Here is a 53,964-nt window from a genome sequence, read left to right on the forward strand (position 1 = left end):
ATCTGCGCGAAGTCGTGGCTCTGGATGATGTTGAGCTGGCGAAACGCCGCCTGGTAGATCTGCTGGTCGCCCGCCAGCGCTGAGGTGTGCGAGCGCACGGCCTCGGAGCCCTTCTCGGTCTCGCCGGCCTTGTAGAGGATGAGCAGCTTGTCGCGCCGCACGAACTCGGCCGCGGCCTCCATGAAGCGCGGGCCGTCGCGCAGCTCTTCGATGTAGCCGATGCCCACTTCGGTGGCGTCGTCCTGCGCCAGGTATTCGAGGTACTGCGCGAAGTCCACGCAGGCTTCGTTGCCGGTGTTGATGAAGTGGCTGAAGTCCACGCCCAGCCGGCGCGCAATGGCGTACACGGCCGCGCAGACGTTGCCGCTTTGCGTGAGCAGGCTCACGCGGCCCGGGCCCTGCTGCATCGGCGCGGTGTTGAACACCGAGGCGAAGTTGGTGTGGGCCTGCGTGTTGAGGTTGGCGAAGCCCATGGCGTTCGGGCCCGCGACCACCATGTCGGTGGTGGCCACGAAGGCCTCCAGCTCGGCCTGCAGCGCGGCGCCCGCGTCACCGGCTTCGGCAAAGCCCGCGGCATACACGATGACCGCGCGCACGCCGCGCGCCTGGCAGCGCTTGAGCATCGGCGTGACCTCGGCCGCGGCCAGTGCCAGCACCACCAGGTCGGGCGCGGCGGGCAGCGCTTCGAGGTCGGGCCAGCAGCGCAGGCCGAAGACTTCTTCGTACTTCGGGTTGATCGGGTAGATCGCGCCCCGGTAGCCGAATGTCGTGAGGTGCGCGAGCGGCATGCCGCCGATGCGCGCGGCATTGCCGCTGGCGCCGACCACGGCGATGGAGGCCGGGTTCAGCAGGGGTTCGAGACGGTGCAAGGTCATCTTGATTCAGGCGGAGGCGGGGTTCTTCTGGATGGCCGAGGCCAGGCCGCGGTCGCGGGCCGTGAGAAAGCCCTCGCTCAGGTGCGAGAGCTGGTGCGTGTCGAAGTGCGCGGCCAGCGCGGTGCGCAGGCCCTGCGCGTCGAGCGTGCGGTTGATCGAGCGCTTGATCAGGCGCAGCCCGAACGGCGGCGCCTTGGCGATCTGCTGCGCCAGCGCCAGTGCGGCGTCGGCCAGTTCCGCATCGGGCACGACGCGGTTGACCATGCCGATGGCGTGCGCCTCCTGCGCCGACAGCTTGCCGCCGGTGTAGAGCATTTCCTTGGCCTTGCGCGCGCCCATCACCCACGGGTGGATCAGCACCTCGGTGGCCGCCGCGCCCAGCGTGTGGCCCACGGGGTCGCTGAAGAAGGCCGACTCGCCCGCGACCACCAGGTCGCACATGTTGGCGATCATGAAACCGCCCGCCACGCAGGCGCCCTGCACCTGCGCGATGGTGGGCTTGGGAAAGTCCCAGATGCGCATCGAGTAATCGAAGTAGCGCAGCTCTTCGTAGGCCCAGCGCTCTTCCACGGTGAAGTTCGCGCGCTCGGCCTGCGCCTGCTTGAGGTCGTGGCCGGCCGAGAAGTGCGCGCCCTTGCCGCCGAGCACCACGGCGTTCACCGTATCGTCGCGCGCGGCGTCGTCGAAGGCGGCCATGAGCTCGTCCAGCATCTGCTGGCTCTGCGCGTTGCGCTGGGCGTCGCGGGCCAGCAGGATGCGGCGCACGGCGCCGTGGTGTTCGATTTCGAGGGTGTCGTACGCCATCGTGTGTCTCCGGGTCTGTGTCTGGGGCGGGCGCAGTTTAGACTTCGAAATTCCTGCATCCCAAACACTAATTCCAATTTTTCCCACTATATGGACGAACCCAGAGAGACCGCCGGCGCCCAGAGCCTGCGGCGCGCCCTGCAGCTGCTGCGCCTGCTGGCCGAGCACCACGAGGAAGGCATCAAGCTCACCGAAGTGATCGCCGCCTCGGGGCTGGAGCGCTCCACCGTGCACCGCCTGCTGTCGTGCCTGGCCGAGGAGCAGTTCGCCGAGCGCGACCCCGACGGCAAGGCCTACCGCCTGGGCATCGACGCCATGCAGCTGGGCTTTGCCTCGATGCGGCGCGTGCCGCTCGTGGACTCGTGCCGCGCGCTCATGCAAAAGCTCGCGCGCATGTCGGGCGACACCGTGTTCCTCGTGATCCGCCAGGGCGACTACTGCGTGTGCCTGCACCGCGAGGAAGGGCACTTTCCGGTGAAGGTGTTCACCACCGACGTCGGCGGGCGCCGCCTGCTGGGCCTGGGCGCGGGCGGGCTGGCGCTGATGGCCGCGCTCACCGATGCCGAGATCGACCGCATCCTCGAGCGCCACACCGCCGAGTACGCGCAGGCCGGCTTCACCCGCGAGCGCATGAAGCAGGCCGTGAAGCGCACGCGCGCGGCGGGCCATGCGGACATCGTGGACACGCTCACCGAAGGGGTCTCGGGCGTGGGGCGCACCTTCGCGGCGTCGGCCACGACGTTGGCCGCGATCAGTTTCGGTGCCATCACGCCGCGGCTGCCGCCGGCGCGCAAGAAGGAGATGGCGCTGTTGTTGAAGGCGCAGTTGCCGCGCAGCGAAGCGGCGAAGTAAACGGCGCGGGGGCCGCGCGGCCTCTTACAGCTCGCCGTTTTCCTCGTGCCCCAGCTCGATCGCCGCCAGCCGCTTGCGCCCGGCCGAGCCGGCGGCCTCGATCACCATCGTGGCGATCAGGTCGCACACGCCCATCACGGCCGCGTGGTTGTCGAGCAGCCCCGGGCCGCGGCAGTCGCATTGCAGCGACCAGGTGGCGCCCGCGAAATCGGGCGAGGCGCGGTCGCTGATGTAGACGATCTTCGCGCCGACGCGCTGCGCGCCCGCGAGCAGGGTGTCGAGCTGGCGGGTCTGGCGGCGCGTGCCGAACACGATCACGCAGTCGCGCTCGCCCAGCCCCGCCAGGTGCTCGGCCAGCGTCTCGCCGGGGCCCGGAATGGCGGTGACGCGCGGCACCACCTGGATGATCTGCCAGCGCAGGTACAGCGCGAACGCGTGGCTGCTGCGCGTGCCGAAGATCAGCACCTGCCCCGCGCCGATGATCGCCTTCACGATCTCGGCCATCTGCTTGTCGCTCAGGCGCTCGAAGGTGCTCGCGAGGTTGGCCTGCGACTGCTGGAAGTGCGTGGCCACGAGGTGGCCCCGCTTGGAGGCTTCGGTCGCGTTCTGGAACAGCGGCGAGCCCGTCTGCTTTTCTTCGCGCACCTGGCGCCGCGCCTCTTCGTAGTTCTCGTAGCCGATGCGGCGGATGAAGCGGCTCACCGTGGAGGGCGACACGCCCGCCAGCTCCGCCAGTTCGTTGCCCGCATAGCTGGCCAGCTCGCCGGGAAACTCCAGGACGAAATCGGCAAGCTGCCGCTCGGTCGCGGACAACTGGTCGAGCTGGCTGCGAACGCGGCGGACGAAGGAATCGGCGGACATGGGTGGGTGGTGGGAAGCGGCGCACGATGATGCCATGCCGCCTGCGCGGCCTCGGGCAAGCGCAGGCATTGGACTAAAGTCCCATGACGCCCCCCACGCCACGCGTTACCTTGGGATCGCCACCTTCGGCGATCCCACCTCCCCCACCCGCCACACACCGATGAGCGCCACCCCACCCACGACGCCCGCCGACCCCGTCTTTGCCGCGCGCATGGCCGCCTTGCGACGCAACTTTCCGTTCTCGCTGCTCGGCGTGATGCTCACGGCGGGGCTGGTGGTGGTGGCACTGTGGGGCGCGGTTGCGCACGAGCAGTTGCTGGCCTGGGTCGGCGCCAACGCGGTGCTGACGGCGGCGCGCGCGTGGCAGGTGACGCGCTACCGGCATGCCGAGCACGACCCGGGCGCGCTGCAGCGCTGGCGGCGCGGCGCGATGGTCGGCGCGGTGCTCGGCGGGTTGTTGTGGGGGCTGCCGCTGGCGGGGTGGATGCTGCAGGTGTCGCTGCCGCAGCAGATGTTCATCGTGGTGGCGATGCTCACCATGGGCACGGGCGCGATCTACGCCTACTGCATCGACCTGGGCCTGCTCTACGGCTTTCAGGTGACGTACTTCGCGCCCGCGATCCTCGCGATGGCCACGCTCGACGACGTGCTGCTGCGCGTGATGTCGGCGGCCGGCGTGCTCTATCTGTTCGTCACGCTGGCCTTCGCGCAGCGCATGTACCGCACGCAGGTCGATTCGCTCGAGCTGCGTTTCGAAAACCTCTACCTGCTGCGCCAGCTGCGCCTGGAGAAGGACGCGGCCGAGCGCAGCGACCTCGCCAAGTCGCGCTTCCTTGCCGCGGCCAGCCACGACCTGCGCCAGCCGGTGCATGCGCTGAGCCTGTTCGTGGGCGTGCTGCGCGGGCAGGCGCTGCCGGCGGCGAGCCGGCACGTGGTCGACAGCATCGGCCGCGCCGCCGCGGCGATGGGGCTGCTGTTCGAAGGCCTGCTCAACATCTCGCGGCTCGACGCGGGCGTGGTGCGCGTGAAGGCGCGGCCGTTTGCGCTGGCGCGCCTGCTCGACCAGATCCAGCTGGAGTTCGCGCCGCAGGCGGCGGGCAAGACGCTGTCGCTGCGCTTGCGCGCGGGCGATGCCGTGGTGCACTCCGACCCCGCGCTGCTCGACCGCGTGCTGCGCAACCTGGTGGAGAACGCGATCCGCTACACGGCGCGCGGCGGCGTGCTCATCGGCTGCCGCCGCGCGGGCGCCGACGCGCTGCGCATCGAGGTGTGGGACACCGGCCCCGGCATTCCGCCCACCGAGCAGGAACAGGTGTTCTGGGAGTTCCACCAGCTCGGCAACCCCGAGCGCGACCGCACCAAGGGGCTGGGCCTGGGCCTGGCCATCGTGCGGCGCACGGCCGCGCTGCTGGGCCATCCGCTGGCGTTGCGCTCGCGCGTCGGCCGGGGCACGGTGTTCTCGGTGACGGTGCCGTTGGCGCGCCAGGCACTGCCCGCGCCCGAGGCGCCGCCCGCGCCGCTGCCGGCCGACACCGGCCGCCTCGTGCTCGTGGCCGAGGACGACGGCGAAAGCCGCCTCGGCCTGCAGCTGCTGCTCGAAAGCTGGGGCCTGCGGGTGATTGCGGCCGAAGGCGGCGACGAGCTGCTGGCGCTGGCCGCGCGCCAGCCCGGCAAGCCGGCGCTGATCGTCAGCGACTACCGCCTGCGCGCGGGCGAGACCGGCATCGACGTGGTCGATCGCCTGCACGAGGAATACAACGACGACGCGATTCCCGCGCTGATCGTGAGCGGCGACACCGACCCACGGCGCCTGAGCGACGTGGCGGCGCGCGGCTGGCAGATGCTGCACAAGCCCGTGGACCCGGCGCAGCTGCAGGCGACGGTGTCGCAGCTGATCGCGCCCTAGAAGCCGCGCGCGGCCAGGCGATTCCCCTGCATCGGCTGCTGCTGCGTGGAGCAGTGCACGGCGCCGCCGCCCAGCGAGATCGCGTCGATGGGCAGCAGTTCGACGCGGCGGCCTGGGAACGCACGTGCAAACACCTCGCGCGCCTGCGCATCGCGCGGCACACCGAAGGCGGTCGAGATCACCGCGCCGTTGACGAGGATGTAGTTCGAATAGAGGTCGCAAAAACGCGCGCTGCCGTAGCTGTGCACGTCGCGCGGCACGGGCAGGTCCAGGATCTCGAAGCGACGGCCGCACGCATCGGTCGCCAGTTCGAGCGCGCGGCGGTTCTCCTGCATCGCGCGAAAGTAGTCGCCCTGGTCGGGGTCGGCCGCATTGAAAAGAATGCGGGCCGGCGCAATGAACGACGCAATGCCGTCGATGTGGCCGTCGGTCTCCACCTCGGCCGCATGGCCCGGCAGCCAGACGATCTTCTGCACGCCCAGCATGCGCCGCAGCTCGGCCTCGATCTGCGGCTTGCGCAGGCCCGGGTTGCGGTTCGGGTGCAGCAGGCAGCTCTCGGTGGTGAGCAGCGTGCCCTGCCCGTCGACGTAGAAGGCGCCGCCTTCGAGCACCATGTCCGAACGCACCAGCGGCACGCCGGCCAGCGCGGCGATGTCCGCGGCGGCGCGCTGGCAGCCGTCATGCGGGTGGTACTTCTCGCCCCATGCGTTGAAGCGGAAGCCCACCGCGGTCTGGCTCGCCTGGTGCTGGTCGACGAGGAAGATCGGGCCGCAGTCGCGCAGCCAGTTGTCTTCGGCCGCGATGGGCACCACGCGCACCTGCGGGCCGCAGACCGCGCGGGCCGCGTCGGCCAGCGGTGCGTGCGCGGCCACGATGCAGCGCTGGTAGCGCGCGATGGTGCGCGCCAGCAGGCCGAACGCGCGGCAGACCGCGTCGTAGTGCGCGCCCCACAGGGCTTCGCGGTGCTCGAGCACCGGCCAGCCCAGCCAGGTGGCGGCCATCGGCTCCCATTCGGCGGGCATGCGCAGGCCAGCGCGGCGAGCGTCGAAATCGTTGGAAATCAAAGGGTCCTTCAGAAGAAATTGCAGAGGCGCCCACTCTGACTTGAATTCCTTCGATGAAAAAGCGACATTTCTTGGCTGAATTCATCGACCCCATTCATATGTCCAACACCCGGCTGCCCTCTTTCAAGTTCCTCATCGGCTTCGAGGCGGCGGCGCGCCTGGGCAACTACTCGCGCGCGGCGGAAGAGCTGTTCGTCTCGCAGTCCGCCGTCAGCCACCAGATCTCTCAGCTGGAGCAGCAGGTCGGCCAGCCGCTGTTCCGGCGCAAGGGGCGCGGCGTGGAGCTGACGGTGGCGGGCAGCCTGCTGCTGGACAGCGTGGGCAAGTCGCTCGAGCACATCCGCAACGGGCTGGCCCGCATCGAGACCTACATGGACGACCGGCTCGTCACGCTGGTGTGTCCCGCGCCCGTGGCCAGCGGCTGGCTGCAGCCGCGGGTCGACCGGCTGCTGCAGGCGCACCCCGACCTGTGCCCGATCATCTCGGTCGACGAGAGCGCGCGCTTCATCGATGAACTCGACGTGGACATCGCCATCACCCGCGCGCCGCTGCGGCAAGAGGGCGTCTTCGAAGTGCCGCTGCTCACCGACGAACTCGTGGCCGTCGGCCCGCCCGCTCAGAAAGACGACGCCAACCTCGGCCTGCTGTGCCTCGAAGAAGACCTGACGAGCGACCGCATCGGCCCCTTCATCCGCGCGCATTTCGGCGGCCTGCGCAAGGCCGCGATCTACGACGACCCGCGCCTGGTGCTCGACGCGGCCTTGCGCGGCCGGGGCATCGCACTGGTGTCGCGCCTGCTGGCCGACGACGCCTTGCGCACGGGGCAATTGCGGCAGTTGCCGGACACCCCGAGCCTGCCGCTGGGCACCCTCTGGATCGCGTGCGCCGAAGGCCCCTCACGCCTGCCGCTGGTGCGGGAGGTGTTCGACAGCCTGCGGCTGTTTGCGCAGCAGGACGCTGACGATATGAGCCAGATCGATCAATCCCTTTAAAAGACATCAATTGTGTAGATAGATAGGCGTCGACAGAATCCGGGGCTTCCTCGAACTTAGTAATAACCCTGATTCCAATGACAACGCGACGCACTCTCCTGGGCCTGGGCGGCCTCGGCCTTTTCGGTGGACTCGTGACCGCTTGCGGCGGTGGCGGTGGTGGGAGCGGCAGCGGCATGCTGCCGCCCTTCCCCGTGCCCATGCCGACCCCTTCGCCTGCACCGGCCCCGGCCCCCGCGTCCGGCTGGCGCATGCCCGACGAAGGCGACGCCCACCGCGCCGTGTGGATGGCCTTCGCCGCGCGCGAATCCATCTGGACGGCCGAGATGCGCCAGCCGGTGTTTCAGGCGCTGGCGCGCATCGCCAATGCCATCAGCGTCTACGAACCGGTCAAGATGCTGGTGAACCCCGCGGATGTTTCCACGGCCCGCCAACTGTGCGGCTCCAACGTGCACCTGATCGAACACGCCATCGACGACCTCTGGATGCGCGACACCGGCTGCGTCTTCGTGCGCAACGCGCGTGGCGAGCGCGCCGCCGTGAGCTTCAACTTCAACGGCTGGGGCAACCAGCAGGCCCATGCACGCGACGCCACGGTGGCCGCGCGCATGGCCGAACTCACGGGCGTGCCGCTGCTGCGCAGCAGCCTCGTGATGGAAGGCGGCGGCATCGAGGTCGATGGCCAGGGCACGGCGATCATCACGGAGAGCTGCGTGCTCAACAAGAACCGCAATCCGGGCGTCAGCAAGGCCGACGCGGAGGCCGAACTCAAGCGCATGCTGGGGCTGGACAAGATCATCTGGCTGCCGGGCATCGCGGGCCGCGACATCACCGACGGCCACACCGACTTCTATGCGCGCTTTCTCAAGCCCGGCGTGGTCGTGGCGGCGCTGGACACCGACCCGAAATCGTACGACCACGCCGTGACACACCGCCACCTGGAGCTGCTGACCGGCGCCACCGACGCGCGCGGGCGCCCCTTGCAGATCGTCACGCTGAAAACGCCGAGCCAGGTGCGCCCCACCTTTGCGCGCAAGGAGTTCGCGGCCGGCTACGTCAACTTCTTCCTCACCGACAAGGCGGTGTTCATGCCCGAGTTCGGCGACGCCGTGGCCGACAGCGCGGCCCGCGCCGCACTGGCCGCGCACCTGCCCAGCCACCAGATCGTGCAGCTGGACATCGACGCCATCGCCGCGGGCGGCGGCGGCATCCACTGCACGACGCAACAGGAACCGGCGTGATGCCGCGCCCCCGCCCCTGATTCCGGAGACCGACATGCACCTTCCCCTGACCCGCCGCCGCCTGCTGCACGGCATGGGCCTGGCGCCCCTGGCCTCGTTGGGCCTCGTCGCCACGGCCACCGCCGCGGCGCCCGACACCTGGCACATGCCCGACGAGGGCGACGCGCACCGCGCCACCTGGATGTCCTTCGGCCCCAGCGAACGCGTCTGGGGGCGGCGCCTGCTGAAGCCGGCGCGCGAGCACCTGGCGCAGATCGCCCGCACCATCGCCGCCTTCGAGCCCGTGCACCTGCTGGTGCGCGAGCAGGAGCACGACCTGGCCGCGCGCCTGTGCGGCAACCGCGTGACGCTCGAGGTGCAGCCGGTGGACGACCTCTGGATGCGCGACACCGGCCCCGTGTTCGTGCGCAACGGCGCGGGCGAATGGGCCGGCATCGATTTCAACTTCAACGGCTGGGGCAACAAGCAGTCGCATGCGCGCGATGCCGAAGTGGCCGAGTACGTGACCGACGCCGCCGAGGTGCAGCGCCTGCGCACGCGGCTCGTGCTCGAAGGCGGCGGCATCGAGGTCGACGGCGCGGGCACGGCGATCATCACCGAGAGCTGCGTGCTCAATGCCAACCGCAACCCCGGCCTGCGCAAGGAGGCCTGCGAAGCCGAGCTCAAGCGCCTGCTGGGCCTGCGCAAGATCATCTGGCTGCCCGGCATCGCGGGCCGCGACATCACCGACGGCCACACCGATTTCTATGCGCGCTTTGCCGCACCGGGGGTGGTGGTCGCGGGCCTGGACGACGACCCCGACTCCTACGACCACGCCGTGACCCGGCGCCACCTGGAGATCCTGCGCCAGGCCACCGATGCACGCGGCCAGCGCCTGCGCGTGGAGGTGCTGCGCGGCCCGGAGACGGTGCGCAGCACCTACGAGTCGGACGAGTTCGCGGCGGGCTACATCAACTTCTATGTCTGCAACGGCGCCGTCATTGCGCCGCAGTTCGGCGATGCGCGCGCCGACGGCAACGCCCGCGCGCTGCTGCGCGAGCTGTTCCCCAAGCGTGAGGTGGTGCAGCTCGACATCGATGGCATTGCCGCCGGTGGCGGCGGCATCCACTGCACGACGCAGCAGCAGCCGCGCTGATGCGTTGCGGCGCTAGCGCGGGCGCCCGAGCATCCCCGCGCGCCGCGCCGCGATCACGGCCTGCGTGCGGCTGGTCACGCCGAGCGCGCCGAAGATCGCCGAGATGTGCGCCTTGATCGTCTTCTCGCTGGTGGCCAGGCGCAGCGCGATCTCGGCGTTGCGCAGCCCTTCGCACAACAGCTGCAGCACCTCGGCCTGCCGCGCCGTGAGCGTGCTCAGCACATCGGTGGGGGTCGACAGCACGGGCAGCGCGGCGCCGCCCGCCGGCGAGGCCTGCACCACGTTCTGCTCGCCCGCCATGACGCGGCGCAGCGCGTCCATGAGCTGCTGGCTGTCGGCCGACTTGTGCACGAAGCCCTGCGCGCCGGCATCAAGTGCGGTGTCGATGTCCTGCGGGTCTTCGGAGGCCGACAGCACCAGGATGCGCAAGCCGCCGCGCCGCCGGTGCAGCTCGGCCAGCAACGCCGCGCCGCCGAGGTCGGGCAGGTAGTAGTCGGTCATCACCGCGTCGAGCCGGGGCAAGGTGGCGAGCGCCTCGAGCGCTTCGGCGCCGTTGCGGGCCGTGGCGACGGTCATCGTCGGCTCGGCTTCGCGCAGCGCGAGGAACAGGCCTTCGCGAAACATCGCGTGGTCGTCGATCAACAGGATGGTGGCGGGCATCCTTCGATTCTGGCGGCAACCGGCGTCGAACCCCACGGTTCCCCGTGGGTGCCGGAGGAAACCCGCCGGGTATCGCCCTCAGCGGTCCGCGGGCGGACGGCGCGCCACTGCCATGCGCGAGGCCGGCCGGGGCGACGCGCGCGATGCCACGCGACGGTGGCGCAGCACGCGCGCCCCTCGGCGCCCTTGCAGTGCCGACGGCGGTGCCTGCCGGTGGGCCTCGAAGCGCGCTTCCTTCTGCTTCAGGTAGTGCATGAGCACGTGCGACACCATGTTCAGCCCGATGGTGCCGAACGCCGCCGGAAAGATGTACAGCGCGATCGACAGCTCCGACGAAAAGACGAGGTCGTCCGCCAGCGAAGGCGTGGCCTGCGCCAGCCGCGCCAGCGCGCGCAGCAGGAAGATGTCCGCGCCCGCCAGCGCGATCAGCAGCAGGCCGAAGGCCAGCACGGTGGTCTTGGAGAACTCGCGCCGCACGAACAGCGTGACGAAGATCGCGGCAGGCAGCACCAGCGAGCACAGCACCAGCCCCCAGAAGCGGACCTCGGTGAATATCGTCGCGTCTGAAAGCAGGTGCATGGGCAGAGCGTTGAAGGGCGGGCGCAGGGTCGGGCGCTCCGAAGGCGCATTGGGCCACGGGCTGCGCGTTGCAATTTGTCCGCTGGGTGAAGCATCGGTAAAGCCCCCGAGGTGCGTCCACGGCAGGGGAAACCCGTGGGGTCCGACCCCGGGGTCGCTGGCCACAATGCCGGTGCGCGCATCGGCGCACGGGCATCCTCACATCCAACGACAAGAAGGACCAGAAGCCATGGCGGAATTCGACTACGTGATCGTGGGCGGCGGCTCGGGCGGCGCCACGCTGGCCTCGCGCCTGAGCGAGGACCCGTCGGTGACGGTCTGCCTCATCGAGGCCGGCGGCGACGGACGCGGCATCCTCGTGCGGGCGCCGGCCGCCGTGGTCGCGATGCTGCCGGGCCGTCCGCGCATCAACAACTACGCCTACCAGACCGTGCCGCAGCCCGGCCTGAACGGGCGGCGCGGCTACCAGCCGCGCGGGCGCTGCCTGGGCGGCTCCAGCGCGATCAACGCCATGCTCTACGTGCGCGGCCACCGCGAGGACTACGACGACTGGGCGCGCGCAGGCTGCGCCGGCTGGAGTTTCGACGAGGTGCTGCCGCACTTCCTGCGCGCCGAGGGCAACCAGCGCGGCGCCAGCGCGCTGCACGGCGCCGACGGCCCGCTGCAGGTGTCGGAGCAGCAAAGCCCGCGCGCCATCAGCGAGGCCTTCGTGCGCGCGGCCGCCGAGTGCGGCATTGCGCGCAACGACGACTTCAACGGCCCCGAGCAGGAAGGCGCGGGGCTCTACCAGGTCACGCAGTTCCACGGCGGCGCGAAGAACGGCGAGCGCTGCTCGGCCGCCGCGGCCTACCTGCACCCGGTGATGGACCAGCGCCCCAACCTCTCGGTGCTGACCGGCACGCAGGCCCTGCGCGTGGTGCTCGAAGACCGGCGCGCGGTGGGCGTCGAGGTGCGGCGCGGCAGCAACGTCGAAACCATTCGCGCGCGCCGCGAGGTGGCGCTGTGCGGCGGCGCCTTCAACTCGCCGCAGCTGCTGATGCTCTCGGGCATCGGCGACCCCGACGAGCTCGCGCGCCACGGCATCGAAGTGCGGCATGCGCTGCGCGGCGTGGGGCAGAACCTGCAGGACCACTGCGACTTCATCGTCGCCTACAAGTCCAAGCAGACCGACATGTTCGGCATCGGCCCGGTCGGCGGGCTGCACCTGCTCAAGGCCATCGCCCAGTGGCGCCGTGACGGCACGGGCCTGGTCGCCACGCCCTTCGCGGAAGGCGGCGCCTTCATCAAGTCGTCGCCCGAGCTGCGCCGGCCCGACCTGCAGCTGCACTTCGTGATCGCGATCACCGACGACCATGCGCGCAAGCTGCATGCGGGCTTCGGCTTCTCGTGCCATGTGTGCGTGCTGCGCCCCAAGGGCCGGGGCGACGTGCGGCTGAACGACGCCAGCCCCGACTCGGCGCCGCGCATCGACCCACGCTTCCTGGCCGACCCGGAAGACATGGCGCTGCTGCTGCAGGGCGTGAAGAAGACGCGCGAGATCATGCGCGCGCCCGCGCTCGAGAAATACCGCCACCGCGAGGTCTACACCGCCGACGCCCACACCGACGCGCAGCTCGAGCAGCACATCCGCGCGCGCGCCGACACCATCTACCACCCGGTGGGCACCTGCAAGATGGGCATCGATGCGATGGCGGTGGTCGACCCGCAGCTGCGCGTGCATGGCATCGCGGGCCTGCGCGTGGTCGATGCCTCGGTGATGCCGACGCTGATCGGCGGCAACACCAACGCGCCGACGATCATGATCGCGGAGCGCGCGGCCGGCTGGATGCGCGGGCCTGCCTCCTTCGCGGCATCCGCTACGGCAGTGCCGTCGATGAGCCTCGCACCATGAGCTCGCCCGGCAGCAGCAGCTGACGCGGCGCCGCGTCGAGCCCGCGCAGGCGCTCGATGAGGCAGGTGGCCGCCGCCCGGCCGATCTCGTCGGTGGGCTGCGCCACGGTGCTCAGGCCCGGCCCGATGAGCGAGGCCCATTCGGGATCGTCGAAGCCCACGAAGCCCAGGTCGGCGCCGAAGCGCCAGTCGAGCCGCGCCATGGCCTGGGCCACGCGAAGCGTGACCACGGCATTGCCCGCGACCACCGCGGCGCGGCGGCCACGCTTGGCGCGCTGGCGCAGCGCGCGCAAGGCCTCGTCGAGCGCGTCGTTCTCGCCCTCGACCGATTCGAAGACCTCGCCCGCCACGCGTGGCTCGTGCGCGGCCACGCAGGCGCCGAAAGCGGCCGTGCGCTCGCGCCGCGAACTCACGCCCTTCTGCGGCTCGGTGACGTACAGCAATTCGCGGTAGCCGCCCTCGACCAGGTGGCCGCAGGTGTCGCGCATGGCGGCATGGTTGTCGAGGGAGACGAAGTCGGTGTGCATGCCCGTGTGCCGGCGATCGACCAGCACCGCCGGCTTGCCGTGCAGCGTGACCGCATCGACCACGTTGCTGCCGCGCCCCAGCGTGTTGAGGATGAAGCCGTCGACCTGGTAGCCCGCGAGCGCATTGATGGCCTCGCGCTCGCGTTCGCTTTCGTTGCCGAGGTTGAACAGCATCACGAGGTAGCCCGCGTCCTGGCAGGCCTTCTCGGCGCCGCGCAGCACGGCCACCGAGTACGGGTTGGTGATGTCGGCCACGATCAGGCCAATGAGCCGCGAACGGCCGTGGCTCAGCGCCTGCGCCATCGGGCTCGGCGAGTACGCGAGCTTGGCGATGGCGGCCTCGACGCGCGCGGCGATGTCCGGGCTCAGCAGGCGCTCGCGGTGGTTCAGGAAACGCGAGACGGTGGCCTTGGAGACGCCCGCGGCTTCGGCGACGTCGGCGATGGTGGCGCGGCCTGTGGGCTTCATGTCAGGCGGCAGCCGTGTCGTAGGGTGCCGTGGGCTTCTGGCCGGCCAGCACCTGCAGCAGGTTGGTCGTGGCCAGCTCGGCCATCGCGTGGCGCGTCTCGTGCGTGGCCGAGCCGATGTGCGGCAGCGGCGTCACGCGCGGGTGCGTGCGCAGCGGCGAGTCGGCCGGCAGCGGCTCCTTCGCGAACACGTCGAGGCCGGCGGCGCGCAAGGTGCCGTGGTCGAGCGCGTCGAGCAGCGCGGCTTCGTTCACGGTGGCGCCACGGCCGCCGTTGATGAACGACGCGCCCGGCTTCATGCGCGCGAAGAAGGCGGCGTCGATCATGCCGCGCGTGGCGTCGGTCAGCGGCAGCATCGCGAGCACGATGTCGGCGCGCGCGAGCAAATCATCGAGCGGCGTGTGCGTGGCGCGGCCTTGCAGCTCGGGCGCCTGCGCGGCCAGGTCGACTGGGCGGCGCGCGTGGTAGAGCACCGGCATGCCGAAGCCCAGCGCGGCGCGCCTTGCCACGGCCTGCCCGATGCGCCCGAACCCGAGGATGCCCAGCGTCTTGCCATGCACGTCGGTGCCGAAGAATTCCTCGCCGATGTTCTTCGTCCAGCGGCCTTCGCGCACCATCGTCGACAGCTCGACCACGCGCCGCTGCGTGGCCATGAGGATCGCGAACACCGTGTCGGCCACCGTCTCGGTGAGCACGTCGGGCGTGTGGCACAGCACGATGTGGCGCTTGTGCAGCTCGGCCAGCGGGTAGTTGTCGACGCCGACCGACACGCTCGAAATCACTTCGAGCTGCGGCGCCGCATCGAGCAGCGCGGCGTCGACGTTGTAGCTCGAACCGATCAGCCCGTGCGCGGTGGCAAGCGCAGCGGCAAAGGCCTCGGGCGCCTTGCGCGGATCGGCCACGGTGACGTGGTGCACCGCCTGCAGCCGCGCCAGCTGGTCGTCGGGCAGGGCCCGGAACACCAGCACATTCTTCTTGGTCATCACAGTCCCGCTTCTTCGAGTTGCGCCCGCGTCGGCAGGCCTTCGGTGTCGCCGAGCACCTGCACGGCGCGCGCGCCGATCCAGGCGCCGCGGCGCACCGCGTCGGGCACGCTGCGGCCTTCGAGCAGTGCGCTCACCACGCCGGCCGCAAAGCCGTCGCCCGCACCCACGGTGTCGATCACTTCCTTCACCGGGAAGCCGTCGACATGGCCGGTGCCGGCCACGTCGCTGTCGTAGTAGGCGCCGGCCGCGCCGAGCTTGACGACGACCAGCTTCGCGCCGCGCTCGCGGTAGAACTTCGCGACGTCTTCGGGCTTGTCGTGGCCTGTGAGCAGCAGGCCCTCTTCGATGCCGGGCAGCACCCAGTCGGCGCGCGAGGCGAGCTCGTTCACCCAGTGGCGCATCGTTTCGGTGGACGACCACAGCGTGGGCCGCAGGTTGGTGTCGAACGAGATGGTGCGGCCGGCCGCGCGCATCACGTCCATCGACTTGAGCGCGGCCTGCAGGCTGGTCTCGGAAATGGCCGCGAACACGCCGGTGGCGTGCAGGTGGCGCGCCGAGCGCAGCCAGGCTTCGTCGACGTCGGCCGGGCCCATGTGGCTGGCGGCCGAACCCTTGCGGTGGTATTCGATCGGCGGGTCGCTGCCGTCGGTGACGCGGCCCTTGAACTGGAAGCCGGTGCGCTGCGTCGCGTCGGTGATCACGTGCGAGCAGTCGATGCCTTCGGCGCGCATCGCGGCCAGCAGCGCGCGGCCCATGGAGTCGGTGCCCAGGCGGCTGGCCCAGCCGACCTTCAGGCCCAGGCGCGACAGGCCGATGGCCACGTTGGTTTCGGCACCGGCGGTGCGCTTGTGGAACGCCTGGGCGTCTTCCAGCGGGCCGGGCCGGTCGGCCACGAGCAGCAGCATGGCTTCGCCGAACAGCGCGACGTCGAAGGCGGTGGGTTGCGTCATGTGTGTGTTCCTACGCCCGTGCGGCGCGGATGAAGTCGATCTGCGTGCGGGTGACGGCCAGCAGGTCGTCGCCCACCAGAGGGTATTCGATGGCGTGGGGCACGTCGGCCGGCAGTGCGCGCAGCACCGCACGCCACGGCGCGACCGAGTCGCCCAGCGGCACCGCCACCCACTTGTGCGGCAGGCGCTGCGCGCCCTTGCAATGCACGTAGCGCACGCGATGGCCGAGCGCCTGCGCGGCCTGCAGCGGGCACTCGCCCAGCCAGTGCCAGTTGCCCATGTCGAAGGTCATTCCGAGCGGCACGCCGGCGCGGTCGGCCACGTCGAAGAAGGTCTGCAGCGCGGCCAGCGTGCCGGCGCGCACCGTCTGGTCGTTCTCGATGAGCAGCTCGACGCGGGTCTCGGCCAGCGCGACCTTCAGGCCCCACAGCGAGCCGTGCGACGACGGCTGGAAATCGCCGATGGACATCTTAAGCCGCCTGGCGCCCACGCGCGTGGCGGCGGCGATGGCGCGTTGCAGCGCAGCGCTGTCGAGCCAGCCGCCTTCGGCCCACAGGCCCTCGGGGCTGGAGTAGACCGATGCGAGGCCATGCAACGCAGGCAGCTCGGTGTCGGCGTCGCGCAGCATCTCGCCGCGCACTTCCACCGAATCGGCACCGGCCGCGCGCGAGAGTTGCGAGCACCAGAGCTGGCCGTGCCGCCCCACCTCGGCCGCACCGAAGGACGACAGAGAAATCAGGACTTCGAAGGCCATCAGTGGGCTTGGTGCGAGCTGAGAATTTGCCCGAGGAACTGGCGCGTGCGCTCGTCCTTGGGGTTGCCGAAGAACTCCTGCGGCGGCGCCTGCTCGACGATCTTGCCGTCGGCCATGAAGATCACGCGGTCGGCCACGCTGCGGGCAAAGCCCATTTCGTGCGTGACGCACAGCATGGTCATGCCGTCTTCGGCCAGGCCGATCATGGTGTCGAGCACTTCCTTGACCATCTCGGGGTCGAGCGCCGAGGTGGGCTCGTCGAACAGCATGATCTTGGGCGACATGCACAGCGCGCGCGCAATGGCCACGCGCTGCTGCTGGCCGCCCGAGAGCTGGCTCGGGTACTTCTTCGCCTGCTCGGGAATGCGCACGCGCGTGAGGTACTTCATGGCCACCTCTTCCGCCTGCGCCTTGGTCATGCCACGCGAGCGCATCGGCGCCAGCGTGCAGTTCTCGAGGATGGTGAGGTGCGGGAACAGGTTGAACTGCTGGAACACCATGCCGACTTCGGCACGCACCGCGTCCACGTTCTTGCCGCCGGCCGTGAGGTCGATGCCGTCGACCACGATGCGGCCTTTTTGCACCGTCTCGAGCCGGTTGATGCAGCGGATGAGCGTGGACTTGCCCGAGCCCGAGGGCCCGCAGATCACGATGCGCTCGCCCTGGCGCACCGACAGGTCGATGCCGGTCAACACCTGGAATTCACCGTACCACTTGTTGACCGCTTCCATGCGGATGATCGATTCCGTCGTCATGCCAGGATTCCCTTCAAGCGCTTTCGCTTATTGCATCTTCGGCAGGTCGGCCTGCAGCCACTTCTGGTACAGCTTGTTCAGCTCGCCGTTGGCGGTGTTCTTCTGCACGAATTCGTTCACGGCCTTGGTCAGCTCTTCCTGGCCCGGACGCATCGCGATGCCCATCGACTGCTGCACCAGCGTGAACTTGTTTTCGAAGGTGTTGGCCGGCACGCGCTTGGCGATCTGCGCCGCCACGGTGACCGAGCAGCCGATGGCATCGACCTGGCCCGAGATCAGCGCCTGCATGGCCGAGGCGTCGTCGTCGAAGCGGCGGATCTCGGTGCCTTCGGGTGCAGCCTTGGTCACGGCCACGTCTTGCGTCGACGCGCGGGCCACGCCCACACGCAGGCCCTTCAGGTCGCCTGCCGCCTTGATGGAGGTCTTGGTCGCGCCGTACAGCACGATGGTCGCGGCCGCGTAGGGCTGCGAGAACTGCACCTGCTTGGCGCGCTCGGGCGTCACGGCCAGCGAAGCCACCAGCAGGTCGACCTTGTTGGTCAACAGGAACGGAATGCGGTTCGGGCCGGTGACCGGCACGATGTTGGCCTTGACGCCCCAGTCTTTCGCCAGCAGCTTGGCCACGTCGGCGTCGTAGCCGTCGGGCTGGTTCCTGGCGTCGGTGGTGCCGTAGGGCGGGAAGTCGACCAGCATGCCGATGGTGATCTCGCCCTTCTTCTTGATGTCGGCCATGCTCTGTGCCGAAGCGAAGGGAGCGAACACGGTCAGCGCGGCGCCGAGGCCCAGGGCTGCGATGGCAGCGCGGCGGGTGGTGGTAACGGTCATTGGATGTGTCTCCTGAATAAAGAAAGGAAGCGACGAGAAAGGAAAAGCGAAAAGGGTCAACGTGCGAGCGCCTGGGCGCGCTTGCGCTCCATGCGCGCCGCCAGCAGCGACAGCGGCCAGCAGATCACGAAGTAGATGGCGGCCACCACCGAGAACACGATGAGCGGCTGGAAGGTGGCGTTGTTGACGATCTGCCCGGCGCGCGTGACCTCGACGAAACCGATGATGGCCGCGAGCGACGTGCCCTTGATGATCTGCACCAGGTAGCCCACCGTGGGCGCCAGCGCGATCTTGAAGGCCTGCGGCAGCACCACGTCGCGCATGCGTGCCACGTAGTGCAGGTTCAGCGCCTGCGCCGCCTCCCACTGGCCGCGCGGAATGGCCTGGATGCAGCCGCGCCAGATTTCGCCCAAGAAGGCCGCGCTGTTCAGCACCAGCGCCACGCCCGCGGCGACCCACGGGTTGATGTCCAGCCCCAGCACCGGCGCGCCGAAGAACACCAGGAACAGCTGCAGCAGCAGCGGCGTGCCCTGGAAGATCTGGATGAAGGTGGTCGACACGGCGCGCGCCCACGTCGATTCCGACGTGCGCATCAGCGCGATGAGCAGCCCCAGGATGGCGCCGCCCACGAAGGCGATGGCCGACAGCGCCAGCGTCCACTGGGCCGCTTCGAGGATGAAAAGGAATTCGGGAAAACCGAAGGTGCGCATGGTGTGTGCTCCGTCCGTCGTGGTCAGTCAGTTACCGGCGGTCCGGGTAGTTGAGCGTGCGCTTGTAGATCAGCTTGAACATGGCCGAGAAGGCCAGTGCCAGCGCGAGGTAGATGGCGGCCACGACGATGTAGATCTCGAAGCTGCGGAAGGTCTGCGACTGCAGGTTGGCGGCCACCGAGGTCAGGTCGTCGGCCGAGATGACCGACACCACCGCCGAGCTCAGCATCAGCAAAATGAATTGGCTCGTGAGCGCCGGGTAGATCGCCTTCAGCGCGGGCTTGATGATCACGAAGCGGAAGATTTCCCAGGGCTTGAGGTTGAGCGCACGGCCCGCCTCGATCTGGCCCTTGGGAATCGACTCGATGCCCGCGCGGATGATCTCCGTGGCGTAGGCGCCCAGGTTCACCACCATCGCCACCAGCGCGGCCGTCTGCGGCGACCAGCGCAGGCCGATGGCCGGCAGTGCGAAGAAGAAGAAAAACAGCTGCACGAGGAACGGCGTGTTGCGGATCACCTCGATGTAGGCATTGACGATGAAGCGCAGCCAGCCCGGCCCCGAGGTCTTGCCCCAGGCACAGAAGATGGCCACCACCAGCCCCAGCAAGGTGGCGGTGAGCGAGAGCTGCACCGTGATCCACGTGCCCTTGAGCAGCAGCGGCCAGGCGGCAAAGACGGCGTCGAATTGGAACTGGTAGTTCATGGCGGAGCGTGCACGGCCAGGCCGTGCACAGACCCTGAAAGGAATGCTTGCAGCTTAAATGAAACCGGTTTCAGACATAGCTAGGGATTCCCCTAGGTGGGCGTTTTGCCCTACCCGCCTGCCTACACTGGCGCGATGCCGAACCCCCACGCGGACCCCACCTCTTCCCCGGCAGGCACCCCGGCCACCGGCCCCGTCGTGCAGCATTTCCGGCAGGCGCTGCTCTGGCCCTTGCGCCTGGTGCCGGCGCCCGGCGCGGCGCCCACGCACCACGGCCCCTGGCATGTGCTGCGCGACCTGGGCGAGGCCTCGCCCTGGCGCGAGGAGGTCGACGAATACACCGGCGAGAGCGGCCGCTTCCACGAGCGCCACTACAACGAGTTCGTGAGCTTCCTGCCCTACGTGCAGCGCTTCCTGTACGGCGAAGGCCGATCGCGCGGCAGCACCGACGCCGCAGGCAGCGACGGCGATTCGCCGATGCGCGTGTTCCGCCGCCGCGACATCGCGGCCGTGCGGCTGGTGGCGCACCCCGGCGAGGCGCCCATCACCCTCGACGTGATTCACTGCGACCTGTACTTCTTCTTCGACATCGACGTGGTGCTGCTCAACCTCGAGGTCGGCACCGACCACCTGAGCCTGGCGCAGGCGCAGGACATCCTCTACCGCTTCGGCCGCGCCTACCCTTCGGGCTGGGAGCCCGACGGCGCCGCCCTGCACTGCATGGCCAGCGTCGAATGGCTGGACGCCGACGGCCGCGTGCTCGCCGCCTCCGACGCGCAGCAGCGCGACGCCTTCCTGTCGCACGTGGCCCAGCACCGCGCACCGCGCATCGCCGCGCACTGGGCCTACCTGATGCAGCCGCTGGTGAGCGACCATTCGGACGACCCCGGCGTGCTGCGCTACCGCCAGATCGAGTACTACCGCATGCCGGTGATGGCCTACCTGTCGCTGGACGACCCGCGCCGCCTCACGCGCGACGACTTCGTGCGGCTCGCGCTCGTCACCGGCGCGGGCGGCGCCGACGCCCACCTGCCCTATGCCGAGCACCACCTGGCCGACTTCGAGCACAAGTACTGCTACGACCGCTTCTGGGTGAACACGGGCGCGGCGCCCAACACGCGTTACCTGTGCAACGGCCACGCCCTCGTCGTGGTGGGCGACGCGCGCTCCGAGTTCTTCTGCTGCCGCGACCGCGGCGTGCTCGCGCAGTTCAGGCACCAGCACTTCCTGCTGTTCCTCATCGCGCATTTCCAGAAGGCGTCGCTGCTGATGTTCTCGGACCAGCTGGTCGAGGCACTGAAGAAGCTCGACATCCGCAGCACGCCGAGCGTGAAGCAGTTCAAGCGCGCCATCCGCGCGAGCTTCGAGCGCTTTCTTCGCTTCACGCACCGCTACTGGTTCCACGAGATTTCAGAGCAGGCGCAGGTGCGCGCCCTCTCGCACATGTGCGCCGCGCACCTCGGGCTCGACCCGCTGTACGACGAGGTCAAGTCGCGCATCGCCGACATGAACACCTACCTCGATGCCGACAGCCTGCGCCGGCAGGCCAGCACCGTGGTGCGGCTCACGGTGGTCACGCTGTTCGGTCTCATCGGCACCGTCACCACCGGCTTCCTCGGCATGAACCTGCTGGCCGAAGCCGACGCGCCGCTGTGGCGCAAGGCGATCTGGTTCGGCGTGGTGTTCGTGTTCACCACCTGGCTCACGATCTACACGATGGTGAAGTCGCAGCGGCTGTCGGACTTCATCGATGCGCTGTCGAACGACCGGCTGAGTTTCAGGGGCAAGCTGGCGGCATTGGCGCGGGTGTGGCGGGCTGGGGCGGACTGAAGGTTTGGTTCAGGGCGACGCTCCCGCCGACGCGGTACCTTGCTCCGCGAATGTCCCCCGGGGCTTCGCCCCTCCTCCTTGATTTCGCTGCGCAAGGCACCGCGTCGACGTGAGCGTTGGGCAGTGCAGTCGTGGATCGGCGAGCACCCAGCAGCGCGTCCCGTGCGCAGGACACTGGGTGCTTCCCGCAGCGAAATCAAGGAGGAGGCCGCAGGCCGGGGACATTCGCGGAGGGAAGTACCCGGCGGCCTGTGCACGCACCCCGAACTAAGATCACCGCCCTCACAAAGAAGCCACGCATGCGCATCGCCCTCGTCTCCGACATCCACGGAAACCTTCCCGCACTGAAAGCCGTCGTCGAAGACATCGCACGCCGCAAGGTGGATGCGATCGTCAACCTCGGCGACAGCCTCTCAGGCCCGCTGATGCCGCTGGAGACTGCGCAGTTCCTGATGGCGCAGGACTGGGTCCAACTCGCCGGCAACCACGAACGACAACTGCTCACGTTGCCGACCTCCGGCCAGCGCGGCGAGTCCGACGCCTTCGCGCACGCCCGACTCGGCGAGGCAGAGTTCGCATGGATCGCCTCGCTCACGCCGCGCCTGCGCTTGAGCCCCGAGGTGCTGCTGTGCCACGGCACGCCGGAGAGCGACCTCACCTACTTCCTCGAAACGGTCGAGCCCACGCAACTGCGAATGGCCACCGCAGCAGAGGTCGATGCGCGTCTCGGCACTATGGAAGCCGGCACGGAACTGGTCGCCTGCGGCCACACGCACCTGCCGCGCGTGATGCACACATTCGATGGCATCTTGATCGTCAACCCGGGCAGCGTCGGCCTGCAGGCCTATGGCGACGCGCATCCGTACCCGCACCACGTGGAGACCGGCTCACCCGATGCGCGCTACGCGCTGGTCGAACGGCACGACCACGGGCAGTGGACCTGCACGCTGGTCACCGTGCCCTACGACCACACGGTCATGGCGGCACTGGCTGCTGCCCATGGGCGTGCGGACTGGGCCCACGCACTGGCCACCGGGCGCATGCCCTAGCGATCGATCGATCAATCGCCGAAAGCGATGTCCGCGCTGTCGACCGCGCGGATCGGCACGCCGAAGCTCGTGATGTCCGACAGCGTCGCGTTGTGGTGCGCGCGGATGAAGGCGCCCTTGGCATGCGGCTTGTCGTGCGAGGTGTGGGCGTCGGCCGCCAGCACCACCTCGTAGCCCAGCGCGGCGGCGCGGCGCACGGTGGTGTCCACGCAGAACTCCGACGAATAGCCGCAGACCACCACGCGCCGCACGCCCTGCCCCGACAGCCAGGCTTCGAGCGGCGTGCGCAGGAACGAATCGGGCGTGGTCTTGCGCAGGCGCGCGTCCGCCGGCGTCACCTGCAAGGCATCGGCCAGCTGCCAGCGCTCGGAATCGAATTCCAGGTCGATGGCGTTCTCGTGCTGGACGAAGGCCACCGGCACGCCCGCCGCGCGGGCCCGTGCCGTGAGCGCGTTGATGCGCCCGATGACCACTTCGGCCTCGTACGGCCGGGGCGGATCGTCGCAAAGGCCGCGCTGCATGTCGATGACGAGGATGGCAGTTTTCATGGCAATGAAGGGCTGAAGCCGTGGATCGCCGCAGTATGCCGCCGGCCCGCGGATTGCCCCCGCTCGCCGAATGTTTCTGTCGCTGAAACCATTGAAAAGCCAACTCCCGCTAGTCTCGCGCCTCAAGACCAACACACACGCAGAGGGCTTTCCCATGGCTGACGAATCGGATTCGCAAGGCGCTTATTTACCCCGGCTGCTGCGCCGCAGCGCGGTGCTCGCCACGGCGGGCTGCGCGTTCGTGGCCGGCTGCAGCAGCGCCGGCGGCGGGGAAACGCGCTACGAGAACTCGCCGCAGTTCAAGGGCGGCGTGTTCCAGAATATGCCCAACCCCGAGCTGCAGCCCGCCGCCAGCACCTGGCGCATCTGGTCGCGCTTCATCGTCGGCAGCAAGGTCGACACCGTGCCGGTCGACCCCATTCCGGTGCGCGCACTGACGCCCCAGGCGCTCGACGCGCTCGCGGCCGACGCCAACCACGTGGTGCGCCTGGGCCACTCGTCGCACCTGCTGAAACTCAAGGGCAAGTACTGGCTCATCGACCCCGTGTTCAGCGAGCGCGTCTCGCCCTTCACCTGGGTCGGGCCGAAGCGTTTTCACAAGCCGCCGATCCAGCTGGAGCAGCTGCCGCCGATCGAGGCCGTGATCCTCTCGCACGACCACTACGACCACCTCGACGTCGCCACCATCGAGTACCTCGCCACGCGCGTGCAGCGCTACTTCGTGCCGCTGGGCGTGCGCGCCCGGCTCGTCGAGATGGGCGTGCCCGCCGAGCGCGTCACCGAGCTCGACTGGTGGCAGGGCGGCGAGCATGCGGGCGTGAAGCTCACTGCCACGCCCGCGCAGCATTTCTCGGGCCGCGCGGTCACGCTGACCGACCGCGACCGCACGCTGTGGGCCTCGTGGGTAGTGCAAAGCGGCGACCAGCGCATCTTCTACAGCGGCGACTCGGGCTACTTCCCGGGCTTCAAGCAGATCGGCGAGCGCTTCGGCGGCTTCGACCTCGCGCTGATGGAAAACGGCGCCTACGACGCCTACTGGCCCGGCGTGCACATGACGCCCGAGCAGAGCGTTCAGGCCTTCGAAGACCTGCGCGGCAAGGTGCTCTATTCGGTGCACAACAGCACCTTCGACCTCGCCTTCCACACCTGGCATGACCCGCTGGACCGCATCGCCGACCTGGCCCAAGCGAAGAAGATCGACCTGGCCACGCCGGTGATCGGCGAAGTGCTCACGGTGGGCCAGGCACGCACCAACGTGCGTTGGTGGGCCGGGCTGAAGTAAGGAGCGCACCGTCCACGCGGCGGTGTGTATTTCAAATGTTGCTCGCCACTTTTGGAAGGTTTACAGACAGTTAACCAGCGGCCGGTTCAATCGCCGTGTCGCCGCGACGAATCCCTCACCGGACGCCGATCGCGGACGACACCGTCATCTGCAAGGCAGCAGCCACAGGGAGCAAGGTGATCACAAGAAGAACCGGCAAGAAAGGAGGCGGCATCCCCGCCATCTCGACGCGCGCCCCGAGGCGTCGCCTGGCGCGCATCGCCAGGGGTTTCACCACGGGGCGCGTGCTGGCATCGATCGCGGGCGCAGGGGCCGTCGCGCCCTCGATGCACCGCACATCGGCCTGATCGTCAGCGACCCGGGCAACCTCTTCTTCCTCCAGGCCTGACACTGCCGCCGCCCACGCTGCCGACCCGCGGCAACATCGGCACCGACCGGGGCCGGCAGGTCCGTCCATTCCCCCACGCTTGCCGCCGCAGATCGCGGATGCGAGGCGGTGCGGAACATGTCATCATCCCCACCCCTTCACCGGCCCCCTCTCGCAACGAGGCCCTCGCACCCATGCCCATGAAACGTCCCTGGCGCACCTGGCTGCTGGCCCTCCTCCTCGCCGTGGGCCCCGTGGGCAGCGCGCTCGCGACACATGCCAACCATGGCAAGGGCCCGCGCGTCGGCGTGCTCGTGAGCGACCTGCGCAACCCCTTCTTTGCCTACATCGCGCGCGCGGTGGAAAGCACGCTGGCCGCAGACAGTCGCAACGCGGCGCACATCACGGTCGTGTCGAGCGGGTTCGATCCGCAGCGGCAGGACGAGCAGCTCAAGGAAATGATCCGCCAGCGCGTGCAGCTGGTGATCGTGACGCCGGTCGATTCGACCAGCCTGCACGCCCGCGTCGCGGAGGCGCGCGCGGCCGGCATCAAGGTCGTGGCGGTCGATGCGCTCGTGCAAGGCGCGGACGCGGCCGTGGTGACCGACAGCCGCGCGGCCGGCAAGCTCTCTTGCGAACATCTGGTGCGCACGCTCGGCGGCAAAGGCGAAGTGGCGATCATCGACGGCCCGCCGAACACGGCCGCGGTGGGCCGCGTCAACGGCTGCCGCGAGGCATTGAACGCCGCCCCCGGCGTGCGCGTCGTGTCGATGGCGCTCAATGGCGGCGCCACCAAGGACGGCGGCGTGGAACAGATGACGCGGCTGCTCGCGCGCCATCCGAAGCTGTCGGGCGTGTTCGCGATCAACGACCTGTGCGGCATCGGCGCGGAACTGGCGGCCCAGGTCGCGGGCCGGCGCGACATCGTCATCACGGCGATGGACGGTTCGCCGGAGGTGGCGCAGCGGCTGCAGGACCCGACCACCTTGATCGTCGGCAGCGCGACGCAGTCGCCCACGTTGATGGGCCAGCGGGCGGCCCAGATCGGGTTGAAGCTCCTGAAGGGCCAGCCCCCTCAGCAGCGCGTGCTGCTGTTGCCGTCGAAGCTCGTGACGCGCGAGAACGTCGACGGCTACGGGGGCTGGTGAGCAAGCCCCTCGGCCTGCCTGCTTACTTGCCTTCCTGCTCGCGCCGCTCGCGTGCGCGACGCACCTGGCGCGTCTCGTTGGCCTGCGCGGCGGCGCGGTCTTTCGCGCGCCGCTTGCCCTGGCGCTTCTCACGCATGCGGCGCCCCAGGATGTAGCTGCCGAAACCCGTGACCACGGCGAGGATCACGCCGAGGATGCTGATGTCGATGCCGCCCAGCATCAGAGCACCCGCACCACGCTCGCCGGCGTGAATCCGAGGTCTGCCACCTTGCCCTTGCGCGCGCGGGCACCCATCGCGTTGTTGAGCGAGCGGATCTCGAGCGTTTCTTCGCGCTCCTTGCCGCCGCGGGCGACGCCTTCGATCCGCACGCTGCGCGTGTAGGCCACCGCACCGGCCAGCGATTCCTTGGCCTCCAGGTCGATCAGCATCAGGCCGCGTCCGCCCTTGGGCAGGCTCTTGAGCTCGGCGATGTCGAAGGTCAGGATGCGCTTGCCGCTCGAGGCGCAGGCCACGTGCGTCGCGGCCGGCATCGGCTCGGCGCCGCTCGCGCCGCCCACCAGCGACGGCCGGCACAGCTGCTCGCCCTCGCCCACGTCGATGAAGGCCTTGCCGCCGCGCTGGCGCGACATCATGTTCTCGATGGTGGCCATGAAGCCGTAGCCGCCCGTGTTGGCCAGCAGCAGGCAGGCGCCCACCGGGCCCGCGAAGAAATGCGTGACGTGCGTGCCGGCATCGAGCTCGATGAGCGTGGTGACGGGCTGGCCGTCGCCGCGCGCACCAGGCAGCGAGGCCACGGGCACGGTGTAGACGCGCACGCTTTTGTCCTTGGCACTGCCGAAGACCAGCAGCGTGTCGACGCTGCGGCATTCGAAGGCGCCGTAGAGCGTGTCGCCCGACTTGAAGCTGTACTCGGGCGCGGTGCCCCCGTTGCCGGCCGCCTTCTCGCTGGCCCAGCCCTTCTGCGCGCGCACCCAGCCCTTCTGCGACACGATCACGGTGACGGGCTCGTCGACCACCTTCACCTCGGCCACGGCGCGCTTCTCGGCTTGGATCAGCGTGCGGCGCGGGTCTTCGAAGGTCTTGGCGTCGGCCTCGATTTCCTTCACCAGCAGGCGGCGCAGCGTGGCCGGGCTGGAGAGGATGTCTTCGAGCTTCTTCTGCTCGTCGCGCAGACCGACCAGTTCCTGCTCGATCTTGATGGCCTCGAGCCGCGCGAGTTGGCGCAGCCGGATTTCAAGGATGTCCTCGGCCTGGCGTTCGCTGAGGTTGAAGCGCGCGATCAGCGCCGCCTTCGGGTCTTCCGCCGCGCGGATGATGGCGATCACCTCGTCGATGTTCAGCAGCACCAGCTGCCGGCCTTCGAGGATGTGAATGCGGTCCTGCACCTTGTCCAGGCGATGGCGCGAGCGCCGCTCGACGGTGATCTCGCGGAACGCGATCCACTCGTTTAGCATCTGGCGCAGCGACTTCTGCGTCGGCTTGCCGTCGATGCCGACCATCGTGAGGTTGATCGACGACGAGGTCTCGAGCGAGGTCTGCGCCAGCAGCGTGGTCACGAACTCGTCCTGGCTGATGCGCGAGGTCTTGGGCTCGAACACCAGGCGCACGGCGGCGTCCTTGCTCGACTCGTCGCGCACCACGTCGAGCACCGACAGCATCGCGGCCTTGAGCTGGGTCTGGTCGGCGCTCAGCGCCTTCTTGCCGGCCTTGACCTTCGGGTTGGTGATTTCCTCGATTTCCTCGAGCACCTTCTGCGTGCTCACGCCCGGCGGCAGTTCGTTGACCACGAGCTGCCACTGGCCGCGCGCGAGGTCTTCGATCTTCCAGCGCGCGCGCACCTTGAGCGAGCCGCGGCCGGTGCGGTAGGCGTCGGCGATGTCGCTGGCGCTGCTGATGATCTGCGCGCCGCCCGGGTAGTCGGGGCCGGGCACGAGGGCGAAGAGTTCTTCTTCGCTGAGCTTGCCGTTGGACTTGATCAGCGCCACGCAGGCGTCGGCGATCTCGCGCAGGTTGTGGCTCGGGATCTCGGTGGCCAGGCCCACGGCGATGCCGCTGGCGCCGTTGAGCAGCGTGAACGGCAGCCGCGCGGGCAGCAGGCGCGGCTCTTCGGTGCTGCCGTCGTAGTTGGGAATGAAGTCGACCGTGCCTTCGTCGATCTCGTCGAGCAAGAGGCTGGTGATGCGTGCCAGGCGCGCTTCGGTGTAGCGCATGGCCGCGGCGCCGTCGCCGTCGCGGCTGCCGAAGTTGCCCTGGCCATCGACCAGCGGATAGCGCTGCGAAAAATCTTGCGCCATGCGCACCAGCGCGTCGTACGCGGCCTGGTCGCTGTGCGGATGGAAGCGGCCGAGCACGTCGCCGACGACGCGCGCGCTCTTCACGGGCTTGGCGCCCACGGTGCCGTTGGTGCCGCCGAAGCCCAGGCCCATGCGCGACATCGAGTACAGGATGCGCCGCTGCACCGGCTTCTGGCCGTCGGACACATCGGGCAGCGCACGGCCCTTGACCACGCTCAGGGCGTATTCGAGGTAGGCGGTCTGCGCGTAGTCGGCCAGCGTGAGGGTGGTGTCGCCGTCGGTGGGGCCTGCAAGGTCGAGCGGAGGTTGAGAGTCGTCCATGAAGAAGAGAGAAAGAAAAACAGTGACGGGCGGCGTGCGTTCGCGCTCAGCCCAAAATGAAAGTGGGGTGCATGGCGGCCTGCGGGATCACGACAGCGGCGACGGCGGCGAAGCGTCGCCCGGCTCCACCGCGCTGGTGGGCACGTCGGACGGCTCGGGAATCTCGGGCATGGTCGGCACGTTGCGCGGCGACTCGGACGGCATGTTGCCGCGCCCGATCGCGCCGCCCTTGGGCACCGACATTTCCATGCGGATGCGCCCCGGCGTCCTGCCGCCGCTGCTGCCGCTTCCGCTGCGCAGGTTGCCGCCCACGGTCACGGCTGAGGGCTTGAGGTACGCATACAGCTGCAGCACGGTCTGCACGTAGTTCTGCGTTTCCTTGTAGTTCGGGATCTTGTTGCCCGCACGCTGCACCGCGCCCTCGCCCGCGTTGTAGGCGGCCAGCGCAAGCTCGATCTGGCCCGGGAACATCGCGATCAGGTCGCGCAGGTAGCGCGAGCCGGCGGCGATGTTGATGTGCGGGTCGAACAGCTTCTTCTCGATCGTGCCGCGCTTGTCCGTCGCCACGCCGTAGCGCTGCGCGGTGGCCGGCATGAGCTGCATGAGCCCCATCGCGCCCTTCGGCGAGACAGCCTTGGCATCGAAGCCCGACTCGGTGGCGACCAGCGCCTGCAGCAGCTCGTAATCGATGGCGTGCTTGCTCGACGCATCGCGCAGCGCCGCCTTGGCGGTCTTGTAGCCGGGCGAGGCCTCGAACATGGCGAGCAGGTTCTGCGACGCCGGCGACACCTTGCCGTCGAGCCGGCGGTTGATGCTGCCGCGGCCCATCGGTGACAGGCCCTTGGCGGTGTCGAAGCTCTGGCCGCCCTGGAAGAAGAGCTTGTAGCGCTCGTCGACCTTCTCGGCCGCGAAATGCGCCACGCCGTTGCTGTCGATGTAGCCGTAGATGTCGGTCGCGTGCGCGAGCCCCTGCTGCATGCACAGCAGAAGGGCCAACCACAGCGAACGCTTGAAAACCGACATGCGTGTGAGAAGAAGGAAAGAAAAAGGAAACTGTCAGACGTCGATATCGACGTCGTCTGCGCGCAATTCCATGAGCTCGCGCCGCGCCGCCGCTTCGCCCTTGCCCATCAGCTTGGTGATCTCGCCCTGGGTGGACGAAAAATCGAACCGCCCCAATTGGACCTTCATCAGGCGACGGGTGTCCGGATTGAGCGTGGTTTCCCACAATTGTTCCGCGCTCATTTCGCCCAGACCCTTGAAGCGGCTGATGCTCCAGGCGCCTTCGCGCACGCCATCTTTACGCAGTTTGTCGAGCGTGGCGGTGAGTTCGCCCTCGTCCAGCGCATAGACCTTGGAGGCCGGCTTCTTGCCGCGCGCAGGCGCATCGACCCGGAACAATGGCGGCTTTGCGACATACACGTGGCCGGCTTCGATGAGCTTGGGAAAGTGCCGGAAGAACAGCGTGAGCAGCAGCACCTGGATGTGCGAGCCGTCCACGTCGGCATCCGACAGGATGCAGATCTTGCCGTAGCGCAGCCCGCTCATGTCGGGCGTGTCGGCGGGGCCGTGCGGATCGACGCCCACAGCCACCGAGATGTCGTGGATTTCGGTGTTGGCGAACAGGCGGTCGCGCTCCACTTCCCAGGTGTTGAGCACCTTGCCGCGCAGCGGCAGGATGGCCTGGCTTTCCTTGTCGCGGCCCATCTTGGCGCTGCCGCCGGCGGAGTCGCCCTCGACCAGGAAGACCTCGTTGTGGCTGATGTCCTTGCTCTCGCAGTCGGTCAGCTTGCCGGGCAGCACGGCCACGCCCGAGCCCTTGCGCTTCTCGACCTTCTGGCCGGCGCGCTGGCGGGTCTGCGCGGCCTTGATGGCCAGCTCGGCGAGCTTCTTACCGTAGTCGACGTGCTGGTTGAGCCACAGCTCGAGCGTGGGGCGCACGAAGCTGGACACCAGGCGCACAGCGTCGCGTGAATTCAGGCGCTCCTTGATCTGGCCCTGGAACTGCGGGTCGAGCACCTTGGCGCTGAGCACGTACGAGGCGCGCGCGAACACGTCCTCGGGCAGGAGCTTCACGCCCTTGGGCAGCAGCGAGTGCAGCTCGATGAAGCTCTTCACCGCGTTGAACAGGCCGTCGCGCAAGCCGCTCTCGTGCGTGCCGCCGGCGCTGGTGGGAATCAGGTTGACGTAGCTCTCGCGCACCGGCTGGCCGTCTTCGGTGAAGGCCACGCACCAGTCGGCGCCCTCGCCTTCGGCGAAGTTGTCGGCGTTCTTGTCGGCATGGCCGCTGCCTTCGAACAGCGGAATGACCGGGTCGCCGTTGAGCGTCTGCATGAGGTAGTCGCTCAGGCCGCCCTTGTAGAGCCACTGCTGGCTTTCGCCGGTCTTCTCGACGGCCAGCGTGACGCTCACGCCGGGCATCAGCACGGCCTTGCTGCGCAGCAGGTGGGTGAGCTCGCCCATGGGCAGCGCGGCGGTCTCGAAGTACTTGGCGTCGGGCCAGGCACGCACGGTGGTGCCCTGCTTGCGTTCGCCGGCTTCGAGCTTGCGGATTTCGAGCGCCTCGATCACGTCGCCGGCGCTGAAGGCCAGCTTGGCGACCGAGCCTTCACGGTGCGAGCTGACTTCGAGGCGCTTGGACAGCGCGTTGGTCACCGACACGCCCACGCCGTGCAGGCCGCCCGAGAAGCTGTAGGCGCCGCCCGAGCCCTTGTCGAACTTGCCGCCGGCGTGCAGCCGGGTGTAGACCAGCTCGATCACGGGGGCCTTTTCCTCGGGGTGCAGGCCGAAGGGAATGCCGCGGCCGTCGTCCTCAACGCTGACCGAACCGTCGGTGTGCAGCGTGACCTTGATCTTCTTGCCGTAGCCCGCCAGCGCTTCGTCGGCGGCGTTGTCGAGCACTTCCTGGATGATGTGCAGGGGGTTGTCGGTCCGGGTGTACATGCCCGGGCGCTGCTTCACGGGCTCGAGGCCCTTGAGCACGCGGATGGAGCCTTCCGAATAGCCGGAAGCGGAGTCTGAAGATGTCTTGGGGGAAGTCGCCATGGGGGCGGATTGTAGTCAGTTGGGTTGAAATGACTGGATACCCATACAGGCACCGGCTTCGGTCTTTTCGCACATCAGGCGGGAGTTTCTGCGGGCGGACCGAACATCCGCGCGCCCAGGAAATCGATGAACGCCCGCAGCTTGGGCGACGGATGGCGCCCCGACGGCCACAGCACGCGGAACGCGATGGTACGGGGCCGCAGCAGGTGGTCGGCCAGTACGGGCTGCAGCGCCCCCTCGGCCAGCGCGGCGCGCACGCTGAAGTCGGGCAGGCAGGCGATGCCGCGCCCGCGCAGGGCGAAGCACAACCGGGTCTCGATGTTGTTGCAGATCATCGAGACCGGCGGGCGCACCTCGCTGCCGTCGGGCCCGGGCGCGAGCGGCCAAACCTCCACCTTGCCGGTCGCCGGGTAGCGGTAGTGCAGGCAGGCGTGGCGGGCCAGGTCGTCCGGCGAGGCGGGCGTGCCGTGGCGCACCAGGTACGCGGGCGAGGCCACCAGCAGCTGCGAGAACTCGCCCAACTGGCGTGACGACAGCCGTGAATCCGCCGGCTCGCCGGTGCGCACCACGGCGTCGAAGCCTTCCTCGATGACGTCGACCAGCCGGTCGCTGAAATCGAGGTCGAGCTCGATCGCCGGGTAGGCGGCCATGAAGTCGGCCAGCACCGGCAGCACCAGCGAGCTGACCAGCGGCAGGCTCACGCGCAGCCGCCCGCGCGGCGCCTCGGCGGCGTGCGACAGCTCCTGCTCGGCGGCCTCGATCTCGGCCAGCACGCGGCGGCTGCGCGCCAGGAACAGCGCGCCCTCGGCGGTGAGCGTGATGCTGCGTGTGCTGCGGTGGAACAGGCGCACGCCCAGCCGTTCCTCGAGCCGCGCCACGCGCTTGCCCACGGCCGAGGCCGACACGCCGAGCGCGCGCCCGGCCGCCACGAAGCTGCGGGTTTCGGCAACCTGAACGAAGACGGCAAAGCCGCTGAGGCTGTCCATGGGGAGTCTCCATTACGGACTTACACGTCCGCATTGAGCGGAACTGTAGCCGTCTTTATCCGAAGTCGGCTTCTTCCTATCGTTGGCCGCATGACCTTTCTTCCCGACATTTCCCCCACTTTCACCCCTGCCTGGCAGGGCCCGGACCCGTCGCGCATCGACGCCGCCATCGACCGTGCGCTGGCCGAGCAGCGGCTGGTTGGCGCGGTGGTGCTGGTGCGCCACGACGGGCGCCTCGTCCACCGGCGCGCCGCCGGGCTGGCCGACCGCGAGGCCGGCCGGCCGATGCGCGAGGACGCGCTGTTCCGGCTGGCCTCGGTGTCCAAGCCCATCGTCTCGACCGCCGCGATGGTGCTCGTGGACCAGGGCCGGCTCGACCTGGACGCCCCGGTGACGCGCTGGCTGCCGGACTTCCGCCCGCGCCTTCCCGATGGCGGCGAAGCTGTCATCACGCTGCGGCAGCTGCTGACCCACACGGCCGGCCTGGGCTACCGCTTCCTCGAAAGTTCGGACGACGGCCCGTACGCGCGCGCCGGCGTGTCGGACGGCATGGACCGCGACGACGGCCTCACGCTGGCCGGCAACCTGCAACGCCTGGCCGGCGTGCCGCTGCTGTACCCGCCGGGCACGGGCTGGCTCTATTCGCTGGCCATCGACGTGATCGGCGCGGTGGTCGAGGCGGCCAGCGGCCTGCCGCTGCCCGAGGCGGTGCGCACGCTGGTGACCGGGCCGCTGCAGATGCACGACACGGGCTTCGCCGCCGCACCCGGCGACCCGCGGCTGGCCACGCCCTATGTGAACGGCGCCGACGCGACGCCGCCGCAGCGCATGGACGGCCCCGTCGTCGCCACGCCGTTCGAGGGCGCCGTCGGCATCCGCTTCGACCCGGCGCGCGCCTTCGACGCCAGCGCCTGGCCCTCGGCCGGTGCCGGCATGGTCGGCAGCGCGGGCGACTTCCTGCGCCTGCTCGACACGCTGCGCACCGGCGGCGCCCCGCTGCTGGGCGCCGCCACCGTCGACGCGATGGGCCGCAACCACACGGGCGACCGGGGCCCTGCTGACGCGCCGGGCTGGGGTTTCGGCCTGGGCTTCTCGGTGCTGCACGACCCGCAGCCCACGCAGACGCCCGAATCGCCCGGCACCTGGCGCTGGGGCGGCGCCTACGGCCATGCCTGGTTCGTCGACCGGGCGCGCGGGCTCAGCGTGGTGGCCTTCACGAACACGCTCTATGAAGGCATGTCGGGCCGCTTCGTCACCGAACTGAGGGATGCCGTCTATGCGTGACACGAGCTCTTCCTCCCCCCTGCCCTTGTCCGGCCTGCTGGCGCTGGCAGCCGGCGGCTTCATCACCATCCTCACCGAGGCCATGCCGGCCGGCCTGCTGCCGCAGATCGGCGCCGACCTGGGCGTGGCGCCCGCGCTGGTCGGCCAGCTCGTCACCGTGTATGCGCTGGGCTCGCTGGTGGCAGCGATTCCGCTGGTGGCCTTCACGCGCGGCTGGCGGCGCCGGCCGCTGCTGATGGGCGCGATCGGCGGTTTCGCGGTGGTCAACACGGTGACGGCGCTGTCGCACGACTACACGCTGACGCTGGTCGCGCGTTTCTTCGCCGGCGTGTTCGCGGGCCTGCTGTGGGCACTGCTGGCCGGGCACGCGGCGCGCATGGTGGCGCCGTCGCAGCAGGGCCGGGCCATTGCGGTCGCGATGCTGGGCGCGCCGCTGGCGCTGTCGCTGGGCATTCCGGCCGGCACGCTGCTGGGTGCGAGCGTCGGCTGGCGGCCGGCCTTTCTGATCATGTCGGCGCTGTCGGTGCTGCTGCTCGGCTGGGTGCGCTGGCAGGTGCCCGACTTCCCGGGCCAGGAGGCCGGGCGCCAGCAAAGCGTGCGCCGCGTGTTCCTGCTGCCGGGCGTGCGGCCGGTGCTGGCCGTGATGTTCGCCTTCGTGCTGGCGCACAACATCCTCTACACCTACATCGCGCCCTTCCTGGCACACGCCGGGCTCGGTGCCCAGGTCGGGCGGGTGCTGCTGGTGTTCGGCGCGGCGTCGCTGGGCGGCATCTGGCTCACGGGCGTGCTGATCGACCGCTGGCTGCGCACGCTGGTGCTGGCCGGCACGGCCGCCTTCGCGCTGGCGGCGCTGATGCTCGCCGCGGCGGGCGGATCGGCAGCGGGCGTGTACCTCGCGGTGGCGGTCTGGGGCCTGGCCTTCGGCGGCGCGGCGACGCTGTTCCAGACCGCCTCGGCCCAGGCGGCCGGCGATGCAGCGGACGTGGCGCAGTCGATGGTCGTGACGACCTGGAACCTCGCCATCGCAGGCGGCGGACTGGTGGGCGGCCTGCTGCTGCAGGGCGGCGGCGCGGGCAGCCTGCCCTGGTCGCTGCTGGCGTTGCTGGTGCCGGGGCTGATGCTGGCGTGGCGGGCCTGCGAGCACGGCTTTCCGGGCGCGCGCGGCGCGGCGGCGGCGCCGGCGCGCTGACCCCGAAGGCAGGCCGCGCGCCTGCCTTCTTTCTTTGATGCCGTCCGCGCATCGAAACCGCGCCCACAAATCATCAATGGCCATGGCCACCGCGCCACCTGCCGCAGCATCCATTTCGCTACATTCGAAGGATGCAAGCCTCCCCCGCCCCCACCCTTTCGATCAAGCAGGTGCTGTTCTGCGGCGCCATGATCGTCACGCTCTCGATGGGCATCCGCCACGGCTTCGGCCTCTGGCTGCAACCCATCACGCAGGCGCAGGACTGGAACCGACAGACCTTCTCGTTCGCGCTGGCGGTGCAGAACCTGTCGTGGGGCATCTTCGGCGTGTTCGCGGGCATGCTGGCCGACCGCTTCGGCGCGTTCCGCGTGCTGATCGGCGGCTCGCTGCTGTACGCGGCGGGCCTCTTCGGCATGGCGCATTCGCCGACACCGCTGCTGTTCACCCTGAGCGCGGGCGTGCTGATCGGTGCGGCGCAAGCGGGCTCGACCTACGCGGTGATCTACGGCGTGATCGGCCGGCAGATCCCGGCCGAGCGCCGCTCGTGGGCGATGGGCGTGGCCGCGGCGGCCGGCTCATTCGGGCAGTTCCTGATGGCGCCCATCGAAGGCCGCCTGATCGGGGCCTTCGGCTGGCAGACGGCGCTGGCCGTGGTGGCGGTGCTGGTGCTGGTGATCGTGCCGCTGGCCTTCGGCCTGCGCGAACCCAAGACCGCGGCCCTGGCCGGCCACCGTGACCAATCGGTGCTGCAGGCCGTGGGCGAGGCCTTCCGCTACCCGAGCTTCGGCTTGCTGATGGCGGGCTACTTCGTCTGCGGCTTCCAGCTGGCCTTCATCGGCATCCACATGCCGACCTACCTGCGCGACAAGAACCTGTCGCCCGAAGTGGCCGGCTACGCGCTGGCACTGATCGGGCTGTTCAACGTGTTCGGCACCTACACGGTCGGCCTGCTGGGGCAGAAGCTGTCCAAGCCCAAGATCCTGGCGGCCATCTACTTTGCGCGGGCGGTGTCGATCGCGCTCTTCCTGCTGGCGCCGATCTCGCCGCTGAGCGTCTACGTCTTCTCGGCGGCCATGGGCTTCCTGTGGCTGTCGACCGTGCCGGCCACCAACGCCATCGTCGCGGGCATCTTCGGCGTGGCGCACCTGTCAATGCTCAGCGGCTTCGTGTTCCTGAGCCACCAGGTGGGGTCGTTCCTGGGCGTGTGGCTGGGCGGCTTCCTGTATGACACGACGGGCAGCTACAGCATCGTCTGGTACATCTCGATCGCGCTGGGCGTGTTCGCGGCGCTGATCAACCTGCCGGTCAAGGAAAGCGCCATTGCGCGCGCGGTCCGGCCGGTCGCCGTGGCGGGCTGACGGCCCGCGCTTTTCGTCTCTTGTTTGCAAGGAGCCATCGCCATGACGCCCCGCACACGCAACCACTACCTGGCCCAGGCCGCCTGGCTCGCCGCCGTGCTGGCGGCGCTGGGCGGCGTGTTCGCGCTGTACGTGCATCCGACCTTCCTGGTCACGCTGGTCGATCAGGTGTGGTCCTGTTTCTGAACGACTTCGCCCCGAAATGCCCGCAAGCCGGGCCCAGGCAACTATGAAAGATGTAGCAATTCCCGTGCATGCGAGCACGGCGCCCTCCGAATGGATCGTGCGCTGGTCACACCTGCTCGCGCCGAACGCCACGGTGCTCGACGTGGCCTGCGGGTCCGGGCGGCACATGCGGTGGTTCGCCGGGCGCGGGCATGCGGCGACCGGCGTCGACCGGGCGCCCGAGGCCGTCGAGGCGGCCGGCGCCTTCGGACGGGTGGTGGCGGCCGACATCGAGTCGGGCCCCTGGCCCTTCGCGGCCCAGCGCTTCGGCGCCGTGGTCGTCACCCACTACCTCTGGCGCCCGCGCATGGCCGACATCGTGGCCGCCGTGGCGCCGGGCGGCGTGCTGCTGTACGAGACCTTCGCGGCCGGCAACGAGACCGTCGGCAAGCCCTCGCGGCCCGACTTCCTGCTGCAGCCGGGCGAACTGCTCGGGGCCTGCGCCAGCCTGCAGGTGATCGCCTATGAAGACGGCTTCCTGCCGGAGCCGGCGCGCTTCGTCCAGCGCATCGCCGCCGTGCGGCCCGGCGAAGCGGCCGCGGGCGCCCCGCCGCGCCACTTCCTGAAGGCCAGCTGAGCGCGCCGACACAACTGTCTCCGGCCCGGCCGGAGTCAGTAGAATGGCCGCTTTCGTCCACCGACAAAGAGATTCCCTTGGAGCAACTGACAGGCAGCATCGTCGCGCTCGTCACGCCGATGCACGACGACGGCAGTGTCGACTACCCCGCCCTGCGGCGGCTCATCGACTGGCACATTGACGAAGGCACCGACTGCCTTGGCGTGGTCGGCACCACCGGCGAATCGCCGACGGTCGATGTGGAAGAGCACTGCGAAATCATCCGCGTATCCGTCGAGCAGGCCCGGGGCCGCGTGCCCGTGATGGCCGGCTGCGGCGCGAACTCGACCAAGGAAGCCATCGAGCTCGCCAAGTTCGCCAAGGGCGTCGGCGCCGACTCGCAGCTGCAGGTCGTTCCCTACTACAACAAGCCCACGCAAGAGGGCCAGTACCAGCACTTCAAGGCCATCGCCGAAGCCGTCGGCGACCTGCCCGTGGTGCTGTACAACGTGCCCGGCCGCACCGTCGCCGATATGGCGCACGACACCGTGCTGCGCCTGGCGCAGGTGCCCGGCATCATCGGCATCAAGGAAGCCACCGGCAACATCGAGCGTGCCCAGTGGCTCATCCGCGACCTGCCGAAGAGCTTTGCCGTCTACTCCGGCGACGACCCGACCGCGGTCGCACTCATGCTGTGCGGCGGCCAGGGCAACATCAGCGTCACGGCCAACGTGGCGCCGCGCAAGATGCACGAGCTGTGCGTGGCCGCGCTGGCCGGCGACGTCAAGCGCGCGATGCAGCTGCAGTTCGAACTGATGCCGCTGCACCGCAACCTGTTCGTCGAACCCAACCCGATCCCGCTCAAGTGGGCCATGGCCCGCCTGGGTCTGTGCGGCGGCGCCCTGCGGCTGCCGCTCACGGAACTCGGCGAAGCGAGCCGCCCGGCGGTCGAGGGCGCCCTGCGCGCCACCGGCCTGCTCAAGGACTGACCGAGCTTCCCACCGATCACACCGGTTCCCGCCTGCCCTTTCCCCCTGTTCGCAGCAAGGTCAAGCAACCTTTTGCCGCAACAGTGCTCAGAGAGGGCGGGGCGCTGGGGCCCATCGATTGACCGAACCATTCCACCAAGGAAGACGACGTTGAAGAACATTTCGCGACTTGCACTGCTGGCCCTCGTTGCCAGCCTCGCCGCCTGCTCCGTCCTCGAGAGCGACAAGATCGACTACAAGAGCGCAGGCAAGGCCCCGACGCTCGAAGTCCCACCCGACCTGTCCCAGCTCTCGCGCGACAACCGCTACGCAGTGCCGGGCGGCGCCGTCACCGCCAACGCCTATCAGGCCGGCATCGCGAACGCACCGGGCATCCCCACCGCCGTGGCCAACATCGGCGACGTGCGCATGGAACGCTCGGGCACGCAGCGTTGGATCGTCATCAACCGCACGCCCGACCAGCTCTGGGAGCCTGTGAAAGACTTCTGGCAGGAAAACGGCTTCCTGCTGACCACCGACCAGCGCAACCTGGGCATCATGGAAACCGACTGGGCCGAGAACCGCGCCAAGCTGCCGCAGGACATCATCCGCGGCACGCTGGGCAAGCTGGTCGACTCGGTCTACTCGACCGGCGAACTCGACCGCTTCCGCACCCGCCTGGAGCGCAGCACCAACGGCACCGAGATCTTCGTCAGCCACCGCGGCATGCAGGAGGTCTACAACAACTCCCGCCAGGACCAGACCGTGTGGCAGCCCCGCCCGAGCGATCCTGAGCTCGAGACCGAATTCCTGCGCCGCCTGATGGTCAAGCTCGGTGTGTCGCAAGAGCAGTCGAAGATCCTCGCCGCGACCACCGCAGCGCCCAAGACCGCCACCGTGGCCACCGTCGGCAACCAGCCGGTCGTGCAGATCAGCGAAGGCTTCGACCGCGCATGGCGCCGCGTCGGCCTGGCCCTGGACCGCACCGGCTTCACCGTCGAAGACCGCGATCGCAGCGCCGGCACCTACTACGTGCGCTACGTGACGCCGAACCCCGACAAGAAGGACGATGGCTTCTTCGGCAAGCTGTTCAGCTCCAAGAAGGACGAAGCGCCGATCAAGTTCCGCATCTCGGTCAAGAGCCAGGGCGAAGCCACCACGGTCTCGGTCCTGAACGACGCCGGCGCGCCCGAAACCTCGGCCAACGCGCAGCGCATCGTCAAGGTCATCGCCGACGACCTGAAGTAAGCCCCATGCTCCGCTTCCGAAGCCTCGGCAGCGGCAGCACGGGCAACGCCGCGCTGGTCGAAGCAACGACCAGCGCCGGCCGCACCACCCGCCTCCTCGTCGACTGCGGCTTCGGCATCCGCCAACTCGACCGGCGCCTGGCCCAAGCGGGCCTGGCTGCCGCAGACCTCGACGCCGTCTTCATCACCCACGAGCATGGCGACCACATCGGTTGCGCCCATGCCCTGTCGCTGCGCGACCGCATCCCGGTCTGGATGAGCGAAGGCACCTGGCTCGCAACCGGCGGGCGCGACTACGAAGGCCGGCTGCACCTGGCGCGCGACGACGCCGAGTTCACCGTCGGCGACCTCTGCCTGCAGCCCTTCACCGTGCCCCACGACGCGCGCGAGCCGCTGCAGCTGCGCTGCACCGACGGCAACCGCACGCTGGGCGTGCTGACCGACCTGGGCCACGCCACCAGCCATGTGCTGGCCCGGCTGCGCGGCGCGCATGCGCTGCTGCTGGAGTTCAACCACGACAGCGACCTGCTCGCCGGCTCGGCCTACCCGTCGTTCCTGAAGCAGCGCGTGGGCGGCAACTACGGCCACCTGTCGAACACCGCGGCCGCCGAGATCGCGCGTGCCGTGCTTCACGACGGGCTGCGCCACGTGGTCGCGGCGCACCTGAGCGAGCAGAACAACCGGCCCGAGATCGTGCGACGCCTGATGGCCGAGGCGCTGGGCGGCGACGAGGCCGAGATGCTCACGGCCACCGCCGCCGAGGGCTCGCCCTGGCTCGACGTCTGAGCTTCGCCCTCCCCCAATGAAAAAGCCGCCCTGAGGCGGCTTTTTGCATGGTGCGGACCGTACAGCGGAATTACTGCTTCGGTGCCTCGCCCTTCTTGGCCGCTTCGGTCGCGGCATTGGCGGCGTCCAGGGCCGACGAGGCGGCGGCCGACGGTGCCGATGCAGGCGCGGCGGCCGGTGGTGCAGCGGGTTCGGTCACGGGAGCGGGCGGCGGGGTCACGACCGCGGGGGCGGCGTCCTCTTTCTTTCCGCAGGCCACCAGGGCGGCAGCGGCGATCAGCGAGGCAATCAGGACGGACGACGACTTCTTCATGAGGACTCCTTTGGCAATGAAGGTCTGGAACCAAAAAATTCTAGACCGCCAACCCCGCCCGGATATGTCGCGGGGGTGTATTTGCGGCATTGGCTTACAAGCCGAGCGTGGAGGCGGGAAAGGCCGGTCGCCCCTGGCGCCAGCGCTCGTCGAGGCTTTCGCGCAGGTCGCGCCGTGCACGCGGCTCGCTGCTGCAGACACCGCGGCTGCGTTCGGGGTCGATGCGGTGCAGGCACCAGGTGGGCGTCCACAGGGCACTGGGCACCTCCTCGGCCGTGCCTGAGTGGCCTGCCGCGCGGCATTCGACGATGTGGTCCCAGGTGCGGCGCCACGTCACGAAACGCGCGTGACCGCGCTCGATCAGGTCGAAGCGCCCTGCCAGCAGCAACAGGCGGCGCCCGCTGGCCGACCAGGCCTGCAGCGCCTCGATGCTGGCGCGCTCGCCCAGGGGCCAGTCGGCGAAGTCGGGGTCGCTGAAGACGATCTCGCTCCAGCCCTGCTGCGCAGCGACAGACAAGGCGCTGCGGACGAGGTCGGCAAACGCCTCCCGGCCGTCGAAGCGGCCTTCGCTCAGGGCCGGTACGGCGCCTTCATTCGGCATGCAGCCAGCCCGCCTCACACCATTCGCCCAGCAGCGCCCGCGCGCCCTCGCTGGCGTGGGCCAGTTCGCGCGCACCGAGCGCACGCTGGTCGGCCAGCCGCCGCATCAGCGTGGCGTCGGCCCCGCCCGCGCGAAAGCTCTCGCCGTTGATGTAGACGTGCCGCGCGTCGTAGAGCATGCGCGTGCGGCGATCAAGCGCGACCTCGCGCAGCACCTCGGGCACTTCATTGCCTTCGCCGAACCAGACATTGGCCTTCGGCTCGGTGAGCGATTCGCCCAGCGCGCGGTCGATGGCGTCGGGGTCGCGCAGCGCGGCCTCGACGGCCCTGCGTGCGAAGTCCTGCAGGGCAGCCGGCATCGCGGCCGGGGCCTCGACGGCAGGTTGTGACGGATCGCGGTAGCGCGCGAGTTCGGCCGGGCCCGCGTCTTCGAGGTCTTCGGCATAGGCCTGCGCCACGCGCGCCAGCAGGTCGGCGCCCAGCTCGCCCACGGCAGACGAGCGCAGCCCGATGGAGTACGTCATGCAGTCGTCACCCATCGCCACGCCGTCGTGGGCGTACTTGGGCGGCAGGTACAGCATGTCGCCAGGCTCGAGCACGAAGGTCTGCTCGGGCTCGAAGTTCTCGAGCACCTTGAGCGGCACATCGGGCTGCAGCCGCAGGTCGGACTGCTTGCCGATGGACCAGCGGCGCTGGCCCTGCGCCTGCAGCAGGAACACGTCGTAGCTGTCGAAATGCGGGCCGACGCCGCCGGTGTCGCTCGCGTAGCTGATCATCAGGTCGTCCAGGCGCGCATCGGGCAGGAAGCGGAACTGCCGCAGCAGGTCGTGCACGCCGTCGTGGTGCAGGTCGACGCCCTGCACCAGCATCGTCCAGCCCGGCTGCTTCAGCGGCGGCAGCGCGCGGCGGGTCAGCGGGCCGTGCTTGAGCGACCAGCCGGCCTTCCCATGCCGGATCAGGCGCGACTCAACCCCCTCGCGCTCCGCCAGCGCGAACAGCGCTTGGCGGTCGATCGGTGGCACCATCGAGGGAACGGCCTGCCGGATCAGCAGGGGTTTCTTTTGCCAGTACCGGCGCATGAACTGCGCGGGACTCAGGCCGCCAAGCAAGGGCAGCGGTTGATTGATCTCCATGGGAGAATTCTGCAATGGAAATCTCTGAACAATGCGTGGTCGGCCTGACCTGGACCATGAAAGACACGCTCGGCGATGTGCTGGACGTGCTCGACGAGCCGGTGGAATTCATGGTGGGCGGCGACGACCTCTTCGACGTGATCGAGGCCGCCCTGCAGGGCCATGAGCCCGGCGCGCGCGTGCAACTGCAGATCGAGCCCGAGCAGGGCTTCGGCGACTTCAACGACCAGCTGCTCTTCCTGGAGCCGCGCACGCTGTTCCCCGAAGGCACCGAGGAAGGCATGACCTTCGACGGCTCCGCCCTGCCCAAGGGCGTGAGCGACGGCATCCCCAAGGACGCGATCTACACCGTGGCCGAGATCTACCCCGACCACCTCGTGCTCGACGGCAACCACCCGCTGGCGGGCATCGCGATCCGCCTGGACATCACCGTGCGTTCGGTGCGTGAAGCCACCGAAGAAGAAGTCGGCCGCGGCTCGGCCGGCACGGCCTTCTTCAAGGTGCCGCCGATGGCGCCGGGCGGCCAGATGCTGCACTGAGACCACGCCACTTCACAAAGCAAAAGCCGGGCAGTGCCCGGCTTTTTTCTTTGCACGCGCGGCCGACCGCTTACATGCGCGAGATGTGCCCGTTGTCGATGCGCACGCGGTCGCCGATGCGCAGGTCGCCCGGGTTTTGCACGTCGAAGGCGCGGTAGCCGCCGCGGTCGGTCTGCACCGAGACGCGGTAGCTCTCGTAGGCGCGCGGGCCGTTCTGCTGGGCCTCGATGGTGTTGCCCAGCAAGGCGCCGCCCACGAGGCCGAGCGCGGTGGCTGCGGCACGGCCGTTGCCGCGTCCGAACTGGTTGCCCACCACGCCGCCGATCAGGCCACCCGCGATGGCACCGCCACCCGTGGTGCCGACGCCTGCGGTTTCGCTGCGCAGCACCTCGATGTTGGCCACGTGGCCGTACTCGACGTAGGCCGCTTCCTGGTACTGGATCGCCCGCGGCGGGGCCTGATAGGGGTACCGCGAGGTCTGGTAAACCGGGGCCGGCGCGACACAGGCCGTGAGCGTGGCCAGTGCGAGCACGGACGCCGTGACGGAAATGAAGCGCATTGAGATGTTCATGAAAGAGGCTCCTCGAAGAAAACAGCACGCGCCCGGACGGGCTGCATGCCTGCCTGTGTCTAACGTTTCAGCCGAAGCCGCGATGACGAAAGACACACGCTGAAACCTTCGAGACGAACCGCACGCCGGCGGTTCCGTTCTTTACGCCTTGGATACTCAGGTGCCCTTCAGCTTTGCCGAGGGGCAAAAGCTCAGTGCTTGCCGGTCGAACCGTAGCCGCCCTCGCCGCGTTGCGAGGCCTCGAACTCGGCGACCACGCGGAACTGCGCCTGCACCACCGGCACGATCACCAGCTGCGCAAGCCGCTCCATCGGCTGCAGCACGAAGGGCGTGTTGCTGCGGTTCCAGGCGCTGACCTTCAGCTCGCCCTGGTAGTCGCTGTCGATCAGGCCGACGAGGTTGCCCAGCACGATGCCGTGCTTGTGACCCAGGCCCGAGCGCGGCAGGATCAGCGCGGCATAGGCCGGATCGGCCAGGTGGATCGCAATGCCGGTGCCCACCAGTTGCCAGGCATTGGGTTCGAGCGTGACCGGGGCATCGAGGCAGGCCCGCAGGTCGAGGCCGGCACTTCCGGGGGTGGCATACGCGGGCAATTGATCCACCATGCGCGGATCGAGGATTCGGACGTCTACTTTCACTGACTTGCTGCCTTGTTTATTTCTGTTGCTGTTCTTTTTGCCTGCGGGCGGCCTCTTCTAGCACCTGCTGCCATTTGGCGACCCCGGGCCTCAGATTGAGCCCCTTGAGAAAACGCTTGCCGAACCAGGCGGCCGCGGCCGCGCCCAGGACGAGCACGGAGAGCGGCACACCGATGGCCCACAGCACCAGGAACACCATCGCCCCCATGCCGGCCAGCACCTTGAGCGTGCCCAGGGGGATGGCCTTGGTGCCGTCAGCCTTCGCGGCCTCGCCAGCCGGCGATTCACGCCGCGTGGCGACGGTGCCCTGCGCGCCAGGCGAAGGCGTCATGCCGACGTCCAGCCCGTGCTCGGACTCCTTGCCGGGGACGCGGGCGGACTGGCCCGCGCGCGCCGACAGCTGCTCCACGTAGCGGGCGAAGTCGCCATTGGGCGGTGTGTTGGATTCGGTGTTCATCAGGCCCTCCAATCAGGAAGTCGCGCGGCAATCTCCGTCATCAACTCGCGTGCCAGCCGGAGCTTGGGCGCGCGGGGCAGCTCGCGCACGCCCTTCGCGTCCACGAGCAGCAGTGCGTTGTCGTCCTGCCCGAAGGTCAGCGGGCCGATGTTGCCCACCAGCAGCGGAATGCCCTTGCGTTCGCGCTTGGCCTTGGCGTGCTCGGCGAGGTTCTCGCTCTCGGCGGCGAAGCCCACGCAGAACAGCTTCCTGGCCTGCGCGCGTTCGCTCTTGGCCACCGTGAACAGGATGTCGGGGTTCTCGACGAAGTGCAGCACCGGCGTCTGGCCGCTGCCGTCCTTCTTGATCTTCTGGTCGCTGTGCGTCGCCGGGCGCCAGTCGGCCACGGCGGCCGTTGCTACAAAAATGCTAGCTGCCTGCGCAGCACGGGTGGTGGCTTCGAGCATCTCCTGGGCCGACAGCACGTCGATGCGGCTCACGCCGCGCGGCGTCGGCAGGTGCACCGGACCGGCCACCAGCGTGACCTCGGCACCGGCCTCGCGCGCCGCGCGGGCGATGGCGAAACCCATCTTGCCGGATGAATGGTTGGTGATGCCGCGGATCGGGTCCAGGGCCTCGAAGGTCGGGCCGGCCGTGACGAGCACCTTCTGCCCCGCCAGCAGCTTGGGCTGGAAGAAGGCCGTGATGTCCTCGAGCAGCTGCGCCGGTTCGAGCATGCGCCCGTCGCCGGTTTCGCCGCAGGCCTGCCAGCCGCTGCCCACGCCCAGCACGGTCGCGCCGTCGGCGGCCACCTGCATCAGATTGCGCTGCGTGGCCGGATGGGCCCACATCTCGCGGTTCATGGCGGGGGCGATCAACAGCGGCACGCGGTCGGTCGGACGCGCCAGGCACAGCAGGCTCAGCAGCTCGTCGGAACGGCCCTGCACCAGCCGCGCAATGAAATCGGCGCTGCAGGGCGCCAGCACGATCGCGTCGGCCTCGCGGCTCAAGTTGATGTGCGGCATGTTGTTGGGCTCGCGCGCGTCCCACTGCGAGGTGTAGACGGTGCGCCCCGAGAGCGCCTGCATCGTGACCGGCGTCATGAACTGCTCGGCCGCCTCGGTCATCACGACCTGGACGGTGGCGCCCGCCTTCACGAGCAGGCGGCACAGCTCGGCCGATTTGTAGCAGGCGATGCCCCCTGTGAGTCCGAGGACGATGTGTTTGCCGGCGAGATCTTGCATGGGACATATTGTTGCTCACATACCGACAAGATCAGGAACCGGATGGCCTTCGGCCGTGGAGGCACAAAGGGGACACCTATAATCGCAATTTCCCACTGCCCGGATTCACGCGTCCGGAACTGGCATGACCAAATTTGTCTTCGTCACCGGTGGTGTCGTATCTTCCCTTGGCAAGGGAATCGCCTCCGCCTCGCTCGCCGCGATCCTCGAATCGCGCGGCCTCCAAGTCACCCTCATCAAGCTCGATCCGTACATCAACGTCGACCCCGGCACGATGTCACCGTTCCAGCATGGCGAAGTGTTCGTCACCGATGACGGCGCCGAGACCGACCTCGACCTCGGCCACTACGAGCGCTTCATCAACACGCGGATGCGCAAGGCCAACAACTTCACGACCGGTCAGATCTACAAGACCGTGCTCGAGAAGGAACGCCGCGGCGACTACCTCGGCAAGACCGTCCAGGTCATTCCGCACATCACCAACGAAATCCAGGAATACATCAAGCGCGGCGCCGGCATCGGCACGGCGCACGAGGTGGACGTGGCCATCGTCGAAATCGGCGGCACCGTGGGCGACATCGAGTCGCTGCCCTTCCTGGAAGCCGTGCGCCAGATGAGCCTGCGCATGGGCCCGAACAATTCGGCCTTCGTGCACCTGAGCTACGTGCCCTGGATCGCCGCCGCCGGCGAGCTCAAGACCAAGCCCACGCAGCACACCGCCAAGGAACTGCGCGCCATCGGCATCCAGGCCGACGCCCTGCTGTGCCGCGCCGACCGCCCGATCCCCGACGACGAGCGCGCCAAGATCTCGCTGTTCTCGAACGTGCCCGAATGGGGCGTGATCTCCATGTGGGACGTGGACACCATCTACAAGGTGCCCCGCATGCTGCACGAACAAGGCCTGGACGGCCTGATCTGCGACAAGCTGCGCATCAACACCCCGCCGGCCAAGCTCACGCGCTGGGACGAGCTGGTGTACGAGGTCGAGCATCCGCAACAGGAAGTGTCGATCGCCATGGTCGGCAAGTACGTCGACCTGTCGGACAGCTACAAATCGCTCAACGAGGCGCTGCGCCACGCCGGCATGAAGAACCATGCGCGCGTGAAGATCGACTACATCGACTCCGAGACGATCACGGCGCAAGACGTGTCGCGCCTGGCCAAGTACGACGCCATCCTGGTGCCCGGCGGCTTCGGCCAGCGCGGCGTGGAAGGCAAGATCTCGGCCGCCCGCTTCGCCCGCGAATCGAAGGTGCCCTACCTGGGCATCTGCCTGGGCATGCAGGTCGCGACCATCGAGTACGCCCGCCACGTGGCCGGCCTGAAGAACGCCAACAGCACCGAGTTCGACCCGGAAACGCCCACCCCCGTGATCGCGCTGATCACCGAGTGGAAGGACCGCGACGGCACCGTGAAGACGCGCGACGAAAAGTCCGACCTCGGCGGCACCATGCGCCTGGGCGCGCAAAGCTCCGACGTCTCGCCGGGCACGCTGGCGCACAGCATCTACGGCGACGTGGTCACCGAACGCCATCGCCATCGCTACGAAGCCAACGTCAACTACCTGGACGAGCTGCGCAACGCCGGCCTCGTGATCTCGGCGCTCACGCAGCGCGAGCACCTGACCGAAATCGTCGAGCTGCCGCAGAACGTGCACCCGTGGTTCATGGGCGTGCAGTTCCACCCCGAGTTCAAGTCAACGCCGTGGGGCGGCCATCCGTTGTTCAACGCCTTCATCAAGGCAGCGCTCGACCACAAGGACAAGGGCGCGGGCAGCACGAACAAGACGCTCAAGGCCGTGGCATGAAGCTTTGCGGATTCGACATCGGGCTGGACCAGCCTTTCTTCCTGATCGCCGGCCCGTGCGTGGTCGAATCCGAGCAGCTGCAGATGGACACGGCCGGCACGTTGAAGGAAATCACGGCGTCGCTGGGCATCCCGTTCATCTTCAAGAGCAGCTTCGACAAGGCCAACCGCTCCTCGGGCACGAGCTTTCGCGGCCCGGGCCGCGACAAGGGCCTCGAGATCCTGGCCAAGGTGAAGCGCGAACTCGGCCTGCCCGTGCTGACCGACGTGCACACCCATGAAGACATCACCGAGGCCGCCAAGGTGGTCGACGTGCTGCAGACGCCCGCCTTCCTGTGCCGCCAGACCGACTTCATCCATGCCGCGGCGCAGTCGGGCAAGCCGGTGAACATCAAGAAGGGCCAGTTCCTCGCACCGCACGACATGAAGAACGTGATCGACAAGGCCCGCGCTGCCGCCAGGGAAGCCGGCCTGGACGAAGACAGCTTCATGGCCTGCGAACGCGGCGCCAGCTTCGGCTACAACAACCTCGTGTCGGACATGCGCTCGCTCGCGATCATGCGCGAGACGAAAGCGCCCGTGGTGTTCGACGCCACGCACTCGGTGCAACTGCCCGGCGGCCAGGGCACCAGCTCGGGCGGCCAGCGCGAGATGGTGCCGGTGCTCTCGCGTGCGGCCGTGGCCGTGGGCGTGGCCGGTCTCTTCATGGAGACCCACCCCGATCCGAACAAAGCCCTGAGCGACGGCCCCAACGCCGTGCCGCTCAAGCACATGAAGGCCCTGCTCGAGACGCTCGTCGCGCTCGACCGGGTCACCAAGAAAAACGCATTCCTCGAGGACAGTTTTCAAGCATGAGCAGCGGTTACGTCATTGCGCACGTCGAGGTCACCAATCCGACGCAGTACGAGGAATACAAGAAGTGGTCGAGCGTCGCGATGCAGGCGCACGGCGCCGAAGTCTGCGTGCGCGGCGGCCAGGTGCAGCCGCTCGAGGGCGACTGGAAGCCCACCCGCGTCGTCGTGCTCAAATTCCCCAGCTTCGAGAAGGCCAAGGCCTTCTACGAGACGCCCGAATACCTGAAGGCGCGTGAAGCGCGTGCCGGCGCCGCCATCATGAACATGATCGCGGTCGAAGGCCTTTGATTCCGTTTTTTGCCAGTCCACTCCACCAAGAGACCCAGAGAAAGAGATAGAGATGAGTGCAATCGTTGACATCGTCGGCCGCGAAATTCTCGACAGCCGAGGCAACCCCACCGTCGAGTGCGACGTGCTGCTCGAATCGGGCACCATGGGCCGTGCGGCCGTGCCCTCGGGCGCTTCGACCGGTTCGCGCGAGGCCATCGAGCTGCGCGACGGCGACAAGAGCCGCTACCTCGGCAAGGGCGTGCTGAAGGCCGTCGAGAACATCAACACCGAGATCTCGGAAGCCGTGCTGGGCCTGGACGCCAGCGAACAGGCCTTCCTCGATCGCACGATGATCGACCTGGACGGCACCGACAACAAGGCCCGCCTGGGCGCCAACGCCACCCTCGCCGTGTCGATGGCCGTGGCCCGCGCCGCGGCCGAAGAGTCGGGCCTGCCCCTGTACCGCTACTTCGGCGGCATGGGCGGCATGCAGCTGCCCGTGCCGATGATGAACGTCATCAACGGCGGCGCGCACGCCAACAACAGCCTGGACCTGCAAGAGTTCATGATCATCCCCGTGGGCGCCAAGAGCTTCCGCGAGGCCGTGCGCTACGGCGCCGAAGTGTTCCACGCCCTGAAGAAGATCCTGGGCGACCGCGGCATCAGCACGGCCGTGGGCGACGAAGGCGGCTTCGCTCCCAGCGTCGAGAGCCACGAAGCGGCCATCCAGCTGATCCTGGAAGCCATCGACAAGGCCGGCTACACCGCCGGCGAGCAGATCGCCCTGGGCCTGGATTGCGCGGCCAGCGAGTTCTACAAGGACGGCAAGTACGTGCTGTCCGGCGAAAACCTGTCGCTCACGGCCGAAAGCTGGACCGACATGCTCGCGACCTGGGTCGACAAGTACCCGATCATCAGCATCGAAGACGGCATGCACGAAGGCGACTGGGACGGCTGGAAGCACCTGACCGAACGCCTGGGCAAGCGCGTGCAGCTGGTGGGCGACGACCTGTTCGTCACCAACACCAAGATCCTGCAAGAAGGCATCGACAAGGGCATCGCCAACTCGATCCTGATCAAGATCAACCAGATCGGCACGCTGACCGAGACCTTCGCCGCCATCGAAATGGCCAAGCGCGCGGGCTACACGGCCGTCATTTCGCACCGTTCGGGCGAAACCGAAGACAGCACCATCGCCGACATCGCCGTGGGCACCAACGCCGGCCAGATCAAGACCGGCTCGCTGTCGCGTTCGGACCGCATCGCCAAGTACAACCAGCTGCTGCGCATCGAAGAAGACCTCGGCGACATCGCCGTCTACCCGGGCCGCGGCGCGTTCTACAACCTCAAGTAGCGCCTCGCAGCCTGCATGCGCGCGCGCTTCGTCCCTCCTCTCATCCTGGTGCTGCTGCTGGTCATCCTGCAGTGGCAGCTGTGGAACGGGCGCGGCAGCGTGCGCGAGGTCGCCCAGCTGAGGACCCAGCTGGCCGACCAGAAGGACGCCAACGCCAAGGCCGCCCTCAACAACGAGCGGCTCGCGTCCGAAGTCAATGACCTGAAAGACGGCCTCGAGATGGTCGAGGAACGCGCGCGCGCGGAACTCGGCATGGTCAAACCGAACGAAGTCTTCGTGCAGATCGCGCACTGACCCTTTCCTTCGCCGCTTCTCGATGCCAGAGCTTCTCTCGGCCTCCGCCTTTGCGCTGTGGGGTTCTCCCGTCACCTGGCTCGAGCTCGTCGCCGCCGTGCTCGCGCTCGCGATGGTCGGCTGCAACATGCGCGAGATCCACTGGGGCTGGCCGCTGGCCATCGTCAGCTCGCTGCTCTACGTGGTGGTGTTCGCCAACGCACGCATCTACGGCGATGCCTCCCTTCAAGTCTTCTTCGCTTTCGTCGCCCTGTGGGGCTGGGCGCAATGGCTGCGCGGCTTTCGCGCCGACGGGAGCGCCTTGCGCGTGAGCCGGCTGTCGCCGCGCGGCACCGCGTACGCCCTCGCAGCCTGCGCCATTGCGTGGCCCGTGGTCGCCCTCTTCCTGCGTCGCTTCACCAACACCGACGTGCCCTGGTGGGACGGCTTCGTCACCGGCCTGAGCCTGGTCGGGCAGTTCCTGCTCGGGCGCAAGTTCATCGAGAACTGGCTCGTGTGGCTGGCCGTGAACGTGGTCAGCGTGGGCCTGTTCATCCACAAGGGCCTGTGGCTCACGACAGCGCTGTACGCGGTGTTCGCCGTGCTCAGCGTGGCCGGCTTCCTGGCATGGCAGCGACGCCTGCCGAAGGCCACGACGAAGGCGGTGCCGGCATGACGCCGAACCTGCCGACCGGCTGCGTCATCGCACTCGTGGGCGCCGAGAGCACGGGCAAGACCGAGCTCTCGCGCGCCATCGCACAGCGCCTGCAGGACCGCGGCACGCCCGTCACGCTGGTGGGCGAGTACCTGCGCGAATGGTGCGAGCGCGAGGGCCGCACGCCCCGCCCCGACGAGCAGCAGGCCATCGCCGACGAACAGATGCGCCGCATCGACGCCGCTGCCGCCACCGGCGTGGTGGTGGCCGACACCACGGCGCTCATGACGGCGGTCTACAGCGAGCAGCTGTTCGCCGACACCTCGCTGTACGACAGCGCCCTGGCCGCGCAGCGGCGCTACGCCATCACGCTGCTCACCGCGCTCGACCTGCCCTGGGTGGCCGACGACATGCGCGACGGCCCGCATGCGCGCCAGCCGACCGACACGCTGGTGCGCGCCGCGCTCACGCGCGCCGGGCTCTCGTATTCGGTCGTGCACGGCAGCGGCGGCGAACGGCTGGCGAACGCCTGGAACGCGATCAACACCATCGCCGGCAACGAAGGCCGTGCCCGCACGCGCACCCGCCGCGATGCCAAGCCCGCCTCGTGGACATGGCCTTGCGAGAAGTGTTCCGACCCGGAATGCGAACATAAGCTCTTCAGCGACCTGATGGCGCGCCGCGACCCGCCCTGAGCCTTCCGGTTCTTGCGCGTTCGCGCGCCCTCTCCCCTTCACCGGAGACCCGATGCCCGTTTCGATTGCTGCGCGCCCTGCCTCGCGCGCTCCCGCCGCCGCTTTCCTCGCCCTGCTGCTGACCGCGGGTGCCGCTTCTGCGGCGCCCGTTGCCGCCACCGTCGAGAACGCCACCACCCCCACGGCCTGTGCCGAGGAAGACAATGTGTCGATGGTGCTGCGCGGCGACGGCATCCGCCGCCTGCGCATCGAAGCACTGCAGCCGAGCTACCTCGGCAGCATCGGCAACGACGTCACCGCGCCCGATTTCTCGGGCTGCAACTTCGACGGCGGCGCCCACCCCACCGACCCGGCGCACCGTTTCAAGAAGCGCACCGTCGTGCTGCTCGACAACGCGCAGTGGCGCATCGTCGGCATGACGCTGCCGACCTTCTGGCGTCCGGCGCGCGTGCCGGTGCAGGTCGGCGCGCGCCACGACCGCGGCTTTCACCTGCTGCAGGTGTTCAAGAAGGAAAACGGCAAGGCGCTCGAGGCCATCGTGCTCTACCCGTCCGACGGCTACTGGCGCCTCAAGCCGCTGCCCGAGGCGCGCTTCGGCGACGGCGTGTACGGCTCGTCGTTCCTGCTCGGCCCGGTCGTGCAGGCCGGGCGGCCGGTGGTGGACATCGCGTCGATCCGCGTCGTGCCCCAGCCGCTGGCCATCCACCTGCGCTTCACCGACGGCGGCAAGGCTGTGGCGCGCGTGACCGAGATCAGCCGCACCCGCACTGCGCTCGACGTGACGCTCTCCAAGCCCACAGCCAGCGCCAAGCAGCCCTTCGCGGTGCTGCGCTCGATGTACGTGGCGCCCGACAACGCCGACATGAGCGAGGTGCGCTGGCAGGTCTCGCCGACGGCGGCCGAGCAGGTGCTGCCGCTGCCCGAGGTGAAGACGCTGAACGCCACGCAGGTGCGCTTCGGCCGCAGCCTGCCCTCCAAGCACAACACCAGCGCGCCCGACATCGCATTCGGCGGCTTCGACGACGAAGCGCGCTGAGCTCAGGCTGCGCGCCGCACCTCGCCGGGCGTGAGGCCCAGCACGCGGCGCATGCAGCGTGCCATGTGGCTCTGGTGCGAGAAACCGCTCTCGAGCGCCACGAGGCTCGCGGGCATCTCGCTGTTCAGCAACAGGCTGCGCGCACGGTCGACGCGGCGGTGCACCACGTAGGCATGCACCGCCTGGCCGGTGGAGCGCTTGAACTGCGTCTTCAGGTGCGAGGCGCTCAGGCCCGCGACCTCGGCCAGCGCGGCCAGCGACAGGTCGCCGTCCAGGTGCGCCTCGATGAACTCGGTGACGCGCTTCAGCTGCAGCCGCGTCAGCCCCTGCGCGGGTGACGGCGCCACCTGCGGGCCGGCCGCGATCAACTGCACCGCGAGCGCGGTGCCCAGGCTGTCGGTGTAGAGCCGGCCGTTGGGAAAGCCCGCGCGGCGCTCGGCGTCGAGTGCCCAGGCGATGTGCTCGATCTGCGGGTCGCGGAACTGGTGGCGTTCGCCGAGCACCGCACGCTCGGCCGGCAGGCCCATCTCGTCGGCCGTGCGCACCAGCAGCGCGGGCGCCATGCGCACCACGACCGAGGTGCTCGGCGACTCTTCATGCCAGATGTCGGTGCTGCCGGCCGGCAGGATGTCGAGGTCGCCGCGCGTGTAGAGAAAGCGGTGGAACTGGCAGGCGCCCGCCACCGGCGCGCCCGCGTGCAGCTTGAGGCGGTGGTCGGGCAGCGCCTCGTAGCCGACCACGCCGCCGGGGGTCTGGCGCACGTCGACGCGCAGGCTGTCGGTGGCGGGCGGCGCGACGAAGCTGTCGGCCGACAGCGCCACCTCGGACGCCGCACCACCGTGCCCGTGCAGATCGGTGTCCAGATCGGTATCGCTCATCGAAACATTATGGGCCGCGAGCGGCGCGCATGCCGGCGGCCGTTTGTGCTCCCTCACGGCCGAACGTGCGCGACCGCAAGCCGTGCGATCCGGATCATCGACGGCCATGAACACCACCTCATCTACACCCTACGCAGGCAAGACAGCCGTCATCACCGGCGGCACCCTCGGCATGGGCCTGGCCACTGCGCAGGCGCTGCTCGACGGCGGCGCCGACGTGCTTGTGACCGGCCGCAATCCACAGAACCTGGAGGCCGCGCGCCGCGTGCTCGGCCCGTACGGCGCGCGGGCGCACGTGTTGGCATCCGACACGGCCTCGCTGACCAACATCGATGCACTGGCCACCACCGTGCGCGAGCACTTCGGCCGCATCGACCTGCTGCACATCAACGCGGGCATCTCGTCGCTCGAGCCCTTCGAGCAGGTGACCGAGGCCGGCTACGACCGCGCCTTCGCCGTCAACACCAAGGGCCCGTTCTTCACCGTACAGCGTCTGGCGCCGCTGATGCCCGCGGGCAGCGCGATCGTTTTCACCTCGTCCATCGCGGACGAAGGCGGCATGCACGGCATGAGCGTGTACAGCGCCACCAAGGCCGCGCTGCGCTCGATGGCCTCGGGCTTCGCGGCGGAGCTGGTGACGCGCGGCATC

Annotated in this window: 56 protein-coding genes (2 of these 56 only partly in view); 28 read left to right on the forward strand and 28 right to left on the reverse strand. The window is 69.0% G+C overall.

Annotated elements, in window-relative coordinates; genetic code table 11:
- Positions 1-875 carry the 5' portion of an acetate--CoA ligase family protein gene (locus AC07SQ_RS28815; protein ID WP_495272938.1) on the reverse strand. It extends 1,213 nt beyond the left edge of the window, so 875 of the gene's 2,088 nt are visible here — the first part of the coding sequence; it begins with the start codon at positions 873-875; its stop codon lies off the left edge, out of view.
- A gap of 6 nt (positions 876-881) precedes the next feature.
- Entirely contained in the window at positions 882-1,679 is a 798-nt protein-coding gene (locus AC07SQ_RS28820; protein ID WP_070059491.1) for an enoyl-CoA hydratase, read from the reverse strand.
- A gap of 90 nt (positions 1,680-1,769) precedes the next feature.
- Between AC07SQ_RS28820 and AC07SQ_RS28825 the strand changes: the two genes are divergently transcribed.
- On the forward strand, positions 1,770-2,531 hold the full coding sequence (locus AC07SQ_RS28825; RefSeq protein ID WP_062480496.1) for an IclR family transcriptional regulator: 762 nt from the start codon (positions 1,770-1,772) through the stop codon (positions 2,529-2,531).
- A gap of 24 nt (positions 2,532-2,555) precedes the next feature.
- Here AC07SQ_RS28825 and AC07SQ_RS28830 read toward each other — a convergent pair whose 3' ends face one another.
- Positions 2,556-3,392 (reverse strand): MurR/RpiR family transcriptional regulator, encoded by an 837-nt coding sequence (locus AC07SQ_RS28830; RefSeq protein WP_062480494.1) that lies wholly within the window; start codon positions 3,390-3,392, stop codon positions 2,556-2,558.
- Between the two features lie 160 nt (positions 3,393-3,552).
- On the opposite strand from AC07SQ_RS28830, the gene AC07SQ_RS28835 reads away from it, so the two are divergent.
- Positions 3,553-5,298 (forward strand): ATP-binding response regulator, encoded by a 1,746-nt coding sequence (locus AC07SQ_RS28835; protein WP_495272937.1) that lies wholly within the window; start codon positions 3,553-3,555, stop codon positions 5,296-5,298.
- Here AC07SQ_RS28835 and AC07SQ_RS28840 read toward each other — a convergent pair.
- Positions 5,295-6,320: an agmatine deiminase family protein gene (locus AC07SQ_RS28840; protein WP_495272936.1), complete on the reverse strand. Its 1,026-nt coding sequence runs from the start codon at positions 6,318-6,320 to the stop codon at positions 5,295-5,297. The two genes, AC07SQ_RS28835 and AC07SQ_RS28840, sit on opposite strands and share 4 nt — an antisense overlap.
- A 113-nt stretch (positions 6,321-6,433) precedes the next feature.
- On the opposite strand from AC07SQ_RS28840, the gene AC07SQ_RS28845 reads away from it, so the two are divergent.
- From AC07SQ_RS28845 to AC07SQ_RS28855, 3 genes are all read left to right on the forward strand, one after another.
- Positions 6,434-7,354 carry a LysR family transcriptional regulator gene (locus AC07SQ_RS28845; RefSeq protein WP_495313019.1) on the forward strand — a complete coding sequence of 307 codons (921 nt, stop codon included), beginning with the start codon at positions 6,434-6,436 and terminating at the stop codon, positions 7,352-7,354.
- A 77-nt stretch (positions 7,355-7,431) separates the two neighbouring features.
- Positions 7,432-8,595: an agmatine deiminase family protein gene (locus tag AC07SQ_RS28850; protein WP_495272934.1), complete on the forward strand. Its 1,164-nt coding sequence runs from the start codon at positions 7,432-7,434 to the stop codon at positions 8,593-8,595.
- Between the two features lie 34 nt (positions 8,596-8,629).
- Positions 8,630-9,730 carry an agmatine deiminase family protein gene (locus AC07SQ_RS28855; protein WP_495272933.1) on the forward strand — a complete coding sequence of 367 codons (1,101 nt, stop codon included), beginning with the start codon at positions 8,630-8,632 and terminating at the stop codon, positions 9,728-9,730.
- A gap of 12 nt (positions 9,731-9,742) precedes the next feature.
- On the opposite strand, the gene AC07SQ_RS28860 is transcribed toward AC07SQ_RS28855, so the two are convergent.
- Both AC07SQ_RS28860 and AC07SQ_RS28865 read right to left on the reverse strand, forming a co-directional pair.
- Complete coding sequence (locus AC07SQ_RS28860; protein ID WP_070059496.1) at positions 9,743-10,390, reverse strand: response regulator transcription factor; 648 nt, start codon at positions 10,388-10,390, stop codon at positions 9,743-9,745.
- Between the two features lie 78 nt (positions 10,391-10,468).
- On the reverse strand, positions 10,469-10,969 hold the full coding sequence (locus AC07SQ_RS28865; RefSeq protein ID WP_495272932.1) for a hypothetical protein: 501 nt from the start codon (positions 10,967-10,969) through the stop codon (positions 10,469-10,471).
- A gap of 229 nt (positions 10,970-11,198) precedes the next feature.
- On the opposite strand from AC07SQ_RS28865, the gene AC07SQ_RS28870 reads away from it, so the two are divergent.
- Positions 11,199-12,860: a GMC family oxidoreductase gene (locus AC07SQ_RS28870; protein WP_495272931.1), complete on the forward strand. Its 1,662-nt coding sequence runs from the start codon at positions 11,199-11,201 to the stop codon at positions 12,858-12,860.
- Here AC07SQ_RS28870 and AC07SQ_RS28875 read toward each other — a convergent pair.
- From AC07SQ_RS28875 to AC07SQ_RS28910, 8 genes are read right to left on the reverse strand one after another with little or no spacing between them, the layout of a single operon-like run.
- The gene (locus AC07SQ_RS28875) at positions 12,826-13,854 is read right to left on the reverse strand and encodes a LacI family DNA-binding transcriptional regulator (protein WP_062474737.1); all 1,029 of its coding nucleotides are present in this window, start codon (positions 13,852-13,854) and stop codon (positions 12,826-12,828) included. The two genes, AC07SQ_RS28870 and AC07SQ_RS28875, sit on opposite strands and share 35 nt — an antisense overlap.
- 1 nt (position 13,855) lies before the next feature.
- Entirely contained in the window at positions 13,856-14,836 is a 981-nt protein-coding gene (locus AC07SQ_RS28880; protein ID WP_495272930.1) for a 2-hydroxyacid dehydrogenase, read from the reverse strand.
- On the reverse strand, positions 14,836-15,789 hold the full coding sequence (locus tag AC07SQ_RS28885; protein ID WP_495272929.1) for a sugar kinase: 954 nt from the start codon (positions 15,787-15,789) through the stop codon (positions 14,836-14,838). Before AC07SQ_RS28885 ends, AC07SQ_RS28880 begins: the two co-directional genes overlap by 1 nt.
- Before the next feature lie 10 nt (positions 15,790-15,799).
- Positions 15,800-16,543 carry a sugar phosphate isomerase/epimerase family protein gene (locus AC07SQ_RS28890; protein WP_495272928.1) on the reverse strand — a complete coding sequence of 248 codons (744 nt, stop codon included), beginning with the start codon at positions 16,541-16,543 and terminating at the stop codon, positions 15,800-15,802.
- Positions 16,543-17,298, reverse strand: coding sequence for an amino acid ABC transporter ATP-binding protein (locus tag AC07SQ_RS28895; protein ID WP_056583293.1), 756 nt, complete (start codon positions 17,296-17,298; stop codon positions 16,543-16,545). The genes AC07SQ_RS28890 and AC07SQ_RS28895 overlap by 1 nt, the downstream gene beginning before the upstream one ends.
- A 27-nt stretch (positions 17,299-17,325) precedes the next feature.
- Positions 17,326-18,123, reverse strand: a complete 798-nt coding sequence (locus tag AC07SQ_RS28900) for a transporter substrate-binding domain-containing protein (RefSeq protein ID WP_495272927.1) — start codon at positions 18,121-18,123, stop codon at positions 17,326-17,328.
- Positions 18,124-18,179: 56 nt separating this feature from the next.
- Positions 18,180-18,833 (reverse strand): amino acid ABC transporter permease, encoded by a 654-nt coding sequence (locus AC07SQ_RS28905; RefSeq protein WP_062474720.1) that lies wholly within the window; start codon positions 18,831-18,833, stop codon positions 18,180-18,182.
- A 31-nt stretch (positions 18,834-18,864) separates the two neighbouring features.
- Positions 18,865-19,536 carry an amino acid ABC transporter permease gene (locus AC07SQ_RS28910; RefSeq protein ID WP_062474717.1) on the reverse strand — a complete coding sequence of 224 codons (672 nt, stop codon included), beginning with the start codon at positions 19,534-19,536 and terminating at the stop codon, positions 18,865-18,867.
- Between the two features lie 135 nt (positions 19,537-19,671).
- Between AC07SQ_RS28910 and AC07SQ_RS28915 the strand changes: the two genes are divergently transcribed.
- Both AC07SQ_RS28915 and AC07SQ_RS28920 read left to right on the forward strand, forming a co-directional pair.
- Positions 19,672-21,366 carry a hypothetical protein gene (locus tag AC07SQ_RS28915; protein WP_495272926.1) on the forward strand — a complete coding sequence of 565 codons (1,695 nt, stop codon included), beginning with the start codon at positions 19,672-19,674 and terminating at the stop codon, positions 21,364-21,366.
- Positions 21,367-21,665: 299 nt separating this feature from the next.
- A complete protein-coding gene (locus AC07SQ_RS28920) occupies positions 21,666-22,415 on the forward strand; it encodes a metallophosphoesterase family protein (RefSeq protein WP_495273624.1) in 750 nt (249 codons plus the stop codon).
- Positions 22,416-22,426: 11 nt separating this feature from the next.
- Here AC07SQ_RS28920 and AC07SQ_RS28925 read toward each other — a convergent pair whose 3' ends face one another.
- Positions 22,427-22,963, reverse strand: a complete 537-nt coding sequence (locus AC07SQ_RS28925) for a cysteine hydrolase family protein (protein WP_495273623.1) — start codon at positions 22,961-22,963, stop codon at positions 22,427-22,429.
- Between the two features lie 154 nt (positions 22,964-23,117).
- On the opposite strand from AC07SQ_RS28925, the gene AC07SQ_RS28930 reads away from it, so the two are divergent.
- On the forward strand, positions 23,118-24,245 hold the full coding sequence (locus tag AC07SQ_RS28930; RefSeq protein WP_070059507.1) for an MBL fold metallo-hydrolase: 1,128 nt from the start codon (positions 23,118-23,120) through the stop codon (positions 24,243-24,245).
- A 567-nt stretch (positions 24,246-24,812) separates the two neighbouring features.
- Complete coding sequence (locus AC07SQ_RS28935; protein WP_495273622.1) at positions 24,813-25,760, forward strand: ABC transporter substrate-binding protein; 948 nt, start codon at positions 24,813-24,815, stop codon at positions 25,758-25,760.
- A 22-nt stretch (positions 25,761-25,782) separates the two neighbouring features.
- On the opposite strand, the gene AC07SQ_RS28940 is transcribed toward AC07SQ_RS28935, so the two are convergent.
- From AC07SQ_RS28940 to AC07SQ_RS28960, 5 genes are all read right to left on the reverse strand, one after another.
- Complete coding sequence (locus AC07SQ_RS28940) at positions 25,783-25,980, reverse strand: hypothetical protein (protein ID WP_253252366.1); 198 nt, start codon at positions 25,978-25,980, stop codon at positions 25,783-25,785.
- Entirely contained in the window at positions 25,980-28,376 is a 2,397-nt protein-coding gene (parC, locus tag AC07SQ_RS28945; RefSeq protein ID WP_495273621.1) for a DNA topoisomerase IV subunit A, read from the reverse strand. Before parC ends, AC07SQ_RS28940 begins: the two co-directional genes overlap by 1 nt.
- A gap of 87 nt (positions 28,377-28,463) precedes the next feature.
- The gene (locus tag AC07SQ_RS28950; RefSeq protein WP_495273620.1) at positions 28,464-29,399 is read right to left on the reverse strand and encodes a lytic transglycosylase domain-containing protein; all 936 of its coding nucleotides are present in this window, start codon (positions 29,397-29,399) and stop codon (positions 28,464-28,466) included.
- A 33-nt stretch (positions 29,400-29,432) separates the two neighbouring features.
- Complete coding sequence (locus AC07SQ_RS28955) at positions 29,433-31,421, reverse strand: DNA topoisomerase IV subunit B (protein ID WP_062474697.1); 1,989 nt, start codon at positions 31,419-31,421, stop codon at positions 29,433-29,435.
- 74 nt (positions 31,422-31,495) lie between these two features.
- Positions 31,496-32,407: a LysR family transcriptional regulator gene (locus tag AC07SQ_RS28960; protein ID WP_495273619.1), complete on the reverse strand. Its 912-nt coding sequence runs from the start codon at positions 32,405-32,407 to the stop codon at positions 31,496-31,498.
- Between the two features lie 90 nt (positions 32,408-32,497).
- On the opposite strand from AC07SQ_RS28960, the gene AC07SQ_RS28965 reads away from it, so the two are divergent.
- The 8 genes from AC07SQ_RS28965 to AC07SQ_RS29000 all read left to right on the forward strand — a co-directional run bounded on the left by AC07SQ_RS28965 (position 32,498) and on the right by AC07SQ_RS29000 (position 40,020).
- A complete protein-coding gene (locus tag AC07SQ_RS28965; RefSeq protein ID WP_495273618.1) occupies positions 32,498-33,691 on the forward strand; it encodes a serine hydrolase domain-containing protein in 1,194 nt (397 codons plus the stop codon).
- Complete coding sequence (locus tag AC07SQ_RS28970) at positions 33,675-34,880, forward strand: MFS transporter (RefSeq protein WP_495273617.1); 1,206 nt, start codon at positions 33,675-33,677, stop codon at positions 34,878-34,880. The genes AC07SQ_RS28965 and AC07SQ_RS28970 overlap by 17 nt, the downstream gene beginning before the upstream one ends.
- Positions 34,881-35,011: 131 nt before the next feature.
- Positions 35,012-36,238, forward strand: coding sequence for an MFS transporter (locus tag AC07SQ_RS28975; protein ID WP_095744752.1), 1,227 nt, complete (start codon positions 35,012-35,014; stop codon positions 36,236-36,238).
- A gap of 42 nt (positions 36,239-36,280) precedes the next feature.
- Positions 36,281-36,424 carry a hypothetical protein gene (locus AC07SQ_RS28980; RefSeq protein ID WP_167395003.1) on the forward strand — a complete coding sequence of 48 codons (144 nt, stop codon included), beginning with the start codon at positions 36,281-36,283 and terminating at the stop codon, positions 36,422-36,424.
- A 43-nt stretch (positions 36,425-36,467) separates the two neighbouring features.
- The gene (locus tag AC07SQ_RS28985; protein ID WP_495273616.1) at positions 36,468-37,040 is read left to right on the forward strand and encodes a class I SAM-dependent methyltransferase; all 573 of its coding nucleotides are present in this window, start codon (positions 36,468-36,470) and stop codon (positions 37,038-37,040) included.
- 71 nt (positions 37,041-37,111) lie between these two features.
- Positions 37,112-38,008, forward strand: a complete 897-nt coding sequence (dapA, locus tag AC07SQ_RS28990) for a 4-hydroxy-tetrahydrodipicolinate synthase (protein ID WP_409574630.1) — start codon at positions 37,112-37,114, stop codon at positions 38,006-38,008.
- A 150-nt stretch (positions 38,009-38,158) separates the two neighbouring features.
- Positions 38,159-39,235: an NlpB/DapX family lipoprotein gene (gene bamC, locus AC07SQ_RS28995; protein WP_062474681.1), complete on the forward strand. Its 1,077-nt coding sequence runs from the start codon at positions 38,159-38,161 to the stop codon at positions 39,233-39,235.
- Positions 39,236-39,240: 5 nt separating this feature from the next.
- Positions 39,241-40,020 (forward strand): MBL fold metallo-hydrolase, encoded by a 780-nt coding sequence (locus tag AC07SQ_RS29000; RefSeq protein ID WP_062474678.1) that lies wholly within the window; start codon positions 39,241-39,243, stop codon positions 40,018-40,020.
- 70 nt (positions 40,021-40,090) lie between these two features.
- On the opposite strand, the gene AC07SQ_RS29005 is transcribed toward AC07SQ_RS29000, so the two are convergent.
- From AC07SQ_RS29005 to AC07SQ_RS29015, 3 genes are all read right to left on the reverse strand, one after another.
- Positions 40,091-40,333, reverse strand: coding sequence for a hypothetical protein (locus tag AC07SQ_RS29005; RefSeq protein ID WP_369632232.1), 243 nt, complete (start codon positions 40,331-40,333; stop codon positions 40,091-40,093).
- Between the two features lie 94 nt (positions 40,334-40,427).
- Positions 40,428-40,934, reverse strand: a complete 507-nt coding sequence (locus AC07SQ_RS29010; RefSeq protein WP_495273615.1) for a hypothetical protein — start codon at positions 40,932-40,934, stop codon at positions 40,428-40,430.
- A complete protein-coding gene (locus AC07SQ_RS29015; RefSeq protein WP_495273614.1) occupies positions 40,924-42,066 on the reverse strand; it encodes a JmjC domain-containing protein in 1,143 nt (380 codons plus the stop codon). The genes AC07SQ_RS29010 and AC07SQ_RS29015 overlap by 11 nt, the downstream gene beginning before the upstream one ends.
- A gap of 14 nt (positions 42,067-42,080) precedes the next feature.
- On the opposite strand from AC07SQ_RS29015, the gene AC07SQ_RS29020 reads away from it, so the two are divergent.
- Entirely contained in the window at positions 42,081-42,605 is a 525-nt protein-coding gene (locus AC07SQ_RS29020) for an FKBP-type peptidyl-prolyl cis-trans isomerase (RefSeq protein ID WP_354346258.1), read from the forward strand.
- Positions 42,606-42,675: 70 nt separating this feature from the next.
- Here the strand turns inward: AC07SQ_RS29020 and AC07SQ_RS29025 are convergent, their stop codons facing one another.
- The 4 genes from AC07SQ_RS29025 to coaBC all read right to left on the reverse strand — a co-directional run bounded on the left by AC07SQ_RS29025 (position 42,676) and on the right by coaBC (position 45,494).
- Positions 42,676-43,176, reverse strand: coding sequence for a glycine zipper 2TM domain-containing protein (locus AC07SQ_RS29025; protein WP_062474665.1), 501 nt, complete (start codon positions 43,174-43,176; stop codon positions 42,676-42,678).
- Between the two features lie 191 nt (positions 43,177-43,367).
- On the reverse strand, positions 43,368-43,814 hold the full coding sequence (gene dut / locus AC07SQ_RS29030; protein ID WP_062474662.1) for a dUTP diphosphatase: 447 nt from the start codon (positions 43,812-43,814) through the stop codon (positions 43,368-43,370).
- Positions 43,815-43,830: 16 nt separating this feature from the next.
- Complete coding sequence (locus AC07SQ_RS29035; protein WP_495273613.1) at positions 43,831-44,271, reverse strand: hypothetical protein; 441 nt, start codon at positions 44,269-44,271, stop codon at positions 43,831-43,833.
- On the reverse strand, positions 44,271-45,494 hold the full coding sequence (coaBC, locus tag AC07SQ_RS29040) for a bifunctional phosphopantothenoylcysteine decarboxylase/phosphopantothenate--cysteine ligase CoaBC (RefSeq protein WP_495273612.1): 1,224 nt from the start codon (positions 45,492-45,494) through the stop codon (positions 44,271-44,273). The genes AC07SQ_RS29035 and coaBC overlap by 1 nt, the downstream gene beginning before the upstream one ends.
- A gap of 124 nt (positions 45,495-45,618) precedes the next feature.
- On the opposite strand from coaBC, the gene pyrG reads away from it, so the two are divergent.
- The 8 genes from pyrG to AC07SQ_RS29080 are packed head-to-tail and all read left to right on the forward strand — an operon-like array spanning position 45,619 to position 52,437.
- The gene (gene pyrG / locus AC07SQ_RS29045; protein ID WP_062474658.1) at positions 45,619-47,301 is read left to right on the forward strand and encodes a CTP synthase; all 1,683 of its coding nucleotides are present in this window, start codon (positions 45,619-45,621) and stop codon (positions 47,299-47,301) included.
- The gene (kdsA, locus tag AC07SQ_RS29050) at positions 47,298-48,155 is read left to right on the forward strand and encodes a 3-deoxy-8-phosphooctulonate synthase (protein WP_369632227.1); all 858 of its coding nucleotides are present in this window, start codon (positions 47,298-47,300) and stop codon (positions 48,153-48,155) included. The genes pyrG and kdsA overlap by 4 nt, the downstream gene beginning before the upstream one ends.
- A complete protein-coding gene (locus AC07SQ_RS29055) occupies positions 48,152-48,442 on the forward strand; it encodes a DUF1330 domain-containing protein (protein WP_062474654.1) in 291 nt (96 codons plus the stop codon). The genes kdsA and AC07SQ_RS29055 overlap by 4 nt, the downstream gene beginning before the upstream one ends.
- A 52-nt stretch (positions 48,443-48,494) precedes the next feature.
- Positions 48,495-49,778, forward strand: a complete 1,284-nt coding sequence (gene eno / locus AC07SQ_RS29060; RefSeq protein WP_062474653.1) for a phosphopyruvate hydratase — start codon at positions 48,495-48,497, stop codon at positions 49,776-49,778.
- Between the two features lie 15 nt (positions 49,779-49,793).
- The gene (gene ftsB / locus AC07SQ_RS29065; RefSeq protein WP_070059525.1) at positions 49,794-50,072 is read left to right on the forward strand and encodes a cell division protein FtsB; all 279 of its coding nucleotides are present in this window, start codon (positions 49,794-49,796) and stop codon (positions 50,070-50,072) included.
- A gap of 22 nt (positions 50,073-50,094) precedes the next feature.
- Positions 50,095-50,727 carry a nicotinamide riboside transporter PnuC gene (gene pnuC / locus AC07SQ_RS29070; protein WP_495273611.1) on the forward strand — a complete coding sequence of 211 codons (633 nt, stop codon included), beginning with the start codon at positions 50,095-50,097 and terminating at the stop codon, positions 50,725-50,727.
- Entirely contained in the window at positions 50,724-51,401 is a 678-nt protein-coding gene (locus tag AC07SQ_RS29075) for an AAA family ATPase (RefSeq protein ID WP_492685705.1), read from the forward strand. The genes pnuC and AC07SQ_RS29075 overlap by 4 nt, the downstream gene beginning before the upstream one ends.
- 52 nt (positions 51,402-51,453) lie before the next feature.
- Positions 51,454-52,437: a hypothetical protein gene (locus AC07SQ_RS29080; protein ID WP_495273610.1), complete on the forward strand. Its 984-nt coding sequence runs from the start codon at positions 51,454-51,456 to the stop codon at positions 52,435-52,437.
- 2 nt (positions 52,438-52,439) lie between these two features.
- On the opposite strand, the gene AC07SQ_RS29085 is transcribed toward AC07SQ_RS29080, so the two are convergent.
- Positions 52,440-53,315, reverse strand: coding sequence for an AraC family transcriptional regulator (locus tag AC07SQ_RS29085; protein WP_095947296.1), 876 nt, complete (start codon positions 53,313-53,315; stop codon positions 52,440-52,442).
- Positions 53,316-53,421: 106 nt separating this feature from the next.
- Between AC07SQ_RS29085 and AC07SQ_RS29090 the strand changes: the two genes are divergently transcribed.
- Positions 53,422-53,964, forward strand: partial view of an SDR family oxidoreductase gene (locus tag AC07SQ_RS29090; protein WP_495273609.1) — the 5' portion only. Its footprint extends 246 nt past the window's final position; only the first 543 of its 789 coding nucleotides appear in the window; it begins with the start codon at positions 53,422-53,424; the stop codon falls past the right edge of the window.

The organism is Variovorax sp. GW821-FHT06D12 (genome assembly GCF_059419205.1).

What these genes read in the sequence shown, in the direction of transcription:
- AC07SQ_RS28925 (WP_495273623.1), bottom strand. Translation starts at nt 22,963, where the DNA reads ATGAAAACTGCCATCCTCGTCATCGACATGCAGCGCGGCCTTTGCGAC.
- AC07SQ_RS28890 (WP_495272928.1), bottom strand. Translation starts at nt 16,543, where the DNA reads ATGGCCTTCGAAGTCCTGATTTCTCTGTCGTCCTTCGGTGCGGCCGAG.
- AC07SQ_RS29015 (WP_495273614.1), bottom strand. Translation starts at nt 42,066, where the DNA reads ATGGAGATCAATCAACCGCTGCCCTTGCTTGGCGGCCTGAGTCCCGCG.
- AC07SQ_RS28860 (WP_070059496.1), bottom strand. Translation starts at nt 10,390, where the DNA reads ATGCCCGCCACCATCCTGTTGATCGACGACCACGCGATGTTTCGCGAA.
- AC07SQ_RS28970 (WP_495273617.1), top strand. Translation starts at nt 33,675, where the DNA reads ATGCCGTCTATGCGTGACACGAGCTCTTCCTCCCCCCTGCCCTTGTCC.
- AC07SQ_RS28950 (WP_495273620.1), bottom strand. Translation starts at nt 29,399, where the DNA reads ATGTCGGTTTTCAAGCGTTCGCTGTGGTTGGCCCTTCTGCTGTGCATG.
- AC07SQ_RS29080 (WP_495273610.1), top strand. Translation starts at nt 51,454, where the DNA reads ATGCCCGTTTCGATTGCTGCGCGCCCTGCCTCGCGCGCTCCCGCCGCC.
- AC07SQ_RS29010 (WP_495273615.1), bottom strand. Translation starts at nt 40,934, where the DNA reads ATGCCGAATGAAGGCGCCGTACCGGCCCTGAGCGAAGGCCGCTTCGAC.
- parC (WP_495273621.1), bottom strand. Translation starts at nt 28,376, where the DNA reads ATGGACGACTCTCAACCTCCGCTCGACCTTGCAGGCCCCACCGACGGC.
- AC07SQ_RS28935 (WP_495273622.1), top strand. Translation starts at nt 24,813, where the DNA reads ATGAAACGTCCCTGGCGCACCTGGCTGCTGGCCCTCCTCCTCGCCGTG.
- pnuC (WP_495273611.1), top strand. Translation starts at nt 50,095, where the DNA reads ATGCCAGAGCTTCTCTCGGCCTCCGCCTTTGCGCTGTGGGGTTCTCCC.
- AC07SQ_RS29055 (WP_062474654.1), top strand. Translation starts at nt 48,152, where the DNA reads ATGAGCAGCGGTTACGTCATTGCGCACGTCGAGGTCACCAATCCGACG.
- AC07SQ_RS28930 (WP_070059507.1), top strand. Translation starts at nt 23,118, where the DNA reads ATGGCTGACGAATCGGATTCGCAAGGCGCTTATTTACCCCGGCTGCTG.
- AC07SQ_RS28895 (WP_056583293.1), bottom strand. Translation starts at nt 17,298, where the DNA reads ATGACGACGGAATCGATCATCCGCATGGAAGCGGTCAACAAGTGGTAC.
- AC07SQ_RS28855 (WP_495272933.1), top strand. Translation starts at nt 8,630, where the DNA reads ATGCACCTTCCCCTGACCCGCCGCCGCCTGCTGCACGGCATGGGCCTG.
- AC07SQ_RS28905 (WP_062474720.1), bottom strand. Translation starts at nt 18,833, where the DNA reads ATGCGCACCTTCGGTTTTCCCGAATTCCTTTTCATCCTCGAAGCGGCC.
- eno (WP_062474653.1), top strand. Translation starts at nt 48,495, where the DNA reads ATGAGTGCAATCGTTGACATCGTCGGCCGCGAAATTCTCGACAGCCGA.
- AC07SQ_RS29025 (WP_062474665.1), bottom strand. Translation starts at nt 43,176, where the DNA reads ATGAACATCTCAATGCGCTTCATTTCCGTCACGGCGTCCGTGCTCGCA.
- AC07SQ_RS28825 (WP_062480496.1), top strand. Translation starts at nt 1,770, where the DNA reads ATGGACGAACCCAGAGAGACCGCCGGCGCCCAGAGCCTGCGGCGCGCC.
- coaBC (WP_495273612.1), bottom strand. Translation starts at nt 45,494, where the DNA reads ATGCAAGATCTCGCCGGCAAACACATCGTCCTCGGACTCACAGGGGGC.
- AC07SQ_RS28975 (WP_095744752.1), top strand. Translation starts at nt 35,012, where the DNA reads ATGCAAGCCTCCCCCGCCCCCACCCTTTCGATCAAGCAGGTGCTGTTC.
- AC07SQ_RS28840 (WP_495272936.1), bottom strand. Translation starts at nt 6,320, where the DNA reads ATGCCCGCCGAATGGGAGCCGATGGCCGCCACCTGGCTGGGCTGGCCG.
- AC07SQ_RS29085 (WP_095947296.1), bottom strand. Translation starts at nt 53,315, where the DNA reads ATGAGCGATACCGATCTGGACACCGATCTGCACGGGCACGGTGGTGCG.
- AC07SQ_RS29075 (WP_492685705.1), top strand. Translation starts at nt 50,724, where the DNA reads ATGACGCCGAACCTGCCGACCGGCTGCGTCATCGCACTCGTGGGCGCC.
- AC07SQ_RS29035 (WP_495273613.1), bottom strand. Translation starts at nt 44,271, where the DNA reads ATGAACACCGAATCCAACACACCGCCCAATGGCGACTTCGCCCGCTAC.
- AC07SQ_RS28910 (WP_062474717.1), bottom strand. Translation starts at nt 19,536, where the DNA reads ATGAACTACCAGTTCCAATTCGACGCCGTCTTTGCCGCCTGGCCGCTG.
- AC07SQ_RS28875 (WP_062474737.1), bottom strand. Translation starts at nt 13,854, where the DNA reads ATGAAGCCCACAGGCCGCGCCACCATCGCCGACGTCGCCGAAGCCGCG.
- AC07SQ_RS28830 (WP_062480494.1), bottom strand. Translation starts at nt 3,392, where the DNA reads ATGTCCGCCGATTCCTTCGTCCGCCGCGTTCGCAGCCAGCTCGACCAG.
- AC07SQ_RS28880 (WP_495272930.1), bottom strand. Translation starts at nt 14,836, where the DNA reads ATGACCAAGAAGAATGTGCTGGTGTTCCGGGCCCTGCCCGACGACCAG.
- AC07SQ_RS28920 (WP_495273624.1), top strand. Translation starts at nt 21,666, where the DNA reads ATGCGCATCGCCCTCGTCTCCGACATCCACGGAAACCTTCCCGCACTG.
- AC07SQ_RS28820 (WP_070059491.1), bottom strand. Translation starts at nt 1,679, where the DNA reads ATGGCGTACGACACCCTCGAAATCGAACACCACGGCGCCGTGCGCCGC.
- AC07SQ_RS28965 (WP_495273618.1), top strand. Translation starts at nt 32,498, where the DNA reads ATGACCTTTCTTCCCGACATTTCCCCCACTTTCACCCCTGCCTGGCAG.
- AC07SQ_RS28865 (WP_495272932.1), bottom strand. Translation starts at nt 10,969, where the DNA reads ATGCACCTGCTTTCAGACGCGACGATATTCACCGAGGTCCGCTTCTGG.
- AC07SQ_RS28940 (WP_253252366.1), bottom strand. Translation starts at nt 25,980, where the DNA reads ATGCTGGGCGGCATCGACATCAGCATCCTCGGCGTGATCCTCGCCGTG.
- AC07SQ_RS28900 (WP_495272927.1), bottom strand. Translation starts at nt 18,123, where the DNA reads ATGACCGTTACCACCACCCGCCGCGCTGCCATCGCAGCCCTGGGCCTC.
- AC07SQ_RS28955 (WP_062474697.1), bottom strand. Translation starts at nt 31,421, where the DNA reads ATGGCGACTTCCCCCAAGACATCTTCAGACTCCGCTTCCGGCTATTCG.
- AC07SQ_RS28870 (WP_495272931.1), top strand. Translation starts at nt 11,199, where the DNA reads ATGGCGGAATTCGACTACGTGATCGTGGGCGGCGGCTCGGGCGGCGCC.
- AC07SQ_RS29020 (WP_354346258.1), top strand. Translation starts at nt 42,081, where the DNA reads ATGGAAATCTCTGAACAATGCGTGGTCGGCCTGACCTGGACCATGAAA.
- AC07SQ_RS28915 (WP_495272926.1), top strand. Translation starts at nt 19,672, where the DNA reads ATGCCGAACCCCCACGCGGACCCCACCTCTTCCCCGGCAGGCACCCCG.
- AC07SQ_RS28985 (WP_495273616.1), top strand. Translation starts at nt 36,468, where the DNA reads ATGAAAGATGTAGCAATTCCCGTGCATGCGAGCACGGCGCCCTCCGAA.
- pyrG (WP_062474658.1), top strand. Translation starts at nt 45,619, where the DNA reads ATGACCAAATTTGTCTTCGTCACCGGTGGTGTCGTATCTTCCCTTGGC.
- AC07SQ_RS28960 (WP_495273619.1), bottom strand. Translation starts at nt 32,407, where the DNA reads ATGGACAGCCTCAGCGGCTTTGCCGTCTTCGTTCAGGTTGCCGAAACC.
- AC07SQ_RS28885 (WP_495272929.1), bottom strand. Translation starts at nt 15,789, where the DNA reads ATGACGCAACCCACCGCCTTCGACGTCGCGCTGTTCGGCGAAGCCATG.
- AC07SQ_RS29000 (WP_062474678.1), top strand. Translation starts at nt 39,241, where the DNA reads ATGCTCCGCTTCCGAAGCCTCGGCAGCGGCAGCACGGGCAACGCCGCG.
- kdsA (WP_369632227.1), top strand. Translation starts at nt 47,298, where the DNA reads ATGAAGCTTTGCGGATTCGACATCGGGCTGGACCAGCCTTTCTTCCTG.
- ftsB (WP_070059525.1), top strand. Translation starts at nt 49,794, where the DNA reads ATGCGCGCGCGCTTCGTCCCTCCTCTCATCCTGGTGCTGCTGCTGGTC.
- AC07SQ_RS28980 (WP_167395003.1), top strand. Translation starts at nt 36,281, where the DNA reads ATGACGCCCCGCACACGCAACCACTACCTGGCCCAGGCCGCCTGGCTC.
- AC07SQ_RS29005 (WP_369632232.1), bottom strand. Translation starts at nt 40,333, where the DNA reads ATGAAGAAGTCGTCGTCCGTCCTGATTGCCTCGCTGATCGCCGCTGCC.
- AC07SQ_RS28850 (WP_495272934.1), top strand. Translation starts at nt 7,432, where the DNA reads ATGACAACGCGACGCACTCTCCTGGGCCTGGGCGGCCTCGGCCTTTTC.
- AC07SQ_RS28835 (WP_495272937.1), top strand. Translation starts at nt 3,553, where the DNA reads ATGAGCGCCACCCCACCCACGACGCCCGCCGACCCCGTCTTTGCCGCG.